The following is a 55,102-nucleotide window of genomic DNA, read 5'->3' on the forward strand; positions in this document are numbered from 1 at the left end:
TCACTGGCCCCCAAGTTACCTGAAAAAATAAGCTTAAGTCCAGGCCATTCCCGTTTAATTTTTCCAAGAAGCTCCAATTGCTCAATGATAGACTCATCTGAATAAAGAAGTACTACCGGTAGATTGGTTTCGGGGAGCTTTGGATGAGCCATAAAAGCGTTATTTAGGGCATTAAAATGGGACTCGGAACGCTTAATAATAAGAAAATTTTTCACCAATCAATTTTTAATTTAGAGGCGAAATTTATCAACCCCATAAACAAGGGGCAATATTCCTTGCAATTGAAAGGCTATTGGAGCTCATCAACACAATCTCAAAATAAATCGTAATCTTTGATACTGCATAAGCCCAGCTGAACAACTAAGCGAAGAGGAATGGGAATAGAAGCGGCATTGAAGCTAGGGTTGCCGCCCTCAAAACATTTATCACCGGAGTAAACGACTCATCAGACGGCAAAGACCCCTTTTTTTCCTGTAAAAATGAGCAAGCGGGCAAACAAGTAGACAAGACTTACCAAAAGCAGAGCTTCTTTATTTCCGTTAACCTTGTTTTTACAAACAGACTAACTCTTTTTTTTATTTTCTGAGCCATTAATACCAGCCGATGCACTAGGCCCAACAGCTCCAAAATATGAAGACAATTTAGTCAAATTGTACGAATTAAATCTGGGGGTATTTTTGGGGGTACTCTTTGAAATTCGTACCTTTTTGGTTGCAAGTAACCATTTGATTTTGGGCTATAAAATGGTATTTAGTTCGATCTCCGCCGACCCACCATTTTGAAGTATGTAACAGTTAAACGCCACCTATCTAGGTGGCGTTTTCCATTCCACCTCAAAGAATATTAAATCTTAGGCAGCTCTACTCAACTGCAGCTCTGGCAAAAAGAGCATCCTTGAAGCGAGTATTTTTCCCCTTAGACTGCAAAAAAACCATAGCAATTTTTCTACCCTTGATCTTTGCCTCCATGACTAGGCAGCGACCTGAGGCTGCAATATAACCAGTCTTTTGCACCAAAACATCCATGACTTCATTACGAACAATGGGGTTGGTATTTACAAACGGCTGCGGGGGATGGACGCCATCAACAACACTAAATTTTTCTGTTGTTGAAAATTCTTGAATCAAAGGGTATCGCATAGATTCTTCCAATAAAAGAATCAAATCCTGTGCTGTAGAAACATTCTGCGAGGAGAGCCCAGTAGGCTCCATGAAATGGGTATGTACCATTCCAAGTTCTTTTGCTTTCAGATTCATGGCGGCAACAAATGCATCCCTTCCTCCCACATAAGACCTTGCCAAAGCATTAATCGCCCTATTCTCCGACGACATTAAACCAATCCGCAAAGTTCTTTTTCGACTAATTTCCGTCCCCACCTTTAATTTCCATTTTGCACTCGACTGCTGAGCAATATCCTCTCTCTCAATCCTGAGTGGCTCCATTAACCCTTGGCCTGAATCCAAAACAACTATTGACGCCATCAGCTTAGAGATCGAAGCTATTGGTGAGATGACCGAGGAATTTCTATCAACTAATACCTCCCCGGTGTCAACATCAACAACATAGGCAATATTTGAATGAATATTATTGGAACGGTTATTTTCTGCAAACACAGGGGCGTGAAAGAACATGCATCCTAAGACGCACTGAATAAAAAATTTATACATATCTTTAAAGTTTTACCAATATTTAAATGGGCGCGCAGTCTTTGTGTTTGTTCCCACTGCCTTCATCCGCTTTTTGCAATGGGGGCATGTCAGCCCATCCCAGACGACAAGCTGATCAGAAGAGCCGCAGGTTTTACAAACTGTAGATCCCGTAGGTAAATCAACCATGGCGCCAGGGTTTGGAACTGCAAATGTATCTATCTCTTCGCAGCGATTACATACCATTGCAGCTTTGGAAAAATGCGGGCCTTTTTCAACGCCGATACCGCTAATACACTCGTACTCACAGGATCCGCAGACAAACCGGTATTCCGCCTCCATCATCTTATGAGCTTCCTTTTTCCGCTTTCAGAATCTGCGCCCATCTCTCTTTTGCATACTGAATACGCATTGACCTCTCTTGATTAGCAACCCCGATAGTGATTCGCTTATCAATCAAGTCTTTGTAAACAGCATCAATATTTATGTAGAAATTGGTATAAACAGCCACCAGAGCTGAGGAAGGCAACTCATTAACAATGGCGCGGCACTTTAAAGTGGATTCTTTAAATCTTTTTAAGACAGCGGCTTGATCAGAGGCAATTTTGTCGCTTGAATTAAAAAGTTCTTTTGCATTTGGACTTTTCTCCGTTAGCACCAAAATATGTTCATCAACATACTTTGCATCCTCTGACTGATTTACCTCGGCTACACATGAGGCAATCTTTTTCTGTACTTCATTCACTTTAACAATCGAAACGTCATTACCAGGCTTGTTAATCGGCGCTACATTTGTGGCGCATCCCGATAATAAAATTACAAGCAATGCAATACTACGATAGATATTTTTCATACGAATCTCACTAATTAAATAAGTTCATTAGGAATAAAAGCCTCCCCACACAAAAACAAAGTGGGGAGGTAAACGGGATTAGCGGTAAACGATGTCAGCGCGACGGTTCTCCTGGAAAGCAGCCTCCGTTTGCGCTGGATTCATGGGTTTTTCCTTGCCAAAACTAACAGCCTCCACTTGGGCCTCATTAACCCCCTGGGCAAGCAGAGCTCTTTTGACAGACTCAGATCTCTTTTGACCTAGGGCTAGGTTGTATTCAGCTGTACCGCGATCATCTGTATTGCCCTGAATGATGATGTCAGCCTTTTGAGTATGAAAGGTCTTGAGATAGGTCGCATGAGCCGCAATGGTAGAGGCGTACTTTGGATCAAGCGTATAGCTATCAAACTCAAAGAAAATGGAGCGCTTGCCATACACGCTTGTCTTGGGATCGCTAATAGGATCGTAAGACATTGATCCACCAGCATTAATGGATGCTACGTTATTTGAATCATCCAATTTAACCCCACTACTACATGCAGAAATAAGTAGCACCGTGCATGCCAATGGCAGCAGTTTTTTAAGCGCGAACATAACGATAATTCCCCATAAAGGCTAAAAATTAGCCAAAATAACAAAATGGCCAGCCAATCAAGGCTGACAAAAAACCTAAGAAATTAGGTGGTTACTTTTGGGGGTTTAAAAGCAGAATCAGGAAAATTCTGCGTGAAAAGAAGATTGCTAAAACGAGCAAATGTAAAGATTACCGTAGGGCTAAATGGAACGATGATGCTGCTGTTATCACTTATATTAGCGGTCACATGGCTCATTAGAAACAATGTATGGGATTGCGGCTGACCATCAGTTGTTTGATTGCTGATATGACTATGATCAGATATTGATCCAGAAAATAATGCTTGGCTAATTTGGGCCCGTTCAATGGCAGCCTCAACAAAGATACTACCCGCTGCCGCCTTGAATGAAATCAAGCAGAGGCAAAGAAGAATCACGATAGATCTATTACGGGATCGCATGGCGTGATTCTATACCTAAATTGATGAAATCTAGGGTAGCCAAAAATCTCAGAAAATCGGCTAAATTAGATTAAAGACGCATTCTGCATGCTAATTTGAGGATTCCTGGCTTGCTAAAGGAGTGGGTAGCCTCATTTCATATGAAGACATTCAAGCTAAGATCGCTCCGATGCTGCCTGAGCTTTACCTCTTCGGCGTTTTTCCAACCATCTTCACGGCTCTCAAGAAATCAAAGTCGACACCTTTATCTGCTTGTGTGACTGTGTCCAAGAATAATTTTAAGTAGCCACGCTCTGCAGTCGGCTCGATCACTGGATTATCTTTTGCACGCTTAGCCAACTCTTCGTCTGATATCAGCAAGCTAATCTCACGATTCTTCACGCTGAGGCGAATGCGATCACCATTCTTTACGTGCGCGAGTGGCCCACCTACTGCAGCTTCTGGAGTCACATGTAAGACGATCGTTCCAAATGCTGTGCCGCTCATACGCCCATCAGAAATCCGCACAATATCCTTTACGCCAGCGCGAGCTAGCTTCATCGGAATCGGAATGTATCCCGCTTCAGGCATGCCAGGAGCACCCTTAGGGCCAATGTTCTTAAGCACCAGAATATCGTCAGCCGTTACATCTAGGTCTGGGCTATCAATGTGATTGGCGAGATCTTCACTGTTTTCAAAGACAACAGCGCGACCCTCGTGCTCCATGAGTTTTTCATTAGCAGCAGATTGTTTAATTATGGCACCGCCGGGAGCTAAGTTGCCATGCAGAACGGCAATACTCCCACGCGGATAAATTGGGTTATCAAACTTGCGCACGACATCTTGCTTAAAGCTTGGCGGAGCCGCGTCAATCTCTTCACCTAAAGTACGACCTGTCACTGTCATCGCATCTAGCTTTAGTAAAGGCTTGAGCTCACGAAGCAGTGTAGTCATGCCGCCGGCATCATGGAAGTTCTCCATGTAGTGGTCACCAGATGGCTTCAAGTCCACTAGTACTGGAGTCTCATCACCCATCTTATCGAGCGCATCTAAATCAATCTCTAAACCCATACGTCCAGCGATAGCAGCTAAATGCACTATGCCGTTTGTAGATCCACCAATCGCCAATAAAACGCGCATTGCGTTTTCAAATGCGTCTGCTGTCAATACCTTGTCAATTGTTAGGCCATCTTTAGCCATTTGCACAGCGCGAGTACCAGTCTCTTCTGCAATCCGAATACGGTCTGCAGTCACTGCGGGAGGAGTTGCGCCACCAGGCACCGTCATCCCTAATGCCTCAGAGATACAAGCCATCGTGCTTGCCGTACCCATCACTGAGCAAGTACCTACGCTGGCTACCAATTGGTCATTGACTTCATCTTTCTCAACTTCATCAATTTCACCAGCGCGGAATTTTCCCCAATAGCGGCGGCAGTCGGTGCAAGCACCCACACGCTCACTACGATGAGAGCCGGTCAACATTGAGCCAGTGATCAACTGAATTGCTGGAAGACCTGCAGAAGCAGCGCCCATCATTTGCGCTGGCACCGTCTTATCGCAACCACCAATCATGACTACAGCATCCATTGGCTGAGCCCGCAACATCTCTTCGGTATCCATCGACATCAGGTTACGCAAATACATACTGGTCGGAGCAGCAAAACTCTCATGAATAGAGATCGTTGGAAAATCCATCGGCAAACCACCAGCAAGCATCACACCACGTTTCACGGCCTCAATGAGTTGCGGCATATTGCCGTGGCATGGGTTGTATGCGCTACCTGTATTGATGATGCCGATAACCGGTCGATCTAGTGCGCTATTGGTGTAGCCTGCACCCTTAATAAATGCTTTACGCAAAAACAAAGAGAAGCCTTTGTCGCCATAGCTCGTTAAGCCCTTACGCAAACCACTCTCTGTGGATTGTTTTTTCTCTTTGTTCGCATTGCTTGTCATAAATAATTCTTTAAATAAAAAATAAATAGAAATTACAACTCAGTACTACTCAGCTTTGATATCCGCCTCTTTAATCACTTTTTCCCAGCGCTTTACTTCCGCAGCTAACAACTCTGCCGATTGCTTAGGCTTTGTCGGCGTTGCAGCATAGACTCCCTGCTTTAAAAAAGCCTCTTTAACCTCTGGGTTTACCAAGAGTTTAGCGATAGCACTGTTGAGTTGATCAATGATCGCTACCGGTGTGCCAACTGGGGCTAAAACGCCGAAGGTGGAGCTCACCTCTAAAGCCGGCATACCCGACTCAGCGGTGGTAGGAACGTCTGGCAACATCGAGATACGCTTAGCAGTTGTTACTGCCAACGGACGCAATTGACCAGCGATAATGAATGGCAACGCTGCTGGAACCGTCTCCACCATCATATTGACCTGACCTGCAACCAAATCAGTCATGGCAGGACCACTGCCCTTATATGGCACATGCGTGATTTTGATGCCCGCTTCTTTTTGGAAAATCTCTGCACCCATTCTTTGAGGCGCACCCGCACCGGAAGAGGCGTAATTCAATTTATCTGGATTGGCTTTTGCATAATCAATCAAGCCTTTCAAGGTTCTGACCGGGACATTGGGATTAACAACGACTACCAAAGGAACTGAGCCAACAATCATGATTGGCGTGAAATCCTTCAGTAGGTCGTAGCGCAATTTACCCTTTTCGAGAGTCGCCATAGTTGAATGCGATGTCACAGCACCCATCAACAAGGTATAGCCATCTGGGTTTGCCTTAGCAACAGCCTCTGCACCAATATTGCCACCGGCGCCGCCGCGATTTTCAACTAAAACTTGCTGACCTAAGGATTCACCAAGATTCTTGGCGAGAATGCGTCCAATCACATCAGTTGCTCCGCCTGGAGGATAGGGAACGATCAGCTTAATGGGTCTATCTGGATAAGCGGCGTGCACTGCAGCAGAAAATCCAAGAATGAGTGCGCCTTGGGCAATGGAACGGCATAATTTACCGAATTGAAACGTAATCATTTTTGTCTCCGTATGCAGCTTTATTGAACAGCTTTATTTTTATGATCTCAATATACTAAACTTTGCTATCGCACACATTTGAGCGTGCTAAGCTTAGTACCACATTAATGCCAAGGACCACCATGTCAGCTATTCAACCTTTTCACCTTGCATTTCCCGTAGATAACTTGGAGGCAGCCCGCACCTTTTACGGAAGCACCTTAGGTTGTGCTGAAGGTCGTAGCTCAGATGAATGGATTGACTTTGACTTTTTTGGGCACCAACTCGTTGCCCATCTCGCACCTCAAGAATGCGGCAATGCAGCCTCAAATGAGGTTGACGGACATCAAGTTCCCGTAAAACATTTTGGGGTGGTTCTGACGATGCCAGATTGGCATGCATTAGCGGATCGACTAACTAAGAGTGGCATCAAATTCATCATTGAGCCGCAGATACGGTTTAAAGGCAAAGTTGGCGAACAGGCTACGATGTTCTTCTTAGATCCTGCTGGCAATGCTTTGGAGTTCAAAGCATTTGAAGATCCAAGTCAGCTATTTGCTAAATAATTGACTTGGATGGAAAAACTGACTACAAGCTATCTACTGCATCAGAAAAACTGGTAACTCATACCCGCCTGAAAATTGATGGGTGCGCCAGCAAAAATCCCATCAGGACTTCTGCTGGCAATATAGCGCTTATTCAACAAGTTATTCACCACACCAAATACTTTCAAACTTTTATTGATCGCATAATTCGCGCTCCAATTAACGGTAGTGATGGCAGAGATTTCTCCTAGAGTACCAATGGAGTTTGGCAAGACGGTATTTGCTGAATCGGCAAATTGAGGTGATAAGTAATTCAAGCTAACTAAGGTATTGAGGTCATTTTTCTGATAGCTGACACCTAAATTTGATACCAACTTTGATGTGTATGGGATGCGGTTTCCATCCTTCCCCATAGATGAATTGCCAACAAATTTGGCTACTGGAACATAAGTTAGATTCCCACTTAGACCCCATCCCGACTCAAGCCCATACCCCAATGATAATTCCATGCCCTGATGTAAGCTCTTACCGCCGTTGGCTTTGGTAATGCCTGCAGCAAGACTTTGATTGACGATTTGATTGCTAAAGTTCATGCTAAATATCGCCGCATCATAGTTAAAGCCGTTATTTACACTCCGGAGACCAAACTCGAAATTCGTTGATCTCTCAGGATCCAATTGTTGATCCACGCCCTTTTCGCTAATGGCAGTTGCTAATTGAGCGGGCGCAAATCCTTTATATATGCTCGAGTAAAGCTGTACTTCTGGAATCAGTTGCCAGCTTGCTCCAATTTGCGGAACAGTTTCTAAATTCTTTGCACTCCCTGACTTTTCAGACAGAACATTATTTCTAGATTGGTTATAGCTTTCAATACGCACACCAGGAGTAACTGCAAAGTCTTTTGATAGCAAGAACCTATTTTGCGCAAAGAGAGCTACTGAATTAGCTTTATTTTCTTCATGCCCGGTCACTCTTCCGGACTTAGCCAGACTTCGGGAAGCTACCAGCTGGTTTGATTGCGTCTCAGTATGTAGCCGCAGTCCGAATTCAAACTCATTACTTATACCCATTGCCTCATAAGCATGGGACACTCGTGAATCCACTCCAAGCATTTGAAATTCACGATTTCGCCCAAACATACAATCATTACTGCCATTACAAAGAGTAAAACTAGTTTTATCCGCAGTGCGACCACTGATAGTTTGACGCCAATAATCTCGATCTAAGCGACTCCAATATAGCAATGTGTTCATTTTTGTAGCAGCACCCAACTCCCAAGAGTGATTCAAATCGACGGCATTTCTCTGTGTAATAAAGTAATCGTTGGGAGCGGGATTCCCTGAAAATCTAGCGTCATATTGATTTGGCCTTAAGCCGACATATGAGGTATTGATATTGTTGTCATAGTGGGTATATTTAAGGCTCAGCCATTGATTTTGATCAATGGCCACCCCACCCTTGAAAAGAATGTCATACATTTTGAAACCATTGTCTTGGTAACCATCACTCTCTGACTTAATGATGTTGATACCTGCGACAGCACCATTACTATCTGACTTTCCGCCGGCCTCAATTTGAGCAAATTGATAACCATAATTACCCGCTTTACCGGAAAGCTTAAAGCCCTCTTCTGGAGTCTTGGTGAGGTAATTAATGACTCCGCCAATATTAGACGGGCCATATTGCAAGCCTGATGCCCCCTTTAAAACTTCAATGCCACTCATACGATCAACAGGCGGGCTGTAATAAGAGGCGCTAGAAATAAATAAACTGGGGTGGATAGGTGCGCCATCCTCCAGTAACAACACTTTCTGACTACGACTGGGATTAAGTCCTCGAATACCAATATTGGGAATGGATCCTAAACCACCCTCATCGCCCCGTATATTGATACCCGGAATAGTCTTAAGGGCATCTTGAATAGATAAGGGCTGAAGTAACTCTAATTGCTTTTGATTAATCACATCTACCGTGCCTGGAATTTTTGAACGCGCATTTTCCTCGCTACCGACAATGTCAATTCTTGGTAAATCAATTTCCTTAGCTTGAATACCGGATGCTAAGGAATACCCACAAACTAAGGCAAAGCGTAAAGCCCATGCCAATTTTTTTTGCTTCATATGCAATCTCCAGGGATAAAAACATCAAATCGCTGGCTAATCGCATATCAAAATACTTTTGCTGGCTAATAAATTAGTACGTTGCTATTTGGTCAAAATAAGTTTCTTTAATTTAGTAATTCTTAAAATATATCTTTCACCATCATGGATGATGACAACGGTTTTCTCTTTCCCAAATAGAGTCGCACTAGCAATAACCTTATCTAGATTCAATTGAGGCGTACGGAAATCATCCATAAGGTCGCTGAACTCTGATTTCAATTTAAGTCTCTAACCTGAAGTGGATCGGAAGATGGTAGCAGTGAGAGAGGGCTTGCTCCCCAGACTCTAGGGCAGAAAATTTCCACCCCCTAACGCCGTCCATAGCCGATCTGTCTAGCTTTTCGTGGCCAGAACTTTTAGCCAACAAAACACTTTCCACATTACCTTGCTCATTAATGCATAACTTGAGTTGAACGGCACCTTGCTCACGCATTCTCCTGCTTAACAGTGGATAAATTGGTTTTGGATTTAAAAATATATCTCTATCACGAAGGGTTTTAGATGTCGGAGATGATGCGGCTGACTCATGATGACTTGAGTCCTTAGCAATCGTTGATACAAGATAACTATTAGCTACATTGATATCCTTAGTTGATTCTGATACCTTGGATATGGTGGGACGATCGAGCGAGCCCTTCAAGCTGAGAGTGAGCCTATCTGGCATGAAAGTCTGCGGAGTCCTCTCTTGAAATATTCCCATTCCAAAAATGATGGAAATATGCACCCCAATCACCCAAAGAGGAATGAGTTTGGATGTACTCATCTTTAATTTTTTCCCATCAAGAAACAAATCCCTCACACACATCAACTCAAAATTGAATGATGATAATCATTCTCATTTATTTTATTGGATGCTTTATGTGCCAACAACCCTTTAAATGAAAGGCCCGCATGATTAAAGGGTATTGAGAGGATTTGCTAGATGAAGCTACTACTTATGATGAATTTGTAAGCGCCAGAGTGAAGTGACTTCAACTGCTCTTGCAAAATGAAGAAGGTCTGAGTCATCAAATACTTTCGGATGTTTTGGTTTGGTATCAATGCATCCTAGAACAACCAGACCAGCACTCTCAATCCAAGAGAGCAGTTCTTGCCGAGTTCTTAACTCTAGATGCTCAGCTAAATCAGACAGAATTAACCAGGCCTCACCCTCAGGCGATAAATGATCTTTTACTCCAGCCAAAAATCCTTTGAGCATTTGACTGTCTGGATCGTAAACCGCATGCTCTAAAGTAGAGCTAGGTCTTGCAGGAACCCAAGGTGGATTGCATACGATCAAAGAAGCTTTTCCTGATGGGAATAAATTGGCTTTCACAATTTCTATTTGCGAACCCAGATTTAGCAGTGCGATATTTTCTTTGGCGCAAGCGAGTGCTCGATCATCTTGATCGGTGGCAATAATTTTCTGCACATCCCGCATAGCCAAAATAATAGAGAGCACTCCAGTGCCAACACCAATATCAAAGGCCGTAGATTCAGCTTCTAAAGCTTTGGGCAATGGAGTGTTGCAGATCAGCTCAATGTACTCGCCACGAACGGGTGAGAAAACACCGTAATGGGGGTGAACAAACACTGGCTCACCATTTTCATCAGCCAGAATAGGCAACCCATTTTTTCGCCACTCATGAGCACTCACTACACCCAAGAGCTCACGCAAAGAAACTACATAAGAATGGCTGACAGCGCCATAAGCTTCTGCACATGCCAGCGATATATCCGGTGCACGGCGTAATGAAATCGTATGGTCTTGGTTGCATTGGATTAACAACATGCCCAGTATTCGGGCTCGTTGAGACTGAATAAGCCGATGCTGATTGAAGATATCTTTTGCTGTTTTCTTGGAGGCAGTATCAGCTGACTTATCCACCCTCTTGCCTGCACGCTTAGATTTTTTCGAGGGCTTATCTATTCGTCGAACCAAAGCCTGTAATAGCTGGCGAGCATTCTGGAAATCTCCCTTCCAAAGGATCGCAGTCCCTTCGCAGGCCAAATGATAAGCATCATCAGCCGTTAAGGTGTCATCAGCAGTGACCACTTTTTTATGGACTGCAATACCATTTTCAGAATGCCAAACTGCAGAGCAAGCTTGACCGCCCTCTTCCCAGAAAATGGAAACATCTTGCATCATGACTTACTCAGGAGGGTGCTCCTCTGGGTTGACATCTAAAGCAATTAAGAATCGAGAGACCATGTTGTAAGCCGCCACTACAGTCACCAACTCTACAGTGTCCGTATTTCCTAAGGTGGCTTGCAAACGCTTCATCAAAGCGCTATCCACCTGAATATTGCGCGTCATCTGAAAAGTCAACTCTGCAGCATCGTTTTCCACATCCGAGAAAAGAGCCTTTGGAAAATTAGCTTGGCCAATTAAGCGCAACGCCTGAACCTGCTCTTCGGTACCGCCAGCTTTGATAAAGGGCGGAGCATGATGAAAGAACTCATATTCCGCGCCATTCAGAACTGCGACACCACACATTGCAAGTTCACGCAATTTTGGATCTAAAGAAAGGTTATTGCGGATCTCACCTACAAAATGATTCCATCCCTCAGCAATGGGGGTGCTATGCAAGAGCATACGGTCTAAGTTAATAAACTGACCACCGCGCCTCTTGCGAATAGCTGCCACAAGCTCAGCAGGCTCAGCCAAATCCATCGGCTGGTAAGGAATTAAACGTTCACTCATCTTTAATCCTTATTGTGTTTCTTTAATATTGTTTTCAATAACAAACTTGCCCCAGACTGCAATTTGCTTGCCGATAAAGTCGCGCAGCGTCTCTGGATTACCGGCAACAATTTCAATGCCCTGTGTTTTTAATTTCTCAGAGACTGATGGCGTCTTAAGCGCCTTTGTCACAGCCTGATTCATCGCATTCACAATCGCAGGAGGTGTTTTGCCTGGAGCCAATACAGCCCACCATGCTGGCGCATTAAATCCAGGGAAGCCACTTTCAGAGATGGTCGGAACATTTGGCAACTGAGGAGATCTTTTGGCGGTTGTGATTACCAAGGGAATTACGCCGCCACTATCAATGTGTGGCTTGACCAAAAACTCTGAGCCAATAGCCAACTGCACTTGACCGCCAAGAACATCCTGCATTAAAGGGCCGCCGCCACGATAAGGAATGTGATTCCAATCAAAGCCTGCTTGTTTGGCCAAACGTGCCATTGCTAAATGTCCCAAGCTACCGATACCAATAGAACCATAGCTAAATTGTTTGCCAGCCTTGGATTGATCAACTAATTGCTTAAAGCTAGTGATTCCAGAACTCTTACTCGCAACCAGAACCATTGGTGAGGTACCAATTAGGGTTACAGGCGCGATATCTTTAATCGTGTCGTAGGGAAGCTTGTCTTTGAGGCTTGGATTTACGCCATGCGTGTCAAATACGACCGCAAAGGTATAACCATCAGGATCAGACCTCGTCATCGCTGCAGTACCAATCACTCCAGAGGCTCCGCCGACATTCTCGACAATCACATTCTGCTTGAGTTCTGCCTGCAAAGCCGGGGCTAAAGTACGCGCCACTTGGTCCACAGAGCCGCCCGGCGGGAAAACAGCGATCAGGCGAATGGGCTTTTGGGTCGGCCAAGTGCCCACTCCAGCCGTTTGAGCGCTAACAACAGAAGCACCAAACATCAGAAATAGGCTCAATAAGAGCGCTTTTTTGGTTATTTTCAAGAAAATCGGCATCACATCATCCCCCTCAATTAAGACTGCAAGATTACCACCCATCTCAGCAGCTTGTTCGATAATAGATGCCGGAGCCAGATGAGATTAACCATGAAACCAATTTTGAACATAGCCGCCTACTTATTTGTCAGCCTAGACAATTTGACGGAGCTACGCGCGAAGATATTGGACGACTGCAATGCTCGCCATCTAAAAGGAACCATTCTCTTGACCGCCGAAGGCATCAACATGTTCTTGGCAGGAGAGGAAGCTGAATTACGCGGCTTTCTAGATTGGCTGCGCCAAGATTCTCGCTTTGCCCCACTTCAGGCAAAAGATAGCTGGTCTGAAACACAGCCATTTAAAAAAATGTTGGTCAAAATTAAGAATGAAATCATCCGCATGAATCACCCGACGATTCGTCCGGAAGAGGGTCGCGCGAATTTCATTACGCCAAAAAAACTACAGGAATGGCTTGACCGAGGCACTGATGATCTAGGGCGTCCTGTAGTCATGGTGGACACACGCAACGCCTTCGAAGTCGAATACGGTACTTTTGAGAATGCACTGCATTTCAATATTGAGAAATTTACAGAATTTCCCGCAGCAATCACTGCGCATAAAGATGAGTTGGCTGATAAAACTCTAGTGAGCTTTTGCACTGGCGGAATCCGCTGTGAAAAGTCTGGCCTCTACATGCGTGAGATCGGCATGCAACATAGCTATCAACTTGAAGGCGGCATCCTCAAGTACTTTGAAGAAGTTGGCTCCGCACACTACACCGGCACCTGCTTTGTATTTGATGAACGGGAAGCGCTGGAGCCTAACTTAGACTCCATCCCACTAGAGCGCTCTATCCGAAAAAAACAAACCGCCTAATAGCAAAGCCCTTAGCTCGATTTACCCACCAAAGTCATGTGCTCAACAAAAGGTGGCTTTACAAAAAATGGGCCGACAATTGCACGCCATTCAGCAAAGGCGTCGGAACCTCTGAAGTCCACCGTATGGTTCTCAAGGCTATCCCAATAAATCAATAGCAAGTAGCGCGCTGGGGTTTCAATACTGTGATTAACCTTAAATCCTCGAAACCCTTTAGCCTTGGCAATGACGGTATTAACGCCACGCAAAATAGCCTCTTCAAACTCAGCGGCCTTACTAGGGTCAATTTCTAGATCGCAGTGCTCCAAAATCATGGGAATTTCCTTTGTCAAAATTGCTTAGGGATCGATAGTAAACTCAAACAGAATAACAAATCAGCAAAGAGAGACATGACCAATTTACCCAATATTGTCATCCTAGGAGATTACGAACGCGCCCTGCGTCGCTTCTCTAATTGGAATCGGATAGAGCAAAGCTCAAATCTCACCATTCACCATGAGCCATTGCGCGATGAGGCCTTATATGAAGCGGTCAAGGATGCCGATGTCATTGCCATTGTGCGCGATAGATCCCCTTTTAATGAGGCAATGATTGCGAGACTGTCAAAACTTAAATTATTAATGTTCACTGGCAAACGCAATGGCACTTTAGATAGCGCTGCCCTCCTCTCGCGGAATATTCCAATAGCCTGCACACCGGGAGGTCCTTCGAAAGAAACTACCACTGAGCTAACCTGGGCCTTAATCTTGGGAGCATCCAAACAACTAGTTGGCCAAAACAATCTGGTGACTTCTGGTGGCTGGCGTAATGAACTCTCGGTCCTGCCGATGCTTGCAGGTGAGCGCCTCGGAGTTATTGGTCTGGGCGCTATCGGCAGCTCTGTTGCTCGCGTTGGCAAAGCATTTGGAATGGAGCTTGTCACCTGGAGCCCCAATATGACACCGGAACGCGCCGCCGTCGAAAACGCCAAATCCGTTAGCCTCGATGAATTACTCAGCACATCAAAGGTGGTCACAATGCACTTAGTGGCTGGCCCTGGAACCAAAGGCCTGATTAGCGCAGATCAACTTAAGCTAATGCGCCCAGACTCGATTCTGGTAAACACATCACGATCCGCATTGATCAATATGCCTGACTTATGCGCCGCCCTTAAACAGGGTCGTCCCGGTCAAGCTGCAGTAGATGTATTTGATATTGAACCTTTGCCATCCAATGATCCACTACGCAATACCCCGAATCTACTGGCAACTCCGCACCTGGGTTTTATTGCAGAACCTATTTTTGAAACTTTCTCAAAAGGCATTACTCAAACGCTAGAGGCTTGGCTTGACCAAAAGCCAGTACCGCATCCTTTCGAACCTTAATGCTTTGAAGACGCTTACACCCTCACAGTTATTTATCAGCTTCAGCAAAATCGGCATGTCTGGTTTTGGTGGAGTGTTGCCATGGGCACGTCGCACTCTGGTTGAACGCGACAAGGTATTAAGCTCGGAAGAATTTAGTGCCATTCTGGGCATCTGCCAAATTGTTCCAGGCCCGAATATTGTGAATCTTGCGGTGTGTATTGGCTCTCGATTTGCTGGCGCTAGGGGCGCGTTGGCAGCCGTCCTTGGTTTAACGCTAGGGCCCATCTGCATTGTGATGCTGTTAGCCGTTCTCTATACACATTACAGCTATATGGAGTCGATACAAGGAGTGCTGCGCGGCATTTCTGCAGTTGGGGTTGGTTTAATCGCCTCCACTGGCATCAAAATGTTGCGCGACGAGTTACGCTTTCCAGCAATGCTGCTGGTTGTACTGGTTACAGTAATCGCAGCCAGCTATTACCAGCTAGGACTTGGTTGGGTAGTACTCATAGCATCACCACTGGCCTGGTTCTTGGCGCAAAAGAAGGCTCGCAAACTATGAACATTTTGCTGAGCTTATTTTTAAAACTCTCCGCCTTTTCTTTGATTGCCTTTGGCGGCGTAAATGCCTTACTTCCAAGCTTGCTGAATTTATCGGTGTATCAAGAGCACTGGATAGATCTTCAAACTTTTGCCGATTACTTCGCGATTGCGCAAGCTGCACCAGGGCCGAACTTTATGACGGTCACCTTAATTGGCTGGCATGTTTATGGTGCTTTAGGAGCGCTAATAGCTACTGTTGCAATTGCATGGCCGTCATCTATTCTGGTCTATCACTTACAACGCCTGATACTAGGCATGAAAGATGCTCACAAAAAGAAATCGATTCAATACGCAGCAGCAGCTCTAGCCATTGGCCTAGTTCTCTCTTCTGCATGGCAGATTGCTTTACAAATTAATCACAGCTACGCTGCCTATGCATTGACACTATTCACTATTGGAATTACTGTTTTTACTCGTTGGCATCCTTTGTATTTAATCGGACTTGGCGCCGCTCTAGGAGCATTAGGACTTATATGAAATTCATGCGATTTTTACAGACGAGTGTTTTGTGCTCAGCAGTTTTTTTGATTGGATCTGCACACGCACAAGCAAACTATCCCAGCAAACCGATCAATTTGATCGTGCCCTATGGCGCTGGAGGTAGTGCTGATTCTCGCAGCAGGCAACTAGCTCAGAAAATGAGTTTGATTTTGAAGCAACCGATTGTGGTTGATAACAAACCTGGCGCCGGCGGAAATATTGGTACTGAGTTTGTTGCAAGATCAGCACCAGATGGCTACACAATTGGGATGGGGAACTTCGCCCCCATGGCTGTGAATAAAACCTTATTTGGTAATCTTCGCTACGACCCCGAAACGGATCTCAGCCCAATCATCTTGATTGAGAAAGGTCCCTTAGTTTTAGTAGTTCACCCAAACTCACCCTATAAAACTATTCAAGATATTGTCACGGCAGCAAAAGCAAAACCAGGCACCCTCACCTTTTCTTCAGGGGGTATTGGCGGCAGCCATCAATTATCTGCAGAACTATTTATGCAGAATGCCGGCATCAAAATGATTCATGTTCCTTATAAGAGTGGTTCCGCTGGTTTAACGGACCTCATGGGTGGCAACGTGGATATGATGTTTGATCAAATGTATTCAGCAGTGCCCAGCATCAAAGCGGATAAGCTACGTCCTATCGCCATCACAAGCAAAAAGAGATCCCCACTTCTACCAAATGTGCCTAGCTTTGCTGAGGTTGGCTACCCCAAGGTTGAGGTGCTGAATTGGCAAGGATTTATCGCGCCCGCCAAAACTCCTAAACTGATTATTGATAAGCTAAATGCTGCAGCCAACGAAGCTTTAAAAGATCCACAACTGCGTGAATTAATGCTTTCTCAAGGAAATGAAATTGGCGGTGGAAGCCCCGCTGATTTCGCAGCCCTGATCAAGTCTGAAGCGGCGAAATGGAGTGCCGTAGTTAAGGCTGGAAATATCAAACCTGAATAGGTTTGACTGAAAAACTTACTTCAGCGCTTGATAAGTCAGGATACCTAAAAAGGTAAGGCACAGTGAACCGACTAAATGCAAGAGCGCGGTACCCAGCGCCCAAGTCACTTCGCCACGCTGCATAAATCCCACAACCTCAGCAGAAAAGCTGGAGAAGGTTGTGAGGCCACCCAAGAAGCCGGTAATCACGAACAACTTCCACTCTGGAGAGAGATTGGGATTATTGCCAAAGAAAGCTACCGCAATACCAATTAGGTAACCGCCAACCATATTGGAGATAAAAGTTCCCAAAGGAAGCATTGAAGCGACACCCACGGTTGCAAGATTAAAACCTGCCCTCAGTAATGCACCAAGACCAGCGCCGCAGAAGATTGCAAGGATAGATAGCCACATAAGAATATTTATTGGATTGTAAAAGTAAGCATACCAATGGAACCCATTTCTATTCCATCAACTTGCGTTTTAGGAAACTCACCCTGCTCTTGCTGAGCGAGCACATACAATGCTGGCCAATAGTGCTCGGGTGTTGGAATAGATAAATGAGCAGCGTCACCAAATTGCTCCCAATGAATCAGGGTCTCATGGTGATTGGCCTTCATTTCCGAAACAAAGAAATCATTGAACTCTTTAGCCCATGGATAAGGGGCTGCACCTTCCTCCCATTGGATAGTGCGCAAGTTATGCACCACATTGCCACTTGCCAGAATCAAAATATTTTCATCACGCAAAGGGCGCAATTTTTTAGCCAGCTCGTAATGCTCTTTTGCAGATAAGGAGCCATCTAGACTCAATTGAACCACAGGTACATCGGCATTTGGATAAAGATATTTGAGAACAGACCAAGCGCCGTGATCAATACCCCATTCATTCTCTTCAAGCACGACAGGAACATCTAGTAATTCTTTTACGCGATCGGCAAGCGCAGGACTTCCTGGCGCTGGATACTGAATATCAAACAAGGCCTGCGGAAATCCACCAAAGTCATGAATCGTTTTGGGTTTTGGCATTGCGGTAACCCATACTCCGCGGGTTACCCAATGAGCCGAGATGACTAAGATCGCATCTGGGCGTTTAAGTGATTTACCAAGACTGGTCCAAGCGGCTGTATAGCGATTGGGCTCGATGGCGTACATCGGACTGCCATGGCCCGCAAATACTGCAGGTTGGCGATGGCTAGTCATTAATGCAGATTAGCCGAATACGTAACCAGTATGAGCTGCAACCAATGCAAACAAAATAGCCAAGCTAGTAGCGGCTGCCAACATCACGATCAAAGTAATGATCTTCTTGTTGATTTCGTCTTTCGTTTCTTTATGCCATTCGTTCATGCTAAATCCTCATTAAACACATTAATTAGTAGCGTAATTATCCACTATCGGCCGCGGCCAGCCTTACGCATCATGGCTTTTCCGCCTCCAAAGCCTGCCTGAGGCCTACCGCCAGGACCAGATGGGCCTTTGGGGGCTGGTGGACGGGCTACCGGCTTAGCTACTACTGGCTTGGCTGGGGTTTTTGATTCAGGTTTTTTATCGTCAGTCACTTTTTGCTCCTATGGATATCATATTGCCATGATTACCGACTATTCTATCCAAGCTGTCGCGATTAATGCGATTCCCTTGATTTTTGCCATCACGATTCATGAGGCCGCTCACGGCTTTGCTGCACGTCAATTTGGCGACAATACGGCCTATATGCTGGGTAGAGTAAGCCTCAACCCCATTAAACATATAGACCCCGTGGGAACAATTCTGATCCCCCTGCTATTGATTTTGTCAGGATCCCCATTTTTAGTCGGCTATGCCAAACCAGTGCCAGTGAACTTTGGGCGCCTACGCAACCCCAGAATTGACTCCATTTGGGTAGCCTTAGCTGGCCCTGGCTCCAATTTCATTCAGGCTTTAATTTGGCTAATCCTACTCATTGGGTTTGTAGGGCTCGGCATCAACGAAAAGTTCCTCATCTCCATGTCGCAGGCTGGCATTACCTGGAATTTAGGATTGCTGGTTTTCAACCTATTTCCGCTTCCGCCTCTCGATGGCGGGCGAATACTTGCAGGCCTTCTCCCGGCGCGGCAATCCATTGCCCTAGGTAAGTTAGAGCCCTGGGGCTTTTTTATCGTTCTCGGCCTAGTATTTACTGGGATTATTGGCAGCCTTTGGATGACCCCCTTGATGGCTTTTTTTGAGTGGTTGATTCTCTTGCTGACCAGCCCCTTAAGAATGATTTTCTAGATAGATTTCAATAGGTAAAAAACAGCATTCGGGAGTATGCTGAGCCAATATAACCTTACCCCCAAATGAATAGAAATGAATGGAGCCTCTCATGAAACTCAAACATCTTGTTTTAGCCACCCTTGCACCAACATTGCTGGTTAGCGGAATTGCTTATGCGCAATTCAAAAAACCTGAGGATGCAATTAAGTACCGCCAAAGCGCATTCACTGTGATGGCAAATTCTTTTGGGAAAATTGCTGCTGTAGTTAAAGGTGAGGCGCCTTTCAATAAAGATGAAGTAGCTAAGAATGCTGATGTAGTTGCAACCATCTCTAGCCTCCCATGGCAAGCCTTTGGACCAGGCACTGAAGGTGGCAATGCACTTCCAGCGGTTTGGTCGGACAACGCTAAATTTAAAGCCGCTTCAGAAAAGATGCAGCTTGCTGTTGCAAATCTGAATACTGCTGCGCTATCGGGTGATCAAGATGCCATTAAGAAGGCTTTTGGTGCAGCTGGCGCGACCTGCAAAGGTTGCCATGACGACTTCAAGAAAAAGTAATTAGTTCGTTATCAAGTAACCCAGAATCACCGCAATCAGGCTAAGCACCAACAAAGCTAAGCCACGTTGCCAAGCTCCATCCTTGGAGGCTTGACCCAAGTCAGCAGGTAGATACTTTGCCTCCTCGCTTGGGTCGATTTCTTTATCGCCCAGCAACATTGGCTTAATTAAATTCTCACCCTTGAATTTTTGATAATAAAAAATTGCACAGAGGTGAACAACAATCAAAATAATCAGAACCTTTTCATTCTGATGATGAATCGAAGTTAAAAATTCAACCGTTCCATTGGAAACATGTTTTGCTAGCGGCCCCTCAAAAGCGATATCGTCATTCGCAAAAAGACCAGTCACCGCCTGAAGACCAATCGAAAAGAGTAAAGCTAAAACAGATAGCGCGCCCAAGGGGTTATGCCCCAGTCCCGCCTTGGCTTTACCGGATAGATAATTGAGAAGCCCTTTTGGGCTAGGAACAAAATTGATAAAGCGGGCATGGTACGAGCCAATCAAGCCCCAGCAGATTCTAAAAATAATCAAAGCTAATACACAGTAGCCGACTCGCGCATGGAGCTCCATGGCATTGCCGCCAATCTTGACGGTCACGAAACTCAGAGCGATGCCGATAACCAAACACCAATGAAACAGGCGAATCGGCAAATCCCAAACGCGAATGATTTTTTTCATATCTAGAGAATAAATCACTGTCACCTTTAGAATAAGAAAAATTAATGAAAACTAGTCAAGCCTTTAAAACCCTGTTGCTCTATCGCATAGGCGCAACTCTCAGCTATCAAATCATGATGGTTGCAGTGGGGTGGCATATCTACGAAATTACCAATAGCGTCGTTTCACTTGGTCTGATTGGCTTGGCGGAGCTTGTCCCCTACTTTGTATTGGCCCTCTATGCTGGCCATGCCGTAGATCGTCATTCCAGAAAATTGATTTCAGCGCTTGCGTGTGGCCTCCACATTGCGGTCGCTTTGCTCTTAGTCGCAATAGCACTCGACTGGTTAACGCCACCTGTTCCCTTGATTTACACAGCAGTAGCATGCTTAGGTTTAGCGCGCGCACTATTGCGCCCTTCCTATCAAGCCATCTTTGGTCAAATCATTCCCCGAGATCAATTGCCTCGCTATACCGCATACGCATCCTCAGCCTTTCAGATTTGCGTTGTAGCCGGACCAGGTTTAGGTGGACTCATGATTGGATTTGCTGGGCTAGAGTGGACCTATGCCATGGCCGCATTGAGTGGAGCTATCGGCCTCTATGGAGTGAGCTTTATTCATATCAAACATGAACGACCTGAAGGCGTAAGTAATGATTTCTTAAAAAGCTTTTTTGAAGGCTTCAACTACGTACGAAAACATGATCTGATTGTCGGCATCATGCTGCTAGATATGTTTGCCGTGCTATTTGGTGGCGCCGTATCTATTCTTCCAGCCTTTGTTAAAGAGGTCCTTGATGCCGGTCCAGAAACTTTGGGAATTCTGAGGGCAGCGCCTGCAGCTGGGGCAGTCATCACCGGTCTTTACTTGGCACGCCGGCCTCTACTAGAAGACACTGGAAGACACTTATTTTTATCAGTCGGCGGCTTTGGGATTGCCATTATTGCTTTTGGACTCTCCAACAATCTTTGGCTTGCAGCACTCTTCCTATTTATCTCGGGTTGTTGCGACTCTATTTCGGTAGTCATCCGCGGCAGCATTATGCAGTTGACGACTCCGGATCAGATGCGAGGCAGAATCAGCGCTATCAATGGGATATTCATTGGCTCCTCTAACGAATTGGGTGCGCTTGAGTCCGGGATTGCAGCAAGCCTGATCGGGCTTGTTCCATCAATCGTATTTGGTGGGGCAGCAACCATACTGGTCGTATTACTTACCTACCAATTTGCACCCCAACTGAGAAAACTCAATCTGAAGGATCTTGCCTAGAGTTTGTTTACTTAATCTCTGGCAGGTCCTTTTGAATGATCTTTAAGCCTTCGCGCAAGGCTTCTTGATAGCGCTCTCGCTCAGCCTTCATCGTCTCTGCTGTCCATGAATAAAAACCTTCGCCGGTTTTCATTCCCAATTTGCCACTGGCGATACGATCGCTCAAACATTTTGCAATGTCTGGGGAGTTATTCAGAGTGGGATAAATCGTTGCGCCGCCGGCACCATGCACATCTAAACCAGCATGGTCCCTCTGCATTGCTGGTCCAGCAGCGATGTAGCGAAAGCCAAAACCAAAACGGACGGCCTTATCAATATCTTCCAAGCTAGCAATTCCCGCATCGACCATGGCAAAGGCTTCACGCGATAAAGCATGCTGTAAGCGATTTGCTAAGAAGCCTGGTAAATCTTTTTTCACGGTGACCGGGACCATGCCGCAAGCCGTCATCAATCGAGAAAGGCTTTCACCCACCATCGGAGAAGTTTTTTGTCCGTAGACTACTTCTACACACGGAACCAAGTGGGCAGGCATAAAGAAATGCAGCCCAATCATTCGCGCTGCCGTTTTCAACCCTTTTGAAATATCACTAATCGGAAAGCTCGTGCTATTACTTGCTAAAACTGCTTCCGGTTTTGCGTATTGCTCCAGCTTGGCAAACAGCTCTTGCTTAATATCCAAACGCTCAGGTACGCACTCAATGACTAAATCTACCTCTGGCCAATCTATCTCCTCTAGGGAACCTGCAGTAGAAAGCAAATGCAGGCGATGCTCGTAGCCCAAATCCATCATGGTGTTGGCAAAGTAATCTGGCAATAGTGCCCGGCGTTCAGTGGTTGGTTCTAGAACCTGCACAGCACAACCCCCGCGAGCGCAAACAGCTGCCACATCAGCACCCATGGTGCCGCCGCCAACAATGACGACTTTAGTTTCGGATGGGGTAAACAACATCTCAATTTCTCCTTCGGGGGCAAGATAAGGATTACAAATCCTCTTACAATGTTTTCATTATTCCAATAAAAAAGTAAGTGAGACATGATCCCAGTCAATTCGGTGCTGCAGGTCGGGCAATTTCCAGAAGTAATGCAGGCGGTCATAGACCAGCGTCTAAGTGCCGTACATCTTCTCGATACCGGCTCGCAAGTGCCCCCAGGCTCCTTTGAAAGTATTTTGATTCGCTCAAATACGAAATTACCCATCAAACTACTTGAGCAACTCCCAAACATCCGCATTGTGGCTACTTGCGGGGTTGGTTATGACAACCTTCCTTTGGAGTATCTAAAGCAGAAAGGTATTAAGGCTAGTAATACCCCTGGCGTGCTTAATGACGCAGTTTGTGAGCTTGCTATTGGGATGATGCTTGGCCTGCTACGACACATCCCCGAAGCCCATCAGTTTGTAAAAAGTCGCGCCTGGTCACAAGGCCTATTTAGAGTCGCCACCACCTTAGCGGGAAAGCGAGTGGGGATTGCTGGGATGGGTCGCATTGGCCAAGATCTAGCAAAACGCTTAGAGCCTTTTAAGGTCAAGCTGGCCTACACCGGCCCAACTCAAAAAGAATTACCTTACGAGTACTTCAGTGACATTCAGTCCTTGGCAAAGGTATCAGACATTCTGATTCTTGCCTGCCCTGCTAGTCCAGAAACAGAAAAAATGATTAATGCTGAAGTCCTAGAAGCTTTAGGGCCGAAGGGTTATCTGATTAATATTGCACGGGGCAGCGTAGTAGACGAAGCCGCACTTTTAGTTGCACTGCAGCAAAAAATCATCGCTGGCGCAGCACTCGATGTATTTGAAAATGAGCCAAATCCAAACGTCGGCTTCTTAAATATTGATAATGTCTTACTAACCCCGCATATTGGAAGCGCTACTTCTGAAACGCGACAATTGATGACGAACCTAGCAATAGATAATTTAGAAGCTTTCTATAATAAAAAACCTCTTCTTACCGAAGTAAAAAATTAAATTGGAGTAAGCATGACGATTTCCCTACACCCTTCCACATTACCCGCAGTGCTCTCGCCTGTCTTAACTCCATTTAAAGAAGATGGCACTCCAGATGCCAAAAAATTACTGAAGCAATGTCAATGGCTCGAAGCCAATGGCGTTGGTCAAGCGATCTTCGGCACGAACTCAGAAGCCAACTCTATGTCCGCGCCACAAAAGATGGGCACATTAACCACGCTGATTGAAGGGGGCTTAAATCCTGCGCACATGATGCCTGGTACAGGCGCCACGTCGATTGATGCTACGGTGAACATGACTCGTCACGCAGTTCAGCATAAGTGCGCAGGCGTCCTCATGTTGCCGCCTTTTTATTACAAAGATGTCACTGATGATGGCCTCTTTGCCTATTTCTCAGAAGTGATTCAAAAAGTGGGTGATGCTGCATTACAAATTTACATTTACAACATTCCACCTGTTACCAAAATTAATTTAAGCCTGTCTTTGTTGGAACGCTTAACTAAGGAATATCCAAAAACCGTTGTTGGTATGAAAGATAGTTCTGGTGATTGGGCTTATACAGAGTCCGTAATCAAACTCTTGGCACCATCAGGCTTCCGCGTATATGCCGGTAGCGAAGTCTTCTTAATGCGCGCCCTCCGTGCAGGTGGCGTTGGTTGCATCTCCGCCACTGCTAACGTAAACCCTAAGGCCATCGCTGAATTGGCGGCCCATTGGAGAGAATCTGACGCAGATCAACGTCAAGCCTCCCTAGATCAAGTACGCTCAGTGTTTGCTCAATATCAAATGATTGCCGGTATGAAAACTGCAGTTGCCCATTTCAGCAAAGATTCCGAGTGGTTACGCGTACGCCCACCACTCATGCAACTCAGCGCTGACCAGCAAGCTAAGTTGCTAGGTGAATTGCAACAGATTAATTTCAGCATGCCCGGCCTTTAATTAAATAGAAACAAAACAGGAGACAAAAATGAAGCTAGTTAAAGTAATTGCTCTGTCGCTCACTATGTTGTTTAGTGCAGCACAAGCACAAAATATTTCAGTAGCGACCGGCGGTACTGGTGGTGTTTATTACCCAATGGGTGGTGGACTTGCCTCAGTACTTTCTAGCAAGGTACCTGGAATGTCTGCAACCGCTGAAGTTACTGGCGGCTCGGTAGATAACCTAAACCTCATCGGTACAGGCAAGCCTTACGTTGGCTTCTCCATGGCCGATGCTGCTAAAGACGCTAAAGATGGTGAAGGTAAATTCACCAACAAGAAAATTGATTTGCGTACACTCTTAGTGCTTTACCCAAATCTCATGCACGTTGTAACAGTAGATTCCACTGGCATCAAATCAATGAAGGATCTCAAAGGTAAGCGTATTAGTACAGGCGCCCCTGGTAGCGCAACCGAAGTCATGGCATTTCGTCTATTAGAGGCTGCTGGCCTTGATAAAGACAAAGACGTCAAACGCGAGCGTTTGAGCGTAGCTGAGTCTGTCAATGCGGTAAAAGATCGCAAAATTGATGCCTTCTTCTGGGTTGGCGGCCTACCGACTGCTGCTGTTACTGATTTAGCTAATAGCCCCGGCATGAAAATCGTCATGATTGATAACGCTGCTGAAGTGGCTGCCATGAACAAAAAATATGGCAACCTGTACTTTGCTGCTGACATCCCAAAAGAAACCTATAGCGGTATGGGTAAAAACAATAAAGTTGCTGGTGTAGCCAACATCCTCGTCGTCAATGCCAATATGCCTGATGATGAAGCTTACAAAATTGTGAAGGCTGTCTTTGATAACAAGCTTGAATTGGTTCGTACTCACAAGGAATACATCAATGTAACCCTTGAGAATCAAAAACAAAACTCAACACCAATCGCATATCACCCAGGTGCAGCGAAGTATTTCAAAGAAAAGAACGTCAAGTTAAATTAATTTAACTAAATCCCATCATCAGGAGTGCTCACCAGCACTCCTGAGTCTTTTGATAGTGAAGCATTAGTAGCATAAAAAGCTGTATATAAAAAAATAGGTAGAGACATGACACAAGCTGTGATTGATAACGAAACACAAGAAAAATTAGATGCCTTCATTAAGCAAGAGGAAGGTGATTCCAATGACTACAAAGGTCTCTTGGCCAAGTTCATCACCTTGGTGGCGGTTGGCATGTCACTCTTTCATCTATATGCCGCTTACTCGATTGTTCCAACACAGCAACTGCGGGTTATCCACGTAGCCTTAGTACTGTTTTTAGTTTTCCTGAGTTTTCCAATTGCAGCCCGATTTAAGAACCGCCTCATGTGGTGGGATACCTTATTTGCCATAGGCTCAGTACTTGTCGCCTATTACATCCTCAGCGGTGGAGATGATCTGTTTGATCGCAATACTGCCCCGAATTCAACTGACGTCATGGTTGGTGTCTTTCTCATCGCCCTAATCCTAGAGAGCGTCAGAAGAACCAATGGCATGGTCTTGGTAGTAGTGACCTCGCTCTTCTTGGCGTACGCCCTTTTTGGCAACTACTTACCTGCCCCATGGACACACAAAGGCTATGATCTTGATCGCCTAGTTGGCTACATGTACATGACCCTAGAGGGTATTTACGGGACTGCAGTAGACGTATCAGCTACCCTCATTATTCTGTTCACTATTTTTGGCGCCTTCCTCCAGTTCACTGGTGCAGGCAAATTCTTTATCGACTTCTCTTTTGCCGCAATGGGTGGCAAATCTTCTGGTGTTGGTAGAACGATTGTGCTTTCCTCATTCTTATTGGGTGGTCCATCAGGTTCTGGCGTAGCTACTACCGTTACCGTTGGTTCCGTAGCAGCCCCAATGCTAGATAAAGTCGGTTACGAAAAAAATGCGGCAGGTGGTTTGCTAGCTGCCGGCGGTTTAGGTGCAATCATCTCCCCACCTGTACTCGGCGCAGCGGCATTCTTGATCGCTGACTTTTTGAAGATTTCTTACTTAGATGTGTTGCTGATGGCAACCATTCCAACCATTTTGTTTTACCTTGGCCTCTTGGTCATGGTGGAAATTGATGTACGCAAGTACGGAATGAAAAACATCCAGTTCAAAGCAGCGGAATCTGCCTGGCAGTTAACCAAAAAATATTGGTTCCACTTCTTCTCATTGGTTTCAATTGTGGTGTTCATGATGTTTGGCTTCTCGCCAGTCATGTCGGTGTTTTGGGCGACTGTCGTATCAGCACTATCTAGCATGCTGCGTCGTGATACCGCCATCATTCCTTGGGAGTGGTTCCAAGGCAAAGAGAAGATTTTCTCTGGTTTGTACAATTCGAACCTGACTAAAGCACTGGCATCTGGCTCAACTGGTGTTCTTGCGATTGCAGTGACCTGTGCTGGCGCTGGATTGATTGTTGGTACTGTTACCCTGACCGGTCTAGGCTTGAAGTTCAGCTCGATTGTGATTCAGTATGCGGGTGGCTCGCTCTTACTTACCGCCATCTTTACAGGCCTCGTGGTTTGGGTTGTCGGACTTGCCGTTCCAGTAACTGCGTCTTACATTATTTGCGCTGTGATCGCAGCGCCTGCATTGATTAATCTTGGTGTTCCAGAATTTGCAGCGCACATGTTCATTTTTTACTACGCGGTACTTTCTGAGGTATCCCCTCCGACAGCGCTTTCTCCTTTTGCGGCTGCGGCTATTTGTAAAGGTAATCCATACAAGACTACCTTGCAAACCTGGAAGTACGTTGCTCCAGCAATCTTGGTGCCATTCATGTTTGTGCTCGATAAGTCAGGCGTGAGCTTATTGCTAATGGGCTCCACCACCGCTTTAGAGCAAGCAGATTGGGCTCAGATCGCCTGGGTTTCATTTACAGCAGTAGTCGGCATCATCTGCTTAGCTGGTGGACTTCAAGGCTGGTTTATTGAAAAGACCAAAGTCTTTGAGCGCATCATTATGGTGATCGCAGGTGTGGCACTGGCCTACCCTTCAACCGAGGCTGACATCATTGGATTTGTAGGTTTTGGTTTGGTGCTGATTACTCAGTCAATCACCCATTTCAAATTAAATCCGAAGTCCAGCTAAGAGTATTTCAGCTACATCAGAACATAAAAAATCCCGCACATGAGGCGGGATTTTTTATTGCCAGGAATTTAAATCTATTACACAATCTTGGTCCACGCAGTCTTGCCGGCATACTTTTTAATCGCAGCCTCATCAAACTCAAAGCCCAATCCTGGAGTTTTATGCAGAATCAAGTCGCCATTCTTAAAAGTAAGCTGCTTATTAATCAATCTACGGAAGTTCAGGACCTGATCATCTAGGAAAAATTCTACGAAGCGGGCATTTGGCGTTGCTGCGACTAAAGGTGCATGCAGATCATGCATCCAATGCGGGCAAACAATCACACCCTTTAGATCTGCGTAAGCAGAAATACGACGCCACTCGGTAATACCGCCACACACAGCTGCATCAGACTGCAAAATAGCTGCCCCACCTGCATCGATGAGCTCCCTGAAACGCCAGCGTCCTGCCTCCATCTCACCCGTAGCAACGTTGATCTTGGTTTGGCGCGCTAGAGCCGCATGCAGATCAATGGCATCAGGTGAAAATGGCTCTTCAATCCAATAGGGGTTATAAGCCTCAAAGCGACGAATGTATTCCAGGGCAGTTGGTAGATCACGCCAGGCATTATTGGCATCCAAGGTCAGCAAAACGTCCTCACCAACGGCCTTACGAGCAGCCTTAACGCGCGCTTCTTCTTCCCTTGGGGATAGGCGCCCTACTTTCATTTTGACGGCCTTAAAGCCCTGTTTAACGTAGGACTCCATCTCTTTGCCCAACTTGGCGGGGGTTTTACCGTCTAGATAGTAGCCACCACTGGCATAAGCTGGGACGCGGTCATCTACGACTGATCCCAAATAATGGTGAAGGGGTAACTTGGCAGCACGGGCATTTAAATCCCAGAGTGCTGTATCCAAAATCGAGATACCGCGCATGACAGCACCAGCACGCCCTTGCAAAATGGACTCGTTATACATATCCATCCACAGACCTTCACTGCGATGGCTATTTTGACCAATCAGTTTTGGGGCTAGCAATTGCTCTACTGCAATCTTAGCAATATCGCCGCCAGCACTACCCACATAGCAAAAGCCAATACCCTCATTGCCATCCTTGCCGCGTACCTTGACTAAGCAATAGTGACGCTCTGAAACCGTCCGAGTAGAAAAAGAGGTAACTTTATCTAGAGGCACCGCTACTGCAGCAACTGATACCGACTCAATGATGGGCATGGGGACTCCTATATTCAAAAAATTATTGTAGCCATAATTAGGAATGTATGACGGCTCCCAAATAAGGAATAATGAGTCGCTTCAGAATTCAGAATCAGCTTCATCTACGAAGATTTGGAGACATTATGAGCAAAGTTGTTGTCATGGGAACGGGCACTATGGGGGTTGGCATTGCAGCCAGCTTTCTGGCTTATGGTGCCAAAACAATTTTGTTAGGCAGGGATCCTAATAAAGCAAAGCTCAGCCTTTCTAAGGTGGAGGCCTGTGCCGATACTATTAATCCTACATGGCGAGATAGTGGCGCCCAGTTAGTTGCCGGCAGCATTGCAGATTGGTCGGATTGGCAAAATACCGATCTTGTTATTGAAACCATCTCTGAACGTCTTGATCTCAAAAAGGCGCTATTTACAGAGCTTGATCAGCGTGTGCCGCCTAACATTCCGATTGGCAGCAACAGCTCAGGCTTTCCTATTAGCGATATTGCGCAAGGTCTAGCAACAAGCCATCGCATGTTCAATACTCATTACTTTATGCCAGCTCACATTGTTCCTTTGGTGGAGGTGGTCTTGGGTGAAAATTCTGATCCACAGATGGCTGAGCAGATTTGCAATCTGTATCGTAGCCATGGCAAAAAACCGGTCTTAGTCAAGCGAGATATTCCAGGGTTTTTAGCCAACCGAATACAGCACGCCTTAATGCGCGAGGCACTTTCTTTAGTGCAAGAAGGAATCGCCTCACCAGATGATGTTGATACTGCAGTGCGCTATAGCTTTGGCTTTCGTTATGCTGCAGTCGGCCCCATGACTCAAAAAGAAATCTCCGGCTGGGAAGGTATGACACTAGCTGCAGAGGTAATCTATCCCTCCCTCTCAAATATCCAATCACCACCCGCTTGCGTTATGGATCTGGTCAATTCTGGAAAAACAGGTATAGCTAAAGGCGCAGGGTTTAGAGAGTGGTCACCAGAGGAGGCGGCCCAAATGAAGCAAGTCTATGAGGCACGTCTGAAGGCAGCCTTTGAAGTGCTAAAAATAGCACCTGAATTGAATTAAACCAGATTTATTGCGATACAGCACACTTCAAAATGCCGCGATCTTTCACAACAATATTGGATAATTGGGGTGTGAAGAAAAATGTCTGTGCGCGGCCCCTCTTTTTAAAAGGGGCAATCAACGTAATTGGATTCGCCTTAGTTGGCCTCATTCAACTGCCAGGGGTAGAGCTCGTCTCTAGCGCCCTAGCGCAAACTACAAGCCAAACTAGCAAAGCCAGCAAGACCCCACAAGTTAAACAGAAGACCGTTATACAAAGTAGTAAGCAAGTCGGACTCAAAGTGAAGCAAGGCACACTCAATCAATACTCCAAAAGCATGAGCCTGAATCCTGAGTTATTCAAACGGATTGAAGGCGAGTACAGCAATGATGGCGGCTCGAATTTGGACTACCGCGTCCAACGTGGCTGTCTCCGACGCAGCTATAACGAAGATAACCTCCCAGCCAATTTGGGGTTAAATGATCGCAACTTCAATGATTTTTTTAAAGCCCAAACCAAAGGCTTTTTTGATCGAATGCGCGGCAACTGCATTCCATATGCGCTAGCTCTTGGAAGTCGTAACCGCTTCGAATCGCTCAGCATTATGAACGGCCCCATTCAGGACGCCAAGACAGAGATATGGACTTTTACGCCTTCAGCAGCAGGCAGCTTCTTAATTCAACAAGACTACCTTAAAGACGAGTCAAAACGTTTTACAGAAATTCAGTTGCCATTACGCGATGTTTTATATGACCCTAAAAAAGTAGGCGATAAATTGCCGGTGGAGCTGATTTGGGAATTGAACTCCGTAATTAAACAAATTTACCCAGAAGAAAACAGTGCTTTAGAAAACACCAACAGTGTTGTGCGTTTGATAGTGGACTTTGGCGATAAAGAGCGCTGGGCGCAAATTTGGGCAGCTGAAATTATTGATCCAGCATCTGGTGAAGTATTTTCTAGTGCATTTTGGGTTGAGAGAAGTGATATTCCCGGTGGCTTTTATACCGCCAGTGGCGAGTCTATCGAGCGCACCTTTTGGACCAACCCCTTAAGTTATCGACGTATATCTAGAGGTGTTGGAAGCGTAAGAGCATCGAGCAAGAAAGTTGCCCCATCCAAAAATACCAATGCAGCGGTGGCAGCGCCAAAGCAACGATATCGAACCCATATGGGGATTGATTACTCAGCACCGATTGGGACGCCAATCTTTAGCGTAGCGACCGGCAAGGTAGTGCATTTGGGCTATAGCGGCGCATTTGGCAATCTGATCATCCTTGAGCATCCTGGCAACTATCGCACCTACTATGCACACTTAAGTAATTACAACGCTGAACTAGAAGTTGGTAACGAAGTGCGTCGTGGTTTAGAGATCGGCTATGTTGGATCAACCGGACGCTCTACTGGCCCTCACCTGCACTTTGAATTAAGAAAAGATGGTATCTATGTGGATCCCTATGGTGCTAAAACTGAATTAGATTTATGGAATATGCGCGATAGTGATAGCGGCTTACTCACTAGAGAAATTCTGTTGCTAGGTACACCCCTCAAGAATTAAATAATCCTTATCAATCCAGAAATAAACAAGGGGCCCATCAGGCCCCTTTAATTTTTTCAGTCTCGTGTATTAGCCAAGAACTAATACTGGCAACTTAGCATGCACAATTACTTCATGCGTTTCGCTACCCAATAAAACACTCTTAATGCCTGTACGCTTATGTGAAGCCATCACGATCACATCTGCCTTAGCCTTCTTGGCACCTTCCAAAATACCCTCAGATAAAATACTATCTGCGATATGCAAGGTATTCACCTTAATACCAGCCCCTAATGAGACAGTTGCTTTTTTAAAGACATCCTTAGCAAACGCCTCACATACCTTCTGATGCTCCTTTTGAGAGATGCCATAACCCATCGTGCTATCGGAATAGACCATGGGCGGCATTGGGTCAGAAACATAAACTAATGTCACAGCGGCTTTATCAGCCTTAGCAAGTGCCGCAACCTTCTTTAAAGACTTTTTACTCACATCTGAACCATCAACTGGTACTAATAAGTGCTTGAACATATTGACTCCTGTTAAATTAAACCCTAATACCTTCCTTACATCATAATCCTAATTATTCATCTGTAAAAGCATAAAAGGGGCACCAAATTGCTCAAGTATCTAGCGGTCTATTTTTCATTCTTACTAACATTAGTCGTCATTGATTTAATTTGGCTCCTCGGTATCGCTAAGAATCTCTACCACGATGATATGGGCTCACTGATGGCTAGTGAACCCAAGTTGCTGGCTGGACTCGGTTTTTATCTGCTGTATGCACTTGGCGCCTCAATTTTTGTCATCCTTCCAGCAATTTCGAAGCAGTCTTGGATATATGCAGCGCAATATGGCGCCCTTTTTGGTTTCTTTTGCTACATGACTTACGACTTAACCAACCTCGCAGTCATTCGTGACTTTCCCATTCGATTGGCATTTGTCGATATCGCTTGGGGTTCTGCAGTGACAGCACTCTCCGCTACTGTTGCCTACTGGGTTGGTAGTCGCATAGCCTGAAGCTCTCTCTCCAATGAATCTCTTTCACCCGAAACTACTCGATTCTTTTAAAGGATATAACGCGGGTCTGCTCAGTAAAGATGTATTGGCGGGCATTACGGTTGGTGTAGTTGCGCTGCCATTGGCAATGGCATTTGCGATTGCTAGCGGACTCAAACCAGAGGCGGGCATCTTTACAGCAATCATTGCTGGTGGACTAATTTCGATACTAGGCGGTAGTCGCGTTCAAATTGGTGGTCCAGCCGGCGCATTCATTGTGATTATGTACGGTATTGTTGATCATTACGGAATTGCGAATTTACTCTTGGCAACTGCTATGTCGGGAGTATTTTTATTTCTGATGGGACTCTTTCGTCTTGGGACTTTAATTCGTTTTATTCCAGTCGCCGTCATTATTGGATTTACCAATGGAATTGCCGTACTAATTGGTCTGTCTCAAGTGAAAGAATTTTTTGGCCTGCAAATTACGAAGATGCCTGCTGAATTTTTTCAGGCCATTCAAACGCTCTATGCAGCTGCTGACACTGTAAATCCAGCTGCCCTCATGCTATCGATGGGGAGTCTTGCTCTACTCATTTCTTGGCGGGCATTTCAAAAGCATCTCGGTTATCTAAGCCACATTCCAGGAACAGTCATTGCAATGGCTATAGCCACCATAGTTACTGGGATATTTAATCTTCCGGTTGACACGATAGGGAGTCGCTTTGGTGGCATACCCTCAGGACTACCCAGCTTTGAATGGATCCCAATTAGTTGGGGTACCGCACAGTTTGTGATTGCCCCAGCCATTACTCTTGCTCTCCTTGGTGCCATTGAATCACTACTGTGCGCACGAATTGCTGATGGACTCATTCATGATCGCCATGAATCCAATCAAGAGCTGATGGCCCAGGGCCTTGCCAATCTAGTGACTCCATTTTTTGGTGGCATGCCAGCTACAGGAACCATTGCCAGAACAGTCACCAATATACAGAGCGGTGCAAGCACTCCGATTGCTGGGATCGTTCACTCGATTACACTGCTCGTAATTATTTTGTTTGGCGCTCCACTGGCTAAAGATATCCCCTTGGCTAGCCTAGCTGCCATCCTGATGTTTGTTGCATGGAATATGGGTGAGTGGAGAAAGTTTGCTGACCTAAAACAATTTCGCCTGCCTTATCGCATGACTATGTTGAGCGTCTTTTTTCTGACAATCATCCTGGATCTCACGGTAGCAATACAGGTAGGCCTACTTTTAGCATTTATTACTTTCATCTATCGCATCTCAAGTCTTTCGCGCTACGAATCAGCAAGTGCCGCCGACTTTCCAGAGCTGGAGCAACACCATGGACATGTTGCTGCGTTCAGAATTTACGGTGCTATCTTTTTTGGCGCAGTAAAAATTTTAGAGCGCATTGAAAATGAATTACCTTCAAAAGTGTTAGTGCTTGATCTCAAGAATGTGATCTACATCGATGTTTCCGGCATGGACGCCCTGCTTGAGCTTGAAGAGGTTTGCAATAATCGCGGTATTAAGCTGATGATTTGTGGGCTAGCACATCAACCTTATGAAATGGCGGTACGTGGAGGCCTGTTAGAGCGACTCCCTGCTGATTGCATTTACCCAGATCTACATCACGGCATAGCGGCAGCAATAAGTCAGTAAGACTAGCTGATACAAAAGCCGCCTTTCAGTAAAGCTTCCGGCAAATACCAAGCGCGATAAAGGCCAAACAATCCTGCGGATATCAAAAGGCCAGCGGCAATATATCTCACCCAAATGTATTGCCCAAACTGAGTCAACACTGCTGAAAATTTAGAGATGAGCAAGAGGTTGGGCAAAGTGCCCAAGCCAAATGCCAGCATCAGCGCCGCTCCTGTCAACACATCACCCGATAAAAAAGCGAGGGGCAAAACACTGTAGACCAAACCACAAGGAACCAGACCCCATACCATCCCGCTAAACCAACGAGATGAGCGACCAGTAAAACTTCCTAAGTATTTGGCCCAATAAGTGGCCATTCGTGCACCAAGCCACTTTCCGACCAATAAGGGGCTATTGGACCTCTGGCGCAAAAGACGCGTGCCCATCAGCAATAAAACCAAGGATGTGAAAGCAAATAAAGGGCGCTGAATCGGCACTATATTTTGCTGCCAAAGAACCACCCCAATCCAAGCCGCGGCAGCACCGAGCAATACATAAGTGGTTAATCGCCCGAAGTGCATGATCAATTGCAGGTAAAAGAGCTCAGACTTGCTTTGCAAGGGGAAATAAGTCACCCCTTGGGCAGCCCCTTGGCGCTCAATTGCTGCTGCAATACCGCCACACATTAGGGCGCAGTGCCACCCGCTGACTAGAGCACCCAAGAAGATAGCAAGCAGTAGGCTAGTAGTTAACATCTCACCCTCTAACCCTGCCAGGAAATATCAAAATTGCACATTATCCGAGTAGAATAAACTTATCCGACACCTTAATCCAATATGAATTACACCAGCTCTGATGCCCCAAGCAGCAAATGCTCAGTATGCGTACTGGGTCAGTTTTGCTTGCCAGTTGGCATCAGCCCAAGTGATATTGCCAAGATTGATACCCTCGTAAAAGAGCGAGTCCATCTGCAAAAAGGTGAAAGCCTCTACCGTCACGGCGACCCACTGTCTGCGGTTTATAGCATCCGTTTTGGCACCCTGAAGACTGAGTATGGCCTTGAGGATGGTCGCCAACAAGTCATTGGATTTCATCTGCCAGGCGAGATCTTAGGGCTTGACGGTATTGGTGAGGGTAGCTATCAATCCGAGGCAATCGCTCTTGAAGAGAGCGAAGTCTGCATTATTCGCTACGAAGCATTTGAAGATTTAGCGCGCCAAATTCCAGTACTGCAAAAACAGTTCCACCGCATTCTGAGTCGCGAACTCACGCAGGATCAACGTCACCTACTTTCGTTGGGTAGTTTGCGCGCAGAAGAGCGTTTAGCGGCATTCTTATTGAATCTCTCGCAACGTCTAGCTGCTCGTGGTTACCAAAACAATGAATTTGATTTACGCATGAGCCGCGTAGAAATTGGTAGTTACCTAGGCATTCAAATTGAAACCGTGAGCCGCATGCTTTCGCGCTTCGCAGAATCAGGACTAATTCAAATTAAACAACGTCATATCAAACTGATTGATATGGATGGACTTTATGAATTAGCCAGCATCCCCAACCCAAGTCGCACACTTCAAATGAAGCCAGTTAGCGCCTAAGTAATACTGCCTTAAATCAAGCCGCGATCCGAACTCTTGTTTCCGTCCGTATCAATACCGGGCAGGATATAGGCAGTCAAAGCGCTTGAGAATGAGCAAAAGATCCAGATAACAAAAAATCCGATAGTGTAAATACCCTCATCAGAAATGTTTGGGTGATAGCCAAAAAACAATAGCTCAGCAGGATGCACGACACTAAAGAGCAGACCTTCGGCCAAAATAGAAACCAAAAATGATGGCCACATAATCCAGATGAATAGGCGGTACTTCATTTGCGATCCTGCTCTACCTTGAGCTGCTCAACTTTAAGTCCACGCTTAACTACACCATCGCGCACAGGCTTATCAGCGTAAAGATTGACGGCCAAGTAAATAGTAATCATGCACCCGATAGCCGCCACTGCTGGGCCGCTAATAAGTAACCATGGCCAGAGCTGTTTGAACCAAGGCTTATTTGTTTTGAGTTCTGACATATTCATCCTCTCTATCTTTTGCTATACAGCTTAGCGGGGAACAATAAAACTTGATTTTTCATAGCGCGTCCTAGTAATCATCTCTTTACCAGACATCTCTTGGCCAACTACATCAAAATGAATTGGGTAATTACCAGGCTCATGCGCACCAACAGTAGTGCTCACTTTAACCGGAATCAATAGATTACTGGCTGGACCCACTGCAATCTCAGTGACAACTTGACCCTGAGAGTTTAGGATTTTTAAGTCTTCCAGACCTGTTGCCTTGAGTTGCACATTCATATTATTTTCTGAGGCATTCATGATCTGAATGCGATAGATGTTCTCAATACGCACACCGTCGACTTCACGAGCTAATGCCCCACGATCTCGCATCACATCCACGCGCAATGGATTGCGAGTAATCAAGGAAATTAGGAATGCACTTGTAAGAACTGTGATGAAGGCCATGTAAATCAAAACGCGTGGTCGCAAGATGTGGCGAATGGCACTTTGATTGGTTTCTTTGTCTTCAATGGCTCGCTCAGTCGTATACCGAATCAATCCCTTGGGATAATCCACCTTCTCCATTACTTGATCACAAGCATCAATACAGGCACCACAACCAATACACATGTATTGGAGACCATCACGAATATCAATGCCGGTTGGGCAGACTTGCACGCAAATACTGCAATCTACGCAATCCCCCAAACCCAGAGTGGCATGATCAGCAGACTTACTACGGCTACCGCGTGGCTCGCCACGAACTTTGTCGTAAGTAACCAGGAAGGTATCTTTATCCACCATGACGCTTTGGAAGCGAGCGTATGGGCACATGTATTTACATACTTGCTCACGCATGAAACCAGCATTGCCCCAGGTTGCAAAGCTATAAAAGCACAGCCAGAAAGTTTGCCATGGGCCGAGTGATAGATGGAGGATGGCTGCAGCAAGGGTTTCAATTGGAGTGAAATAGCCAATGAAAGTAAAGCCAGTCCAAAAGGCAATTAAGAGCCACAGGGCGTGCTTGGTGATTTTCAGGCGCCACTTACGGATACTCCAAGGCCACTCTTCCCCATCCAAACGAATACGTGCGAATCGGTCACCCTCAACCTTACGCTCGATCCACATAAAGATTTCGGTATAGACAGTTTGCGGGCAAGCGTAGCCACAAAATAATCGACCAGCAATTGCAGTGAATAAAAAGAGGGCTAAGGCAGAGAGAATTAAGAGGAGTGTGAGATAGATCACATCCTGTGGCCACAGCACCAGACCAAAGATATAAAACTTACGCTGAATTAAATCAAACAGAACTGCTTGACGACCATTCCAACTAACCCATGGTAGGCCATAAAACAGCAACTGAGTAGCAATCACTAGAATAATTCGCCAGCGAGCAAAGATGCCGCTTACTGAACGCGGATAAATCTTACGACGAATCTCGTAGAGAGATTCCTCGATTACATCAATAGGAATAGGCTTCCCGACCGGCGAATTATCTGACACTGATTACTTAGCCGCAGCAGTTTTGTTGTTAGATAAACCCCAAACGTATGCAGTTAAGAGATGAATCTTCTCAGGACTTAAAACTTTATCTTGAGCAGGCATCATTGCCATGCGACCTTTAGTCAGCGTCTCAATAATCGTTGCCTCTGATCCACCATACAACCAAGTTTTATCAGTCAGGTTAGGTGCGCCTATAGCAATATTGCCTTTGCCATCCGCACCGTGACAAGCTACGCAATTCGCTTTAAACACTTCTGCGCCACGAGCCGCTTTTGATTCATCTACAGGTAAACCTGAAAGGCTACGTACATAGTTAGCTACATCCACAATCTGATTGCTATCCAACTGCGGGAACGGAGGCATAACACCTGCGCGGCCATTAATTAAAGTGGTTTTGATATTTTCTGGGGAGCCACCATACAGCCAGTCGCCGTCAGTTAAATTCGGGAAGCCTTTTGCGCCGCCTGCATCTGAACCATGACACTGGGCGCAGGAATTCAAGAACAAACGCTGACCCATTTCACGTGCTTTTGGATCTGCGGCAACCTGCTCAATATCCATCTGTACGTACTTAGCGTATACCGGCTTCAACTCGTCATTTGCCTGCGTCATGGAACTCATCAAAGCGCCATCAGTGGTATAGCCCACAACACCTGGAAATGAACCTAAACCTGGGAACAAAACTAAATAGACCAATGCAAAGATACAAGAGAGCAAGAACATCCACATCCACCAACGCGGTAATGGATTGTTGAGCTCGCGCAAATCGCCATCCCAAACGTGTCCAGTATCGGCTACTGCGCCATCGGCTGTGTGAACTACCTTAGCCTTGCGCTGAGAAAACAAAAGCCAGATACACCAAACAATACCGACTAATGAAACTAGCGCAATGTAGTTGCTCCAACCGTTATTAAAAAAGTCACTCATGATTTGTCCTTACTAAATTCATCCGGAAGATCAAATGGAAGTTCAGCTGATTCTTCATTAGCCGACTTTCTACTTGGAGACCACGCCCACCAAACAATTCCAACAAAAAAGACTAGTCCTATGACTGTTGAAAAAGCGGAGAGATAAGCTATGATCTGTTCCATTTGATTTATATAGTTTTAAGTTAATAACCTTGGCGCTTACTTCGCTACAACTTCATCAACGATGATGTAGCGACGATTTACACCCAAACCTTGTAGGTAAGCAATTAATGCATCTTCTTCAGTCTTGCCTTCCAACTCCTTAGGAGCCTCAGCAATCATTTCATCGGTGTAAGGTACGCCCAAACGACGCATTGCCACCATATGAGACTGGATCGAGGAAGCATCGGCAGCATTTTTTTGCAACCAAGGATATCCAGGCATATTGGACTCAGGAACCACATCACGCGGATTGCGGAGGTGAATGCGATGCCAATCATCAGAATAGCGTGCACCAACACGAGCTAAATCAGGACCAGTACGCTTACTACCCCACAAGAATGGATGATCAAATACGGATTCACCAGCTAAAGAGTAAGGGCCGTAACGCTCTACTTCAGAACGTAATGTACGGATCTGTTGTGAATGGCAACCAACGCAACCTTCGCGCTGGTAGATGTCGCGACCGGCTAAACGCAAGGCTGTGTATGGCGCTACGCCAGGACTTGGCTCTGTTGTTGTGTGCTGAAAGAACAGCGGAACAATTTGTACCAAACCAGCAATAGAAACAACGATGATCGTAGCGATGATTAACCAACCAACGTTTTTCTCAAGCGTTCCATGGGAAAAGAATTTATTTTCGTTAGACATTTTCTTCTCCTTAGTGAGCAGTTGCAGTTGTTTGTGGAATTGGGGCATTCACAAATGTTTTACCAATCACTGTCTTGTAAACGTTGTATGCCATCAAGAACATGCCGCTCAAGTAACAGAGGCCGCCCAACAAACGAATCACATAGAAGGGGAATGTTGCTTTGACAGACTCAACGAAGCTGTAGGTCAAAGTTCCGTCTGGCTCAAATGCTCTCCACATCAGACCTTGCATCACTCCAGCAATCCACATCGCAGCGATATAAAGAACAACGCCAATGGTAGCGATCCAGAAATGCACTTCAATTAAGCGCGTGCTGTACATATCTTTTTGTCCAACTAAGCGCGGGATGAGATAGTACAAAGAGCCGATCGTAATCATGGCAACCCAACCTAGGGCGCCTGAGTGCACGTGTCCAATAGTCCAGTCGGTGTAATGAGACAAGCTATTCACAGTCTTAATAGACATCATCGAACCTTCGAACGTAGACATACCGTAGAAAGACAATGCCACTACTAAGAATTTTAAGATTGGATCAGTGCGCAATTTAAACCAAGCACCAGACAAAGTCATGATGCCGTTGATCATGCCGCCCCATGATGGAGCCAACAAAATAATCGAGAACACGGTTCCAAGAGACTGAGTCCAGTCAGGCAAGGAAGTGTGTTGCAAATGGTGAGGGCCTGCCCACATATAGGTAAAGTTCAAAGCCCAGAAGTGGACGATAGACAAACGATATGAGTAGATTGGACGTTCTGCTTGCTTAGGGATGAAGTAGTACATCATGCCCAAGAAGCTGGTAGTCAAGAAGAAGCCAACCGCATTATGGCCATACCACCACTGCACCATGGCATCTTGCACGCCCGCGTATGCGGAATAGGATTTCCACAAGCTTGCTGGCATTTCTAAGTTATTAAAAATATGCAGAATGGCAATAGTCAGGATGTATGCACCAAAGAACCAATTGGAAACATAAATGTGTTTTGTTTTGCGCTTCATGATGGTGCCAAAGAACACCACTGCATAGGCAACCCAAACCAAGGTAATCAGAATATCAATTGGCCACTCAAGCTCTGCGTATTCCTTAGAAGTTGAAATACCCAAAGGTAATGTCACTGCTGCCAACACAATGACAGCCTGCCAACCCCAGAAAGTAAATGCAGCTAGCTTGTCACAAAAGAGTCTTGCTTGGCAGGTGCGCTGCACGATGTAATAGGACGTCGCAAACAATGCCGATCCACCGAAGGCAAAAATCACCGCATTGGTGTGTAGTGGACGCAAGCGACCGTAACTTAGCCATGGAATATTAAAAGTGATATCAGGCCAAATGAGCTGCGCGGCGAGGACAACTCCCACGAGCATGCCCACAATTCCCCAAAGAACCGTAACGATGGCAAATTGGCTGACAACCTTGTAATTGAAGGTATCTTGATTGTTCCCCACGGTAAGTCCCATGGTTTCTCCTTTTTTTGTGACCAAACAGCGACATAATCCAAATAGACTGAAACCATTATCAAAGCAAGGATCAGGGGGTGTTTTGATCTATATCAAAAAGGATGCGTGCTTTTACGCTTTTTATAACTCTATTGATTTCGGTATATCGGCTAAATACTTAAAAAATATAGCTATTTTTGTGAGTATTCACTAACATTTTTAGATTTAGGGGTATCGTCATCCATCAAGATAGCCTCAGCCGGACCCTCTAAATCATCAAATTGCCCTGCCTTCACAGACCAATAGAAAATCCAGGCCAAAAGGCCAATTAATAGCAAGGAAATGGGGATCAAGAGAAAAAGGCTTTCCATTCCTCTAGTCTAGGCCTTTCTGAGGCGCCAGGCATTTAATGTGACCGCAAGAGAGGATAAGGACATGCCTATGCCTGCAACCCAGGGGTTGACCCAACCCATCATGGCTGCCGGAATCGCTAACAAGTTGTAAACCAAAGCCCAGATCAAGTTTTCTTTAATAATCCGCTGGGTCTTATCAGCCAACAATAGAGATTGGGCTAAAGGGGCCAAGGAGCTTGCGGTCAAAATTGCATCTGCGCCTGCGGTAGCAAGGGGTGCGCCGGCTCCAACAGCGATCGAGACATCCGCTCTTGCTAATAAAGGTGCATCGTTAATGCCATCGCCAATTGCCCAAACGAAGTGACCCTCTTTTTGTAAATGCTCAATGTAGTGATACTTATCCTCTGGCGAGCAGGCACCCTTAAAACTAGTGATACCAACCTGATGTGCCCACCACGCTACAGTCGCTGGGTCATCCCCGGAAACTAAATGCACTGTGATCTTGCGAGATTTTGCAGCAGCCAATAATTTTTCAAGTCCCGCTCTTGGAGTATCCAGAAATAGAAAACTAGCAATCACGCCTTTGTCATCCGATAAATGGACTTGACCATACTGCCCTTCTTGCGCAATCTGTTGAGCACCCGTCCAAGCAGCACTTCCTAAGCGATACACACCAGCACTCAGACCTTTGCTCAATTGATTAGTAACTGCTTCAGATAAAACGGCTGGGGAACAATTTTCAGCTTCAGCAGCACGCAATAAAGAAAGCGCAAGAGGATGTTTTTGGCCTGCCTCAATTGATGCGGCCAGACCGAGAACATCCGCCCTGGAAAAATCTGGGCGAGCAATCAGGACTTCTTTGAGTTCTGGTTGACCCATAGTGAGCGTACCAGTTTTATCTAGTACTAAGTCCGTAGATTTGACCAAGCCTTCGAGTACATGGCCGCGCACAATTAATAAACCTAATTTCGTTACGGCACCTTGGGCTGCAGCCATCGCCGTTGGAACAGCGAGTGACAAAGCACAAGGGCAACTTGCGACTAATACAGAAACTAAAACTGTCCAAGCTCTACTAGGGTCTACGTACCACCAAATTGCTGAAGACAGAAAAGCGGCAATCAACAAAAAGCCGACAAAATATCCAGCCCACTTTTCTGCGAGACTGACCATCAAAGGTTTGGCTTGCAATGCCTGATCAAGCAATGAGGCAATTCCGGCAATGCGAGTTGATTGCCCTACGGCATCGATTCTCATTAGCATGGGATTGAGAATATTGTGCGTACCTGCATACACTCGATCCCCAATCTTCTTATCAATCGGTTTAGATTCTCCTGTAAGTAGCGACTCATCTAAAGCGCTCTCGCACTCAATCAAAATACCGTCAGCTGGAACAACATCTCCCGGGGGAACACGAAGAACCTCACCGGGGTTGCAGTTAATTACCGGAACAATTTCTACCTGGTGAGATGCTGGATAGTTTGGCACCCACTCACAAGTCGCAGGTAGCTGTTTTGCTAGAGCCTCTGCGCCGCCCTGTGCATCTTGGCGAGCCAATAACTCTACGTAGCGAGCGCCCAAAATAAAGGCAACAAACATCGTGATCGAATCGAAATAACCTTGTCCCGAACCAGTAGCGAGATTCACGGTACCCGCACTAAATGCCAGCGCCAAAGCTAAGGCAATTGGCACATCCATGCCGAGCATATGAGTTTGGCGAAAGGAGGCAACACTACGCCATGCTGCTTGAAAAATGGGGCCGGCTGAATAGACCATGACTGGAACAGTAAGCGCCCAACTAGTCCAGCCTAATAGCAGGTCATACTCCGCAGTGATATCACTATCGCCAACATAGCTAGGCCAGGCATACATCATGACTTGCATCATGCCTAACAACGCAACCCCAAGCCTCGTGAGCAATTGACGGCGTTCTTTCTTGGACTTTTCAATAGAAAGTGAAGGCTCAAAAGGCCAAGCCTCATAGCCAATGCGTTCCACTTCAAACAACAAGCGAGCTAGGCTAGTTCGCTCTGGTGAAAATTCTGCCTTTACTTTTTGGCTTACATAGTTGATCTGCACATCCTTCACACCAGGAATGCGTCGCAAATGTTGCTCACACAACCAGACACAAGCAGCACAACGAATCTTCTCAAGCCTTAAGGTTGTCTCTAAATTCCCCTCCTCACCACTGGGTCGGGTGTAGCGACCAAGTAAAGAGGGATCATCATAGGGAGCCAGGCTATCGGGAATTTCATTTGAGGCAAGGTAAGCTGCAGGCTTATCACTTGACTGTGCGCGACGTGCATAGAAGACTTCTAATCCCTCGCCATGTATGGTTTGTGCAATCGCCATGCAACCAGCACAACAGAATTTTCTACTCATACCACCAAGCTCGAGCTCGTATGAATCACCCGGAAGAATAAAACTTCCGCAGTGATAGCAGCTATTGTTTGGCAAACTCGAACTCATGAATCATTAATTGTGACTGAGAGACTTACTAACCCAACCATTACGACGCTCATACAGAACAAATAACACGCCCCACACTACTACGGCGGCGTAGGCCCAAACCCAAGAGATTTGAGAGGCACGTGAACCCGTTAAATCAAGAACAAAACCAAAGATAGCCGGGCCTAATAATCCACCCCCAAAGCCCATTAAGGAATGGAGACCCATTGCAGCGCCTTTAATATTTTCTTGAGCGCTAACCACTAAACCAGCTGTCAAAGTAGCAGAATCAGCCATGATGAAAATGGTGTGCCCTACTGCTAAAGCAACAATCAACCACCAAGATTGTCCAGTTGAAGAAGCCAACGCCACTCCACATGCTGCGCTAGATAGCATGACAAAGAAGATCCACTTTTGGCGCCCTATTCTTAAGGCAATCTCGTTTCCAATGATGGATGCTGGAACGCCAAAAAAATTAATCACGCCAGCAAGGGTGGTGGCAGTCAATAGAAAAGGGTTGCCCGTCACAATCGCACAGAAACCAAAAAAAGCTACTATCCAACTGCGAGAAGCAAATAATTCTATCGAGTGCACGGTGTAACCAAAAATAAAACCTGAAGCTGTTTTATCTTGTAAGACTAAGCGCCATTTATCGACTGGAAAAATATCATGCAATCGAATACGAATTGGACCACGCCATTTTTCATGAGTGAGCGCAGGAATAAATAGAAGCACAATCAACAAAGCGGTGAATGGACCCAAGGCAATAATTCCGAAAACATAGCGCCAACCTAAGCTATCCAAGATCCAGCCTGAGCAGAGGTAAGAGAAGCCGGTACCAATACCAAAAAAAGCTGTGTAGAAAGCAATGTGGCGACTCAACTCACCCGTCTTAATACGATCCGATAGAATTTTTAAGCCGGGCATATAAGTGCCAGCTAAACCAGCGCCATTTAAAGCCATAAAAATCAAAGCAGTCCAGAAGTTATAGGCAAAAAGACCCATACCTAGCAAGCCACAAGTCGCTGAAAGACCACCGATGAGATAGACTTTTTTTGCATCAACTCGATCTGTGAGCGCCGTTGCTAATGGGACCATCAGCATATAACCAAAGAAGAAAGCGCTGGCAATTAAGCCTGATTGCAAGTTGCTGAGATGCCACTCTTCCTGCAAAGTTGTCAGAACTACAGCGTAACAAGCAAAACCTAGTAGCGCACAAGTTTGCGCCATGAGCATAAAAGGTGTGTAGCCGGTAGGTTTAAAACGCATAAGGATTTACTGCTGACTTCGATTGGGTGAATCCTGGAAACCATTTGAGCGGAAGGTCAGCACCAAAGTATCCCTAAACCCGTGAGGCCCTAGAGGCTGAATAGGGGTAGATTCATGAATCATTCTTTCATCATTCATGAGCAATAAAGACCAAGGCTCAGTCAGCGTAAACCGCAAACCAGCAGAACCACTTGTATCAAAAATACGAGTTTCCCCGCCTTTAATACCAACTCGATTGAGCAAAAATACAGCCACAAAATCTACGCCATCGCGATGGGCTCCCTCAGGAGTTGGTCGCCCAATCCCATCAGTTGTATCAATCCGAAATTGGTGCGCTTCAACAAACCAGGTATTGACTTGCTTAACACCATTTAATACGTGAGCCAAACCAAGCAAAAGAGATCCCCATGCAGGATTGCTTGTGAGTTGAGCCTGTGAGGGCTCAAACCAGCGCTCTATACCGCCATGTAATGCGTTGTAGTTCACAGACTGCCAATGGGCCCGATGAGGAACCATAGTCAAAGCATCACCTTTGATCTCAAAACTAGAATGGCGGCGAAAACGATAACGTCCACCATCCCTGAGGTAAGGATCACGCGGCAATTCTTCCCAAAACTGGGTGAGATCTTGTAATTGATCAAGGTCGACATGCGCTATTTGCGCAACATCCCTCGCAGAGACAATCGCAAAACCATCGCCCCGTAGAGAATCAGCTAACTCTTTAAGTGGCGTGAGTGGCGGCGAGAGGCTGGAGAGAGTCATGAGCTTATTTTAGGCGCTGATCATTAAATCATCTCAGAATGAAAATTTAAGCGCCCGCGTACTTCACCGACATGCCCTTTTAAGTCATATAGCTCTTTGGCATCAAGCATGGAGACTTTGATGTTACCCACCCTTCGCTCAATATCCGCCAAATCCCTATAGTTCTTTTCTTTTAACTCTGGAATAGCAGCATTTCTTTCGATGATCTTCAGCTCCTCATACACCCTAGATAACTTAAGTCGTAAAAAGAAATTCTTAGCCGCAGGGATGTAGGTAAATAAGGGGATAAAAATCACAAGCAATGGAATCACAATTTTGGCAAAGCGTCCAATCCAAACCGCAGTCCAGAAAGGAAGGTGGCGGTGCAAGAAAGATGGGCCATCTTTTAAGTAAATTTCAGCATCTACATGCAAAGGAAAATCAAGACCAGTACCAGAGGGAAACTCTCCCGGCTTTTGCAGATAAGAATAGGTTTTTAAAATATCGTATGTATCACCAAGCAATAAAGTCACTAAAGCAGGACTCAAATCATCTTTTCCTACCAAGGTTGCCGTAGCAGCTAAGACCTGGATGTCTTGACGCGGCAGATCGTACGCAATACTGACAACCCCGCGTGGTACGGTGACTTTAGACAAGAAAGGAAATAAATGGACATATGCATCTGCCTGCTCAAAACTCATCAGGCGAATGCCGGGGGTTTCATAAAACTTTTTAAGAATAGGTGCCTCAGCTGCGCTAACAATAAAGACAGCATCTAGCTCACCTTTTTTAAATTTCTCTAAGGCATCAAGAGGCTTCAACTTTTCAGCATGAAAATCACCTGCACCCAATCCACTTGCTTCAAGCAGCTGAGAAGCCAAAGTCAATGTGCCACTACCGTCATTCCCTATAGAAACGCGCTTACCCTTCAACTGACCTAATAAGCTTAGCTTTCCAGCTTCATTTTTAAAGCTAGACTCTCTGTACCAAACCCACACTGGCTCATAAAATACGCCAGCAATCGAGACTAAATTAGGGTATTTAGATAGATCTGCCACACCACCTTGGACCATCGCAAAATCAACGCCAGAGTTCTCATCAGCCAATAAAGCTAAGTTGTCACCCGTTCCACCAGTAGTACGCAACTTCATGGATACGCCCTGCTGCGCAAGTTCACCCTGTAGTCTTTCTCCGAATTTCTGATAAAGGCCAGTAGAAAAACCGGTTGCCAACTCAATTGACCGAGGTGGCGGTGGCACCATAACCCACAGCGTGGAAAAAAGGATGGCGACCAGAATCAAAAAGGCAATGCCAACAGCCAGGGGGTTATAGATATTTTTGCGTATGAAGTCCATAAGAATTCTTCTCGTTTTTGCCATTATGCCCCGAGCCCAGGGATCGAGAGTAGATTGAATTCATTCCAATTGTTTCGGGATAAGATGGGGGTTTTCAAAGAACTATTAGGATCACAATGAACTCAAGCCCCAATAAGGTAGCCCTGGTAACAGGAGCTGGCACGGGTATCGGCAAGGCTGCGGCAAAAGCACTTTTGCAGGGTGGATTTCGCGTTGTGCTGACCGGTAGAAATCTTGAAAAACTCAATCAAGCCATCCAAGACATTGGTGGAAGCAATCAAAGCTGCTTGGCAGTAGCTTGTGACGTGGGCAAGCCAGAGCAAGTAAAGCACTTATTTTCGGCCATCCAAAAACAATTTGGCCGTATTGATGTGCTTTTTAATAATGCCGGCATAGGAGCTCCAGCAATACCGATGGAGGAGCTAAGTTACGAGCAGTGGATGAATGTTGTTAATACCAATCTCTCCGGCGCCTTCCTGTGCTCACAAGAAGCTATTCGCATGATGAAAGCACAATCACCTCAAGGCGGCCGAATTATCAACAACGGCTCTATTTCAGCGCATGCGCCCCGCCCCATGTCAGCACCGTATACAACCACCAAGCATGCGATTACTGGACTAACCAAATCTATTGCTTTAGATGGGCGCCCATTCAACATTGCCTGCGGTCAAATTGATATTGGCAATGCCGGTACTGAAATGACTATCCCTATGGCAGCCGGAATTTTGCAAGCCGATGGCTCAAAAAAAGTTGAGCCACTCATGGATGTAGATCACGTTGGGCAAGCCGTCCTACACATGGCTCAACTGCCCCTAGAGAGCAATATTCTATCGATGACCATCATGGCAACGAATATGCCATTTGTTGGTAGAGGCTAATTAAGGTCTGACTTGATTGATCATGAGGCGAGCATCGGTCGTGCCCACCTTGATTGTTTGGGGCGCAGATATCAAGTCACCCGATTCTGGCATAGCCATACCTGTTTTAGAGATGCGTACCTCAACCAAAACCTCAGGCAATTGAGAGATTAAGGCGTTAGGACTCATCGCCAAAGCATCATTCAGAACAAAACTCATCGGGAAAGTAGTCGCAGCCGTCTTGAGAACTGCAACGGGCATGCGCTCTCCTGGCTTACGGGCAATCACCATCAAAGTATCACCCGCTTTAACTTTAGATTGCAGCTCGGAAGATATGCCAACCTGTCCGCTCACACCTTGATTACTGATCACCGGAGCGCTAGCAGGTGGAAGCCCACCCTTGTTACGAGCTTCGGCAATTGAAGCAGTAATTGCGCGAGTCTCATCTGTATCGGGAGGTAGCTGTTTTGCTAATTTCTCCCAAGACTGTACCGCTGCCTTATAGTTTTGAGCATTAAAGGCTGCTGTGCCAGAAAGCCACAGTGCCAGTAAATTATTCGGATCTAGAGCTAATGCTTTATTAATCAATTGTTGAGGCTTGCCTGCAAAATTGCCATCTGCATTTGCCGCCAATACATCAGCATAGTCTGCCAATAATTGCGGGTCAGAATCGACAAAAGATCCAGCACGCTCGTAGGCTTTTGCGGCCTCAGCATTGCGGCCCAAAATTCGATAGGAGCGCGCCAGCATGGCCCAGCCCTTCAAATTGTCCGGCTCTTTTTCCATCTTCGCAGCAAACTCTGTAACCATCTTTTCAACTGACTCTTGGGTCATTGGCTTCTCAGCATTCTTTTCGGCAATGCGAGAAGCATCGCCAAGGTAGAAATAAAAGCCTGCTGAAAGCAACACTACAAAAAGACAGATTCCAAGAATGGTTTTCTTTGGAGAGCCCAGTACAGCGAGATCATCCGCCTCATCCGTATCCTGAAAAAGTCGCTGACGCATTTCTGCATGAGACTGCTCATAACTATCCGCATCAACAGTGCCGGCTGTACGATCAGCCTCAAGCTTATCGAGCTCTTCCCTGTAAATGGCAGCATTCATCTGACGGCGTGATGTTGCAGATTCTTTTGCCGGAAAAAATAATGGACGCAGTAAGAGAACCAGAACCAAGATCAGCAAAAGGAGAGCGGGTATTAAAAAACTAGTCATGTGCATTTTCTGTTGAGCTGGATTTTGCATCCCGAAGTAGCGCATCAATGCGACGATTATCCTCAGCGGATAGCGTAGCACTCGGCATACTTTGATTTCTGCGGCGTAGATAAACCATTAAACCGATAATGCCTGCGAGCAAAATAACAAAGGGGCCTATCCACAGGAGCCAAGTAATCGGCTTGACGGGTGGGCGATACAAAACAAAGTCGCCATAACGCTCCACCATAAAATTCCGAATTTGCTCATCGGTTTTACCCTCAGCAATTAGGACGCGAATTTCTCGGCGCAAATCGTTCGCCAAATCCGAGCGTGAGCCTGCAAGAGATTCATTCTGACAAACCAGGCAACGCATCTCTTCTGAGATAGCAATAAGACGCTGCTCGGTAATTGGGTCATCGGCAAGCGGAGCGGCATCTTTAGCAAAAGTAGCATTCGTTGCGCAAGCAAGCACAATCGTTGACACAATAAGCAAGAGAAACTTTTTCAAAATCACTTGAGCTCACCCAGCAGCGGAATAATCTTCTTATTTAATAGATCCATGGTGATTGGTCCAATATGTTTAAAGCGGATCACACCAGCCTTATCAATCACATAGGTCTCTGGAACACCATAGACACCGTAGTCAATACCCACTCGACCATTAGCATCAAATGCAGACAAAACATAAGGGTTACCTTGGCGAGCAAGCATGGCCATAGCATCATCACGCTTGTCTTTGTAATCCAAGCCAATAATCGGCGCAACCTGCAACTTACCTAGCTCAACTAAAACAGGATGCTCTTCGCGGCAAGCGACGCACCAAGAGGCCCATACATTCAAAATCCAGGGCTTGCCTTTCATGCTTTCAGGCGAAAAGGTTTTTTGAGGATCTGCCAGTTGGGGTAACTCAAAAGCAGGAGCTTGCTTACCAATCAAGGGAGAAGGCAACTCATGAGGATCACGGCTTAGGCCAACAGCTAAAAATCCAACCAAAATTACAAACAAGAGGAGTGGAATTAAAAACTTGGCCTTCATACTGCAACTTTCCTCAACTTCATGCGATAGCGCTTATCCGACATTGCTAATACACCACCCAATGCCATCAACAAACAACCGCCCCAAATCCAATCAACAAAAGGCTTGTAGTAGACACGAACAGCCCATGCCTTATCTTCCAACTCTTCGCCCAACGAAACATAGATGTCTCTAGTGAGACCCGCATCAATTGCCGCCTCAGTCATTGGCATTGTTGAAGAGAAGTAGCTACGCTTTTCTGGGTACATTGTGGCTTCTAGCTTCCCATTGCGACTTAACAAGAAAGTGCCCTGCATTGCTTTGTAATTAGGGCCAGGAACAGAACTCACACCCTTGAGCTGAATGTCGTAACCACCAACGCTAACGCTTTCACCTGCCAGCATGCGTACATCTTTTTCTTCTTGGTAAGCGCCCACCATAGTGACGCCAATCACGAACACCGCTATACCCAGGTGCGCTACCTGCATTCCAATAAATGAACGTGTTGGCTTACCCGCTTTTGCCTGGCGAATAATCTGCAGAATACCTGAAGCAATCACCCAGAAAGCCAATAAGAAACCAAGACTGCTAAGCCAGGTGAATTCACCCATGACAAATGGAATCAAAGCTGCGGCAATGACTGCTACTAATGCCGCAATCCATAAGCGCTTGATTACATCCAATAGATTGGAGTTTTTCCAACTAGTCCAAGGCCCTATTCCCATCAGCACCAGCAAAGGAATCATGATAGGTACAAAGACGCTGTTGAAATATGGAGGCCCAACTGAGATCTTCCCTAGATGCAAAGCATCAATCAACAGGGGGTAGAGAGTCCCCAACAGCACAGACGCGGCAGACACCACCAAGAAAACATTACCGAGCAAAATAAAGGTTTCACGCGAAGTGAAGCTGAACTTTCCACCAAGCGTACTTTTAGGAGCGCGCCATGCGTAGAGCGTTAAGGAGGAGCCGACAACCAGCACCAAGAAAATCAAAATAAAGATGCCACGTCTCGGATCGGTTGCAAAAGCATGGACTGACGTGAGGACTCCAGAGCGCACCAAGAACGTTCCTAGAAGTGATAGTGAGAAAGCAGTGATGGCTAACAACACTGTCCAACTCTTGAATCCGCCACGCTTCTCGGTAACCGCTAAAGAATGGAGCAATGCAGTACCCACAAGCCATGGAATGAATGAAGCATTCTCAACAGGATCCCAGAACCACCAACCGCCCCAACCCAATTCGTAATAAGCCCACCAAGAACCTAATGCGATACCGAGCGTTAGAAATACCCAGGCAGCCGTTGTCCAAGGACGCGACCAGCGCGCCCAAGCGGCATCCAATCGGCCGGACAGTAAAGAAGCAATCGCAAAGGCGAACGCTACTGAAAAACCAACGTAACCCATGTACAGCATTGGTGGATGAAACACCAAGCCCGGATCTTGCAGAAGCGGATTTAATGAGCGACCATCTTGCGCGGCTGGCAAAAGCCTTTCAAAGGGATTCGATGTGGTGAGCACAAACAAGAGCAGTCCTGTAGTTACCAAACCCAAAACACCAATCACACGAGCGACCATAAATTCATCGAGTGATTTAGAGAGTTGAGAAACCAAGAATGTCCAAGTGGATAGCAAAAAGATCCATAGCAATAGGGAGCCTTCGTGTCCACCCCATACCGCACCCAAGCGATAGATGACAGGCATTTGTGAATTTGAATGCTCTGCTACATAAAGCACAGAGAAATCATTCGAATAAAAGCTCCAGGCCAAAATCACAAATGCAATAGCCAGTAATAGGAATGCTGTTTGTGCAGCTGGCCTAGCTAATAGAATCCACTCGCGACGACCTTGATGTGCGCCAACTAATGGAAGTACCCCTTGAATAATGGCGATACATAAAGCGAGAATTAATGCGTAATGCCCAAACTCAGGAATCATTATTTATTTCCATTTTTTTGAGCCTGCTCTAAAGCATGCTTAGCCTCTGGAGGCATATAGTTCTCATCATGCTTAGCCAATACTTCGCTAGCAATAAATTGTCCATCTGGATTAAGGCGGCCCTGAATGACTGCGCCCTTACCCTCTTTAAATAAATCCGGAAGAATGCCGGTGTAGGCCACAGGAATATCCTTCACCATATCGGTAATAACAAAGTGCACCGTTAAACCATCTCGTTTAACTGACCCATCCTTAACCATGCCCCCAATTCGAAAAACTTGGCCGGCAGGTGATTTACCAGCAGCAACTTCACTAGGCGTGACATATAAGGCAATATTGCTATTTAAAGCATTCAAAATGAGTACTGTCGCAATGCCAATAGCAATGAGTGCGCCAACAATAATGGCTGCTCGTTTATATCTTGGTTTCAATTGTTACTACCCTTTTGATCAAACTGCTCCGCCATGACTTCACGCTGAAGTCTGCGTACGATCGCCTTATGGCGCGCGCGAATAGCCAGAGGCTCCAAGAAAAGTACTAAAGCACAAACGCCAAAGCTGCACCATACATATAGCGCGTAACCACCCATCGCAAAGAATTCAGCTGGACTATTCCACATTAAGGCTTCACCTCGTTTAATTGCTTAACCCAATCAGTATGGGCCTCACGCTCCAAAATGATGGCGCGTACACGCATTAACCCTACTGCGATTGAGTACATCCAGAAGCATAAAGCCATCAACAGCATTCCCCAAAGCATTGTCTGGGCCATGGCTGGAGCCTTCGTTAATGAAACGGAGGCGCCTTGATGCAAGGTATTCCACCATTTCACTGAAAAATAAATAATAGGCACATTCACAACGCCCACTAAAGCCAAAATGGCGCCAGCTTTATCAGCACGGCGAGCGTTATCAATAGAAGCCTGCAAAGCGATAAATCCAAGATACAAAAAGAGTAGGATTAACTCAGAAGTTAAGCGTGCATCCCAGACCCACCAAGCACCCCACATCGGCTTGCCCCAAAAGGCACCAGTCCAAAGAGATAGAAATGCCATCCAAGCTCCAATTGGAGCTAAGGCCTGCGCCATCATGGCAGATAGGCGCGTATTAAATACCAAGCCCAATCCCGCCCAAGCGGCCATGACTAAATAGATGAACATGGACATCCAAGAAGCAGGCACATGAATAAAGATGATGCGGTAACCCTGACCCTGGACGGCATCTACTGGCGCTACGAAGAAGCTCACCCACAAGCCGGCAACTCCAAAAATAATGGTGAGCGCCCAGAACCAGGGAATCATTTTTCCAGCCAGCGGATAAAAAGTGCTCGGGCTCGAGAACTTGAACCAGTTCATCACGCGACTAGAAGATAAATTATTTACATTACTCATTCGATAGCAATCTTGACTGCATTAGCACTAACCCAAGGCACAAATGCTAATGCCAAAATGAATAAAGCGCCCAATAGTGAAAAATGTCCTGTGATATCCAGCCCTACGCTGCTGGCATAAACGGCACCAGCACCAAAAATCAATACAGGTATGTAGAGCGGCAAGATCAGAAGGCTCATCAATACACTGCCGCCCCTCACCCCTAGAGTGAGAGCGGCACCAATTGAGCCCAGCAGGGATAAAACGGGTGTTCCCAACAATAAAGCTGCCATCAGCACCTTTAAAGACTGGGCATCCAAATCAAACTGAATGCCAATGACAGGCGCTAGCAAAACAAGAGGCAGACCACAGACTAACCAATGGGCAAAAATCTTGCCAAACACTAATGCCGTAAATGAATTCGGGGACAAGATCAATTGCTCTAAGGTGCCATCCGCGTAATCAGCCGCAAACATTCGCTGCAATCCCAGTAATGTAGAAAGTAAAGCGGCAACCCAAATTACGCCAGGTGCAATCTTTCTCAGTAAAGCGGTATCAGCGCCAACTCCCAATGGAAATAGGCTAGTCACAATCACGAAGAAAAATAATGCGGTAAGTACCTCGCTCTTGCGACGCATCACTAGCAGCAGATCACGATGGACGATAGCAATAAAGGCGTTCATAGATCCAGCACCCGCAGACCAGGGATCGCTACAGGCTGGTGACTTGTCAGCACTACCAAGCCATTGCTCTTAAGGTGCTCAGTTATCAAATCTTGCAACACCTGCATCGCATGAGTATCTAAAGCATTAAAAGGCTCATCCAAAATCCATACTTGCGCACCGCGCGTCAACATGCGTGCCATCAGGACACGTTTTTTCTGACCTGCTGATAAGCAATTCACAGGCAGATCTTCGCGCCCCTTTAAGCCAAATCGCCACAATGAAGCAAAAGCATCTTGCTCGGAAAGAGTTATGCCGTCGATTGCCGCATAAAGGCGCAAATTTTCAATGGCACTGAGATCCTCTTTCAGGGCATCACGGTGACCCAAAAATAAAAGTTTGCCGTGATACTCAGATGCTTCTTTTTTGATGGAGTGTCCGTTCCAGAGAATCTCTCCAGACTCCGGGGAGGTCAAGCCAGTTAATAGGCGCAAAAGGCTTGTTTTGCCCACACCATTCTCACCACGAATATGCAAACACTGACCGGCAAGCACCTGCAAATCAAGCCCTGAAAACAGCTCTCTCTCGCCGCGAATGCAGGTAAGTGCACGAGCCTCAAGGACTGAGGCTGAAGATGCTGGAAAGGAGTGATTAATGGCTGTCATCGGAAGAAATGGCTTGAATCAAACCACCTCAGGCATTGTCCAAGACCCACTTAGGGCTGTCAAACGGCCTAAAACAGTATTTAAAGAATAAATTTCTTTTAATTCAATTGCTTAGCTAATTATAAGCTGAGTAGGCGGGAAGCATTTTTCCCTCTGAGTCATGCTGCCATGTAGGTTCAACGCCAATCTTGACGGGGATACGAGGATTACTAACCTTCTGAGGACATTTGAGGGAGC

General features: G+C 45.9%; 65 protein-coding genes (1 of these 65 cut by a window edge). 19 read left to right on the plus strand and 46 right to left on the minus strand.

Annotated features, from left to right (window positions below; genetic code table 11):
• The 8 genes from ICN14_RS04015 to ICN14_RS04050 all read right to left on the minus strand — a co-directional run.
• Positions 1-215 (minus strand): hypothetical protein (locus ICN14_RS04015; RefSeq protein ID WP_216225051.1); only part of this gene is annotated, 215 nt, incomplete at its 3' end.
• A 645-nt stretch (positions 216-860) separates the two neighbouring features.
• A complete protein-coding gene (locus ICN14_RS04020; protein ID WP_216225053.1) occupies positions 861-1,631 on the minus strand; it encodes a serine hydrolase in 771 nt (256 codons plus the stop codon).
• A 48-nt stretch (positions 1,632-1,679) separates the two neighbouring features.
• A complete protein-coding gene (locus tag ICN14_RS04025; protein WP_216225055.1) occupies positions 1,680-1,988 on the minus strand; it encodes a hypothetical protein in 309 nt (102 codons plus the stop codon).
• Between the two features lie 4 nt (positions 1,989-1,992).
• Positions 1,993-2,499, minus strand: coding sequence for a hypothetical protein (locus ICN14_RS04030; protein WP_216225057.1), 507 nt, complete (start codon positions 2,497-2,499; stop codon positions 1,993-1,995).
• A gap of 78 nt (positions 2,500-2,577) precedes the next feature.
• Positions 2,578-3,072: a peptidoglycan-associated lipoprotein Pal gene (pal, locus tag ICN14_RS04035; RefSeq protein WP_216225059.1), complete on the minus strand. Its 495-nt coding sequence runs from the start codon at positions 3,070-3,072 to the stop codon at positions 2,578-2,580.
• Positions 3,073-3,155: 83 nt separating this feature from the next.
• Entirely contained in the window at positions 3,156-3,512 is a 357-nt protein-coding gene (locus ICN14_RS04040; RefSeq protein ID WP_216225061.1) for a hypothetical protein, read from the minus strand.
• Between the two features lie 183 nt (positions 3,513-3,695).
• Positions 3,696-5,447, minus strand: a complete 1,752-nt coding sequence (locus ICN14_RS04045; protein WP_216225064.1) for an IlvD/Edd family dehydratase — start codon at positions 5,445-5,447, stop codon at positions 3,696-3,698.
• Between the two features lie 45 nt (positions 5,448-5,492).
• On the minus strand, positions 5,493-6,482 hold the full coding sequence (locus ICN14_RS04050; protein WP_216225065.1) for a tripartite tricarboxylate transporter substrate binding protein: 990 nt from the start codon (positions 6,480-6,482) through the stop codon (positions 5,493-5,495).
• Between the two features lie 122 nt (positions 6,483-6,604).
• Between ICN14_RS04050 and ICN14_RS04055 the strand changes: the two genes are divergently transcribed.
• Positions 6,605-7,027 carry a VOC family protein gene (locus tag ICN14_RS04055; protein ID WP_216225068.1) on the plus strand — a complete coding sequence of 141 codons (423 nt, stop codon included), beginning with the start codon at positions 6,605-6,607 and terminating at the stop codon, positions 7,025-7,027.
• Positions 7,028-7,068: 41 nt separating this feature from the next.
• Here the strand turns inward: ICN14_RS04055 and ICN14_RS04060 are convergent, their stop codons facing one another.
• The 6 genes from ICN14_RS04060 to ICN14_RS04085 form a co-directional block, all read right to left on the minus strand.
• On the minus strand, positions 7,069-9,126 hold the full coding sequence (locus ICN14_RS04060) for a TonB-dependent receptor domain-containing protein (RefSeq protein WP_216225071.1): 2,058 nt from the start codon (positions 9,124-9,126) through the stop codon (positions 7,069-7,071).
• Between the two features lie 84 nt (positions 9,127-9,210).
• Positions 9,211-9,363, minus strand: a complete 153-nt coding sequence (gene hemP, locus ICN14_RS10425; protein WP_370624823.1) for a hemin uptake protein HemP — start codon at positions 9,361-9,363, stop codon at positions 9,211-9,213.
• A gap of 25 nt (positions 9,364-9,388) precedes the next feature.
• A complete protein-coding gene (locus ICN14_RS04070) occupies positions 9,389-9,931 on the minus strand; it encodes an energy transducer TonB (protein ID WP_216225074.1) in 543 nt (180 codons plus the stop codon).
• A gap of 168 nt (positions 9,932-10,099) precedes the next feature.
• Positions 10,100-11,293, minus strand: a complete 1,194-nt coding sequence (locus ICN14_RS04075; protein WP_216225076.1) for a class I SAM-dependent methyltransferase — start codon at positions 11,291-11,293, stop codon at positions 10,100-10,102.
• Between the two features lie 6 nt (positions 11,294-11,299).
• Entirely contained in the window at positions 11,300-11,851 is a 552-nt protein-coding gene (locus ICN14_RS04080; RefSeq protein WP_216225077.1) for a carboxymuconolactone decarboxylase family protein, read from the minus strand.
• Between the two features lie 9 nt (positions 11,852-11,860).
• On the minus strand, positions 11,861-12,901 hold the full coding sequence (locus ICN14_RS04085; protein ID WP_255535962.1) for a tripartite tricarboxylate transporter substrate binding protein: 1,041 nt from the start codon (positions 12,899-12,901) through the stop codon (positions 11,861-11,863).
• Positions 12,902-12,949: 48 nt separating this feature from the next.
• Here ICN14_RS04085 and ICN14_RS04090 point away from each other — a divergent pair, with 48 nt between their 5' ends.
• Entirely contained in the window at positions 12,950-13,717 is a 768-nt protein-coding gene (locus ICN14_RS04090) for a sulfurtransferase (protein WP_216225079.1), read from the plus strand.
• Between the two features lie 11 nt (positions 13,718-13,728).
• On the opposite strand, the gene ICN14_RS04095 is transcribed toward ICN14_RS04090, so the two are convergent.
• Complete coding sequence (locus ICN14_RS04095) at positions 13,729-14,031, minus strand: antibiotic biosynthesis monooxygenase (protein ID WP_216225081.1); 303 nt, start codon at positions 14,029-14,031, stop codon at positions 13,729-13,731.
• A 75-nt stretch (positions 14,032-14,106) separates the two neighbouring features.
• On the opposite strand from ICN14_RS04095, the gene ICN14_RS04100 reads away from it, so the two are divergent.
• From ICN14_RS04100 to ICN14_RS04115, 4 genes are read left to right on the plus strand one after another with little or no spacing between them, the layout of a single operon-like run.
• Positions 14,107-15,081 carry a D-2-hydroxyacid dehydrogenase family protein gene (locus ICN14_RS04100; RefSeq protein ID WP_216225083.1) on the plus strand — a complete coding sequence of 325 codons (975 nt, stop codon included), beginning with the start codon at positions 14,107-14,109 and terminating at the stop codon, positions 15,079-15,081.
• Complete coding sequence (locus ICN14_RS04105) at positions 15,044-15,625, plus strand: chromate transporter (RefSeq protein WP_255535963.1); 582 nt, start codon at positions 15,044-15,046, stop codon at positions 15,623-15,625. The genes ICN14_RS04100 and ICN14_RS04105 overlap by 38 nt, the downstream gene beginning before the upstream one ends.
• Positions 15,622-16,143 carry a chromate transporter gene (locus tag ICN14_RS04110; RefSeq protein ID WP_216225085.1) on the plus strand — a complete coding sequence of 174 codons (522 nt, stop codon included), beginning with the start codon at positions 15,622-15,624 and terminating at the stop codon, positions 16,141-16,143. Before ICN14_RS04105 ends, ICN14_RS04110 begins: the two co-directional genes overlap by 4 nt.
• A complete protein-coding gene (locus ICN14_RS04115; RefSeq protein ID WP_216225087.1) occupies positions 16,140-17,117 on the plus strand; it encodes a tripartite tricarboxylate transporter substrate binding protein in 978 nt (325 codons plus the stop codon). Before ICN14_RS04110 ends, ICN14_RS04115 begins: the two co-directional genes overlap by 4 nt.
• A gap of 15 nt (positions 17,118-17,132) precedes the next feature.
• On the opposite strand, the gene crcB is transcribed toward ICN14_RS04115, so the two are convergent.
• Genes crcB through ICN14_RS04135 form a run of 4 tightly spaced genes read right to left on the minus strand, consistent with a single transcriptional unit; the run spans position 17,133 to position 18,657 of the window.
• Positions 17,133-17,510: a fluoride efflux transporter CrcB gene (gene crcB / locus ICN14_RS04120; protein ID WP_216225089.1), complete on the minus strand. Its 378-nt coding sequence runs from the start codon at positions 17,508-17,510 to the stop codon at positions 17,133-17,135.
• A gap of 8 nt (positions 17,511-17,518) precedes the next feature.
• Positions 17,519-18,298: a 4,5-DOPA dioxygenase extradiol gene (ygiD, locus tag ICN14_RS04125; protein ID WP_216225092.1), complete on the minus strand. Its 780-nt coding sequence runs from the start codon at positions 18,296-18,298 to the stop codon at positions 17,519-17,521.
• Positions 18,299-18,307: 9 nt separating this feature from the next.
• The gene (locus tag ICN14_RS04130; protein WP_173960827.1) at positions 18,308-18,445 is read right to left on the minus strand and encodes a hypothetical protein; all 138 of its coding nucleotides are present in this window, start codon (positions 18,443-18,445) and stop codon (positions 18,308-18,310) included.
• A 44-nt stretch (positions 18,446-18,489) separates the two neighbouring features.
• Entirely contained in the window at positions 18,490-18,657 is a 168-nt protein-coding gene (locus tag ICN14_RS04135) for a hypothetical protein (protein WP_216225094.1), read from the minus strand.
• Between the two features lie 28 nt (positions 18,658-18,685).
• Here ICN14_RS04135 and ICN14_RS04140 point away from each other — a divergent pair, with 28 nt between their 5' ends.
• Positions 18,686-19,348, plus strand: a complete 663-nt coding sequence (locus tag ICN14_RS04140; protein ID WP_216225096.1) for a site-2 protease family protein — start codon at positions 18,686-18,688, stop codon at positions 19,346-19,348.
• 91 nt (positions 19,349-19,439) lie between these two features.
• On the plus strand, positions 19,440-19,889 hold the full coding sequence (locus ICN14_RS04145; protein ID WP_255535964.1) for a cytochrome c: 450 nt from the start codon (positions 19,440-19,442) through the stop codon (positions 19,887-19,889).
• On the opposite strand, the gene ICN14_RS04150 is transcribed toward ICN14_RS04145, so the two are convergent.
• Positions 19,890-20,570: a cytochrome b/b6 domain-containing protein gene (locus ICN14_RS04150; RefSeq protein WP_216225098.1), complete on the minus strand. Its 681-nt coding sequence runs from the start codon at positions 20,568-20,570 to the stop codon at positions 19,890-19,892.
• 44 nt (positions 20,571-20,614) lie between these two features.
• On the opposite strand from ICN14_RS04150, the gene ICN14_RS04155 reads away from it, so the two are divergent.
• The gene (locus tag ICN14_RS04155; protein ID WP_216225099.1) at positions 20,615-21,820 is read left to right on the plus strand and encodes an MFS transporter; all 1,206 of its coding nucleotides are present in this window, start codon (positions 20,615-20,617) and stop codon (positions 21,818-21,820) included.
• A gap of 7 nt (positions 21,821-21,827) precedes the next feature.
• On the opposite strand, the gene ICN14_RS04160 is transcribed toward ICN14_RS04155, so the two are convergent.
• Positions 21,828-22,769: a 3-hydroxyacyl-CoA dehydrogenase family protein gene (locus ICN14_RS04160; protein ID WP_216225100.1), complete on the minus strand. Its 942-nt coding sequence runs from the start codon at positions 22,767-22,769 to the stop codon at positions 21,828-21,830.
• An 84-nt stretch (positions 22,770-22,853) separates the two neighbouring features.
• Between ICN14_RS04160 and ICN14_RS04165 the strand changes: the two genes are divergently transcribed.
• The 4 genes from ICN14_RS04165 to ICN14_RS04180 all read left to right on the plus strand — a co-directional run bounded on the left by ICN14_RS04165 (position 22,854) and on the right by ICN14_RS04180 (position 27,819).
• On the plus strand, positions 22,854-23,783 hold the full coding sequence (locus tag ICN14_RS04165) for a 2-hydroxyacid dehydrogenase (protein WP_216225101.1): 930 nt from the start codon (positions 22,854-22,856) through the stop codon (positions 23,781-23,783).
• Between the two features lie 12 nt (positions 23,784-23,795).
• Complete coding sequence (locus ICN14_RS04170; protein ID WP_216225102.1) at positions 23,796-24,722, plus strand: dihydrodipicolinate synthase family protein; 927 nt, start codon at positions 23,796-23,798, stop codon at positions 24,720-24,722.
• A gap of 28 nt (positions 24,723-24,750) precedes the next feature.
• Positions 24,751-25,701 (plus strand): TAXI family TRAP transporter solute-binding subunit, encoded by a 951-nt coding sequence (locus ICN14_RS04175; protein WP_216225104.1) that lies wholly within the window; start codon positions 24,751-24,753, stop codon positions 25,699-25,701.
• Positions 25,702-25,806: 105 nt separating this feature from the next.
• Positions 25,807-27,819, plus strand: coding sequence for a TRAP transporter permease (locus ICN14_RS04180; protein WP_216225106.1), 2,013 nt, complete (start codon positions 25,807-25,809; stop codon positions 27,817-27,819).
• Positions 27,820-27,896: 77 nt separating this feature from the next.
• Here ICN14_RS04180 and ICN14_RS04185 read toward each other — a convergent pair whose 3' ends face one another.
• Positions 27,897-29,030, minus strand: a complete 1,134-nt coding sequence (locus tag ICN14_RS04185; protein WP_216225107.1) for a mandelate racemase/muconate lactonizing enzyme family protein — start codon at positions 29,028-29,030, stop codon at positions 27,897-27,899.
• 125 nt (positions 29,031-29,155) lie between these two features.
• On the opposite strand from ICN14_RS04185, the gene ICN14_RS04190 reads away from it, so the two are divergent.
• Together ICN14_RS04190 and ICN14_RS04195 are read left to right on the plus strand one after the other, a co-directional pair.
• On the plus strand, positions 29,156-30,082 hold the full coding sequence (locus ICN14_RS04190; protein ID WP_216225109.1) for a 3-hydroxyacyl-CoA dehydrogenase NAD-binding domain-containing protein: 927 nt from the start codon (positions 29,156-29,158) through the stop codon (positions 30,080-30,082).
• A gap of 32 nt (positions 30,083-30,114) precedes the next feature.
• The gene (locus ICN14_RS04195; RefSeq protein ID WP_216225110.1) at positions 30,115-31,617 is read left to right on the plus strand and encodes a M23 family metallopeptidase; all 1,503 of its coding nucleotides are present in this window, start codon (positions 30,115-30,117) and stop codon (positions 31,615-31,617) included.
• Between the two features lie 69 nt (positions 31,618-31,686).
• Here ICN14_RS04195 and ICN14_RS04200 read toward each other — a convergent pair whose 3' ends face one another.
• Positions 31,687-32,127: a universal stress protein gene (locus ICN14_RS04200; protein WP_216225111.1), complete on the minus strand. Its 441-nt coding sequence runs from the start codon at positions 32,125-32,127 to the stop codon at positions 31,687-31,689.
• A gap of 87 nt (positions 32,128-32,214) precedes the next feature.
• On the opposite strand from ICN14_RS04200, the gene ICN14_RS04205 reads away from it, so the two are divergent.
• Entirely contained in the window at positions 32,215-32,616 is a 402-nt protein-coding gene (locus ICN14_RS04205; RefSeq protein ID WP_216225112.1) for a DUF2177 family protein, read from the plus strand.
• 13 nt (positions 32,617-32,629) lie between these two features.
• Positions 32,630-34,261 carry a SulP family inorganic anion transporter gene (locus tag ICN14_RS04210; RefSeq protein ID WP_216225113.1) on the plus strand — a complete coding sequence of 544 codons (1,632 nt, stop codon included), beginning with the start codon at positions 32,630-32,632 and terminating at the stop codon, positions 34,259-34,261.
• A gap of 2 nt (positions 34,262-34,263) precedes the next feature.
• On the opposite strand, the gene ICN14_RS04215 is transcribed toward ICN14_RS04210, so the two are convergent.
• On the minus strand, positions 34,264-34,995 hold the full coding sequence (locus ICN14_RS04215; RefSeq protein WP_216225114.1) for a sulfite exporter TauE/SafE family protein: 732 nt from the start codon (positions 34,993-34,995) through the stop codon (positions 34,264-34,266).
• A gap of 81 nt (positions 34,996-35,076) precedes the next feature.
• On the opposite strand from ICN14_RS04215, the gene ICN14_RS04220 reads away from it, so the two are divergent.
• Complete coding sequence (locus ICN14_RS04220; protein ID WP_216225115.1) at positions 35,077-35,835, plus strand: helix-turn-helix domain-containing protein; 759 nt, start codon at positions 35,077-35,079, stop codon at positions 35,833-35,835.
• An 11-nt stretch (positions 35,836-35,846) separates the two neighbouring features.
• Here ICN14_RS04220 and ICN14_RS04225 read toward each other — a convergent pair whose 3' ends face one another.
• From ICN14_RS04225 to ICN14_RS04280, 12 genes are all read right to left on the minus strand, one after another.
• On the minus strand, positions 35,847-36,107 hold the full coding sequence (locus ICN14_RS04225) for a hypothetical protein (RefSeq protein ID WP_216225116.1): 261 nt from the start codon (positions 36,105-36,107) through the stop codon (positions 35,847-35,849).
• A complete protein-coding gene (locus ICN14_RS04230; RefSeq protein ID WP_216225118.1) occupies positions 36,104-36,307 on the minus strand; it encodes a FixH family protein in 204 nt (67 codons plus the stop codon). Before ICN14_RS04230 ends, ICN14_RS04225 begins: the two co-directional genes overlap by 4 nt.
• 30 nt (positions 36,308-36,337) lie before the next feature.
• The gene (gene ccoG, locus ICN14_RS04235; protein WP_216225120.1) at positions 36,338-37,795 is read right to left on the minus strand and encodes a cytochrome c oxidase accessory protein CcoG; all 1,458 of its coding nucleotides are present in this window, start codon (positions 37,793-37,795) and stop codon (positions 36,338-36,340) included.
• Between the two features lie 3 nt (positions 37,796-37,798).
• A complete protein-coding gene (ccoP, locus tag ICN14_RS04240; protein WP_216225122.1) occupies positions 37,799-38,722 on the minus strand; it encodes a cytochrome-c oxidase, cbb3-type subunit III in 924 nt (307 codons plus the stop codon).
• Positions 38,719-38,886 carry a cbb3-type cytochrome c oxidase subunit 3 gene (locus tag ICN14_RS04245; RefSeq protein ID WP_216863227.1) on the minus strand — a complete coding sequence of 56 codons (168 nt, stop codon included), beginning with the start codon at positions 38,884-38,886 and terminating at the stop codon, positions 38,719-38,721. The genes ccoP and ICN14_RS04245 overlap by 4 nt, the downstream gene beginning before the upstream one ends.
• 36 nt (positions 38,887-38,922) lie before the next feature.
• Positions 38,923-39,573 (minus strand): cytochrome-c oxidase, cbb3-type subunit II, encoded by a 651-nt coding sequence (gene ccoO / locus ICN14_RS04250; RefSeq protein ID WP_216225124.1) that lies wholly within the window; start codon positions 39,571-39,573, stop codon positions 38,923-38,925.
• Between the two features lie 10 nt (positions 39,574-39,583).
• The gene (ccoN, locus tag ICN14_RS04255; protein WP_216225125.1) at positions 39,584-41,026 is read right to left on the minus strand and encodes a cytochrome-c oxidase, cbb3-type subunit I; all 1,443 of its coding nucleotides are present in this window, start codon (positions 41,024-41,026) and stop codon (positions 39,584-39,586) included.
• 170 nt (positions 41,027-41,196) lie between these two features.
• Positions 41,197-41,376 (minus strand): cbb3-type cytochrome oxidase assembly protein CcoS, encoded by a 180-nt coding sequence (gene ccoS, locus ICN14_RS04260; protein ID WP_216180029.1) that lies wholly within the window; start codon positions 41,374-41,376, stop codon positions 41,197-41,199.
• Positions 41,377-41,385: 9 nt separating this feature from the next.
• Entirely contained in the window at positions 41,386-43,824 is a 2,439-nt protein-coding gene (locus tag ICN14_RS04265; RefSeq protein WP_216225126.1) for a heavy metal translocating P-type ATPase, read from the minus strand.
• A gap of 6 nt (positions 43,825-43,830) precedes the next feature.
• The gene (locus tag ICN14_RS04270; protein ID WP_216225127.1) at positions 43,831-45,072 is read right to left on the minus strand and encodes an MFS transporter; all 1,242 of its coding nucleotides are present in this window, start codon (positions 45,070-45,072) and stop codon (positions 43,831-43,833) included.
• Positions 45,073-45,078: 6 nt separating this feature from the next.
• A complete protein-coding gene (locus ICN14_RS04275; protein ID WP_216225128.1) occupies positions 45,079-45,834 on the minus strand; it encodes a 2OG-Fe dioxygenase family protein in 756 nt (251 codons plus the stop codon).
• Between the two features lie 23 nt (positions 45,835-45,857).
• Positions 45,858-47,168, minus strand: coding sequence for a TAXI family TRAP transporter solute-binding subunit (locus ICN14_RS04280; RefSeq protein WP_216225129.1), 1,311 nt, complete (start codon positions 47,166-47,168; stop codon positions 45,858-45,860).
• 116 nt (positions 47,169-47,284) lie between these two features.
• Between ICN14_RS04280 and ICN14_RS04285 the strand changes: the two genes are divergently transcribed.
• The gene (locus ICN14_RS04285; protein WP_216225130.1) at positions 47,285-48,046 is read left to right on the plus strand and encodes an SDR family oxidoreductase; all 762 of its coding nucleotides are present in this window, start codon (positions 47,285-47,287) and stop codon (positions 48,044-48,046) included.
• Here ICN14_RS04285 and ccmI read toward each other — a convergent pair whose 3' ends face one another.
• The 10 genes from ccmI to ICN14_RS04335 all read right to left on the minus strand — a co-directional run.
• Positions 48,047-49,237: a c-type cytochrome biogenesis protein CcmI gene (ccmI, locus tag ICN14_RS04290; protein WP_216225132.1), complete on the minus strand. Its 1,191-nt coding sequence runs from the start codon at positions 49,235-49,237 to the stop codon at positions 48,047-48,049.
• Positions 49,230-49,727 carry a cytochrome c-type biogenesis protein gene (locus ICN14_RS04295; RefSeq protein WP_216863228.1) on the minus strand — a complete coding sequence of 166 codons (498 nt, stop codon included), beginning with the start codon at positions 49,725-49,727 and terminating at the stop codon, positions 49,230-49,232. Before ICN14_RS04295 ends, ccmI begins: the two co-directional genes overlap by 8 nt.
• A 2-nt stretch (positions 49,728-49,729) precedes the next feature.
• Positions 49,730-50,254 (minus strand): DsbE family thiol:disulfide interchange protein, encoded by a 525-nt coding sequence (locus ICN14_RS04300; RefSeq protein ID WP_216225134.1) that lies wholly within the window; start codon positions 50,252-50,254, stop codon positions 49,730-49,732.
• Positions 50,251-52,170, minus strand: a complete 1,920-nt coding sequence (locus ICN14_RS04305) for a heme lyase CcmF/NrfE family subunit (protein ID WP_216225136.1) — start codon at positions 52,168-52,170, stop codon at positions 50,251-50,253. The genes ICN14_RS04300 and ICN14_RS04305 overlap by 4 nt, the downstream gene beginning before the upstream one ends.
• Entirely contained in the window at positions 52,170-52,601 is a 432-nt protein-coding gene (gene ccmE / locus ICN14_RS04310; protein ID WP_216225138.1) for a cytochrome c maturation protein CcmE, read from the minus strand. The genes ICN14_RS04305 and ccmE overlap by 1 nt, the downstream gene beginning before the upstream one ends.
• Positions 52,598-52,789 carry a heme exporter protein CcmD gene (ccmD, locus tag ICN14_RS04315; RefSeq protein WP_216225140.1) on the minus strand — a complete coding sequence of 64 codons (192 nt, stop codon included), beginning with the start codon at positions 52,787-52,789 and terminating at the stop codon, positions 52,598-52,600. The genes ccmE and ccmD overlap by 4 nt, the downstream gene beginning before the upstream one ends.
• Positions 52,789-53,559, minus strand: a complete 771-nt coding sequence (ccmC, locus tag ICN14_RS04320; protein WP_216225142.1) for a heme ABC transporter permease CcmC — start codon at positions 53,557-53,559, stop codon at positions 52,789-52,791. Before ccmC ends, ccmD begins: the two co-directional genes overlap by 1 nt.
• On the minus strand, positions 53,556-54,221 hold the full coding sequence (gene ccmB / locus ICN14_RS04325; RefSeq protein ID WP_216225144.1) for a heme exporter protein CcmB: 666 nt from the start codon (positions 54,219-54,221) through the stop codon (positions 53,556-53,558). Before ccmB ends, ccmC begins: the two co-directional genes overlap by 4 nt.
• A complete protein-coding gene (gene ccmA, locus ICN14_RS04330) occupies positions 54,218-54,865 on the minus strand; it encodes a cytochrome c biogenesis heme-transporting ATPase CcmA (RefSeq protein WP_216225146.1) in 648 nt (215 codons plus the stop codon). Before ccmA ends, ccmB begins: the two co-directional genes overlap by 4 nt.
• A 209-nt stretch (positions 54,866-55,074) precedes the next feature.
• A protein-coding gene (locus ICN14_RS04335; RefSeq protein ID WP_216225148.1) for a transporter substrate-binding domain-containing protein crosses the window boundary here: on the minus strand, positions 55,075-55,102 show its end. It continues 752 nt past the right edge of the window; 28 of the gene's 780 nt are visible here — the last part of the coding sequence; its start codon lies beyond the right edge, outside the window — the gene reads right to left on this strand; its stop codon occupies positions 55,075-55,077.

It is taken from the genome of Polynucleobacter sp. MG-27-Goln-C1 (genome assembly GCF_018881905.1).
Taxonomy (GTDB): Bacteria; Pseudomonadota; Gammaproteobacteria; order Burkholderiales; family Burkholderiaceae; genus Polynucleobacter.

Excerpts from the sequence above, each read along its gene's own strand:
- ICN14_RS04040 (WP_216225061.1), bottom strand. The coding sequence starts at position 3,512 with ATGCGATCCCGTAATAGATCTATCGTGATTCTTCTTTGCCTCTGCTTG.
- ICN14_RS04020 (WP_216225053.1), bottom strand. The coding sequence starts at position 1,631 with ATGTTCTTTCACGCCCCTGTGTTTGCAGAAAATAACCGTTCCAATAAT.
- ICN14_RS04060 (WP_216225071.1), bottom strand. The coding sequence starts at position 9,126 with ATGAAGCAAAAAAAATTGGCATGGGCTTTACGCTTTGCCTTAGTTTGT.
- ICN14_RS04305 (WP_216225136.1), bottom strand. The coding sequence starts at position 52,170 with ATGATTCCTGAGTTTGGGCATTACGCATTAATTCTCGCTTTATGTATC.
- ICN14_RS04055 (WP_216225068.1), top strand. The coding sequence starts at position 6,605 with ATGTCAGCTATTCAACCTTTTCACCTTGCATTTCCCGTAGATAACTTG.
- ICN14_RS04025 (WP_216225055.1), bottom strand. The coding sequence starts at position 1,988 with ATGGAGGCGGAATACCGGTTTGTCTGCGGATCCTGTGAGTACGAGTGT.
- ICN14_RS04210 (WP_216225113.1), top strand. The coding sequence starts at position 32,630 with ATGAATCTCTTTCACCCGAAACTACTCGATTCTTTTAAAGGATATAAC.
- ICN14_RS04165 (WP_216225101.1), top strand. The coding sequence starts at position 22,854 with ATGATCCCAGTCAATTCGGTGCTGCAGGTCGGGCAATTTCCAGAAGTA.
- ICN14_RS04200 (WP_216225111.1), bottom strand. The coding sequence starts at position 32,127 with ATGTTCAAGCACTTATTAGTACCAGTTGATGGTTCAGATGTGAGTAAA.
- ICN14_RS04215 (WP_216225114.1), bottom strand. The coding sequence starts at position 34,995 with ATGTTAACTACTAGCCTACTGCTTGCTATCTTCTTGGGTGCTCTAGTC.
- ccoS (WP_216180029.1), bottom strand. The coding sequence starts at position 41,376 with ATGGAAAGCCTTTTTCTCTTGATCCCCATTTCCTTGCTATTAATTGGC.
- ICN14_RS04150 (WP_216225098.1), bottom strand. The coding sequence starts at position 20,570 with ATGAAAAAAATCATTCGCGTTTGGGATTTGCCGATTCGCCTGTTTCAT.
- ICN14_RS04170 (WP_216225102.1), top strand. The coding sequence starts at position 23,796 with ATGACGATTTCCCTACACCCTTCCACATTACCCGCAGTGCTCTCGCCT.
- ICN14_RS04245 (WP_216863227.1), bottom strand. The coding sequence starts at position 38,886 with ATGGAACAGATCATAGCTTATCTCTCCGCTTTTTCAACAGTCATAGGA.
- ccoN (WP_216225125.1), bottom strand. The coding sequence starts at position 41,026 with ATGGGACTTACCGTGGGGAACAATCAAGATACCTTCAATTACAAGGTT.
- ICN14_RS04140 (WP_216225096.1), top strand. The coding sequence starts at position 18,686 with ATGATTACCGACTATTCTATCCAAGCTGTCGCGATTAATGCGATTCCC.
- ccoO (WP_216225124.1), bottom strand. The coding sequence starts at position 39,573 with ATGTCTAACGAAAATAAATTCTTTTCCCATGGAACGCTTGAGAAAAAC.
- ICN14_RS04285 (WP_216225130.1), top strand. The coding sequence starts at position 47,285 with ATGAACTCAAGCCCCAATAAGGTAGCCCTGGTAACAGGAGCTGGCACG.
- ICN14_RS04050 (WP_216225065.1), bottom strand. The coding sequence starts at position 6,482 with ATGATTACGTTTCAATTCGGTAAATTATGCCGTTCCATTGCCCAAGGC.
- ICN14_RS04110 (WP_216225085.1), top strand. The coding sequence starts at position 15,622 with ATGAACATTTTGCTGAGCTTATTTTTAAAACTCTCCGCCTTTTCTTTG.
- ICN14_RS04075 (WP_216225076.1), bottom strand. The coding sequence starts at position 11,293 with ATGCAAGATGTTTCCATTTTCTGGGAAGAGGGCGGTCAAGCTTGCTCT.
- ICN14_RS04070 (WP_216225074.1), bottom strand. The coding sequence starts at position 9,931 with ATGAGTACATCCAAACTCATTCCTCTTTGGGTGATTGGGGTGCATATT.
- ygiD (WP_216225092.1), bottom strand. The coding sequence starts at position 18,298 with ATGACTAGCCATCGCCAACCTGCAGTATTTGCGGGCCATGGCAGTCCG.
- ccmD (WP_216225140.1), bottom strand. The coding sequence starts at position 52,789 with ATGTGGAATAGTCCAGCTGAATTCTTTGCGATGGGTGGTTACGCGCTA.
- crcB (WP_216225089.1), bottom strand. The coding sequence starts at position 17,510 with ATGTGGCTATCTATCCTTGCAATCTTCTGCGGCGCTGGTCTTGGTGCA.
- ICN14_RS04175 (WP_216225104.1), top strand. The coding sequence starts at position 24,751 with ATGAAGCTAGTTAAAGTAATTGCTCTGTCGCTCACTATGTTGTTTAGT.
- ccmB (WP_216225144.1), bottom strand. The coding sequence starts at position 54,221 with ATGAACGCCTTTATTGCTATCGTCCATCGTGATCTGCTGCTAGTGATG.
- ICN14_RS04275 (WP_216225128.1), bottom strand. The coding sequence starts at position 45,834 with ATGACTCTCTCCAGCCTCTCGCCGCCACTCACGCCACTTAAAGAGTTA.
- ICN14_RS04230 (WP_216225118.1), bottom strand. The coding sequence starts at position 36,307 with ATGTCAGAACTCAAAACAAATAAGCCTTGGTTCAAACAGCTCTGGCCA.
- ICN14_RS04280 (WP_216225129.1), bottom strand. The coding sequence starts at position 47,168 with ATGGACTTCATACGCAAAAATATCTATAACCCCCTGGCTGTTGGCATT.
- ICN14_RS04180 (WP_216225106.1), top strand. The coding sequence starts at position 25,807 with ATGACACAAGCTGTGATTGATAACGAAACACAAGAAAAATTAGATGCC.
- ICN14_RS04085 (WP_255535962.1), bottom strand. The coding sequence starts at position 12,901 with ATGGGTGGTAATCTTGCAGTCTTAATTGAGGGGGATGATGTGATGCCG.
- ICN14_RS04080 (WP_216225077.1), bottom strand. The coding sequence starts at position 11,851 with ATGAGTGAACGTTTAATTCCTTACCAGCCGATGGATTTGGCTGAGCCT.
- ICN14_RS04220 (WP_216225115.1), top strand. The coding sequence starts at position 35,077 with ATGAATTACACCAGCTCTGATGCCCCAAGCAGCAAATGCTCAGTATGC.
- ICN14_RS04190 (WP_216225109.1), top strand. The coding sequence starts at position 29,156 with ATGAGCAAAGTTGTTGTCATGGGAACGGGCACTATGGGGGTTGGCATT.
- ICN14_RS04300 (WP_216225134.1), bottom strand. The coding sequence starts at position 50,254 with ATGAAGGCCAAGTTTTTAATTCCACTCCTCTTGTTTGTAATTTTGGTT.
- ICN14_RS04270 (WP_216225127.1), bottom strand. The coding sequence starts at position 45,072 with ATGCGTTTTAAACCTACCGGCTACACACCTTTTATGCTCATGGCGCAA.
- ICN14_RS04160 (WP_216225100.1), bottom strand. The coding sequence starts at position 22,769 with ATGTTGTTTACCCCATCCGAAACTAAAGTCGTCATTGTTGGCGGCGGC.
- ICN14_RS04115 (WP_216225087.1), top strand. The coding sequence starts at position 16,140 with ATGAAATTCATGCGATTTTTACAGACGAGTGTTTTGTGCTCAGCAGTT.
- ccoP (WP_216225122.1), bottom strand. The coding sequence starts at position 38,722 with ATGAGTGACTTTTTTAATAACGGTTGGAGCAACTACATTGCGCTAGTT.
- ccmC (WP_216225142.1), bottom strand. The coding sequence starts at position 53,559 with ATGAGTAATGTAAATAATTTATCTTCTAGTCGCGTGATGAACTGGTTC.
- ICN14_RS04195 (WP_216225110.1), top strand. The coding sequence starts at position 30,115 with ATGCCGCGATCTTTCACAACAATATTGGATAATTGGGGTGTGAAGAAA.
- hemP (WP_370624823.1), bottom strand. The coding sequence starts at position 9,363 with ATGGATGATTTCCGTACGCCTCAATTGAATCTAGATAAGGTTATTGCT.
- ccmA (WP_216225146.1), bottom strand. The coding sequence starts at position 54,865 with ATGACAGCCATTAATCACTCCTTTCCAGCATCTTCAGCCTCAGTCCTT.
- ICN14_RS04045 (WP_216225064.1), bottom strand. The coding sequence starts at position 5,447 with ATGACAAGCAATGCGAACAAAGAGAAAAAACAATCCACAGAGAGTGGT.
- pal (WP_216225059.1), bottom strand. The coding sequence starts at position 3,072 with ATGTTCGCGCTTAAAAAACTGCTGCCATTGGCATGCACGGTGCTACTT.
- ICN14_RS04145 (WP_255535964.1), top strand. The coding sequence starts at position 19,440 with ATGAAACTCAAACATCTTGTTTTAGCCACCCTTGCACCAACATTGCTG.
- ICN14_RS04100 (WP_216225083.1), top strand. The coding sequence starts at position 14,107 with ATGACCAATTTACCCAATATTGTCATCCTAGGAGATTACGAACGCGCC.
- ICN14_RS04225 (WP_216225116.1), bottom strand. The coding sequence starts at position 36,107 with ATGAAGTACCGCCTATTCATCTGGATTATGTGGCCATCATTTTTGGTT.
- ICN14_RS04130 (WP_173960827.1), bottom strand. The coding sequence starts at position 18,445 with ATGAACGAATGGCATAAAGAAACGAAAGACGAAATCAACAAGAAGATC.
- ICN14_RS04090 (WP_216225079.1), top strand. The coding sequence starts at position 12,950 with ATGAAACCAATTTTGAACATAGCCGCCTACTTATTTGTCAGCCTAGAC.
- ICN14_RS04265 (WP_216225126.1), bottom strand. The coding sequence starts at position 43,824 with ATGAGTTCGAGTTTGCCAAACAATAGCTGCTATCACTGCGGAAGTTTT.
- ICN14_RS04030 (WP_216225057.1), bottom strand. The coding sequence starts at position 2,499 with ATGAAAAATATCTATCGTAGTATTGCATTGCTTGTAATTTTATTATCG.
- ICN14_RS04155 (WP_216225099.1), top strand. The coding sequence starts at position 20,615 with ATGAAAACTAGTCAAGCCTTTAAAACCCTGTTGCTCTATCGCATAGGC.
- ICN14_RS04095 (WP_216225081.1), bottom strand. The coding sequence starts at position 14,031 with ATGATTTTGGAGCACTGCGATCTAGAAATTGACCCTAGTAAGGCCGCT.
- ccmI (WP_216225132.1), bottom strand. The coding sequence starts at position 49,237 with ATGACTAGTTTTTTAATACCCGCTCTCCTTTTGCTGATCTTGGTTCTG.
- ICN14_RS04185 (WP_216225107.1), bottom strand. The coding sequence starts at position 29,030 with ATGCCCATCATTGAGTCGGTATCAGTTGCTGCAGTAGCGGTGCCTCTA.